The organism is Candidatus Sphingomonas colombiensis (genome assembly GCA_029202845.1).
Classification (GTDB): domain Bacteria; phylum Pseudomonadota; class Alphaproteobacteria; order Sphingomonadales; family Sphingomonadaceae; genus Sphingomonas; species Sphingomonas colombiensis.
The window spans coordinates 3532879-3590097 of sequence record CP119315.1 but is presented as its reverse complement, the minus strand read 5'-3'; the positions used below and the strand labels follow the sequence as shown (position 1 = coordinate 3590097).

Sequence of the window (57219 nt, the reverse complement as noted above, 5' to 3'; positions counted from 1 at the left end):
GCCTACACCGCCACCGCCGGCACGCTGACGATCCGCGATACCGAAGGCAAGCCGACCGGATCGATGTTCTACACGGCCTATACGCTGGACGGCACGAAGCCGGGCACCAAGCGGCCGATCACCTTCTTCTACAACGGCGGCCCCGGCAGCCCGACCTTCTGGCTGCACATGGGATCGTTCGCGCCGGTGCGGCTGCGTACCGGCAACCCCGAGTTCATCCGCCCGGCACCGTTCGATTTCGGCCCGAACCCGGATACTTTGCTCGACAAGACCGACATGGTGTTCCTCGACGCGATGGGCGCCGGCTATTCGCGCGCGCTGGGCGATACCAAGCCGAGCCATTTCTACGGCGTCGATGAGGACGTGGATGCCTTCGCCCGCGCGATCATCCGCTATGTCAGCAAGAACGGGCGCTGGAACAGCCCGAAGTTCATCTTCGGCGAAAGCTATGGCACCACGCGTTCAGGCGCGCTGGCCTATCAGCTCCAGGATCGCGGCATGGCGCTGAACGGCGTGGTGCTGCTCTCCTCGATCATGAATTACGGCTATCGGCAGCCGGGGCTGGATCAGGTCTATCTGAACTATCTGCCCAGCTTCGCCGCGACCGCCTGGTATCACAACCGCATCCAGAATCGCCCGGCGGACGTCGCAACGATCGTCGAGCAGGCGCGTGCCTTCGCGGTTGGGCCCTATGCCTCGGCGCTGGCCAAGGGCCAGTCGATCTCCGATGCGGAGCGGGATCAGGTGGCGAACCAGCTGAGCCAGCTCATCGGGCTGTCCCCGGAATTCATCAAGCGCGCCAATCTGCGCATCGACCTGCCGCGCTTCCAGAAGGAATTGCTGCGTGACAGCCGCAAGCGGATCGGTCGGTTCGATTCCCGCTACCTCGGCGTCGACGCCGATGCCGCGGGCGACCGCCCGGACTCCGATGCGTCCTCCGATGCGATCGCGGGCGCGTTCATCGGGACGTTCCACGACTATCTGAGCAACACGCTCGGTTATAAGACCGACATGCAATATCGCCTGTCGGCGCGCGATGCGGCCGGCTTTGATTGGAACTGGAAGCACAAGGCGCCGGGCGGCGGCTTTGCTGCGCAGCAAAACAACCCGAATACGGCGGTCGATCTCGCTTTCGCGATGCGCGACAATCCGTATCTCAAGGTGCTGTCGATGAACGGCTGGTACGATATGGCGACGCCATTCTTCGGCACCGAATATGACCTTGGGCATATGATGCTGGAGCCGGCGCAGGCGAAGAACCTGTCGTTCACTTACTACCCGGCCGGGCACATGACCTATTTGAACCCGGAAGCGCTGCACGCGATGCGGCGTGATCTGGTCAATTGGTACGACAGCGCGCTTGCCGGTTCGGCCAGCGGCAACTGATCGACTGAAGATGGCGCACGGGTGTATTATGCTATTGCCACACCTGTGCGCCGCGTTACGATGATCCATCTCCCAGAACAAAAAGGGGCAACAGATGGATCGTCGTACATTTCTCACTTCGTCTTCCGCAGCATCCGCGCTCGCGCTGATGCCGGGCGCATTGCGCGCGCAGGTCGCCTCGGGTGACGCGAAGCTTAACGCCACATTCGATCGGATCATGGCGGACACGCTCCGCGAAATGCCGTCGCTCGCCACCGTGCTCGGCATGGACAAGGGCGCGAATGCCGCGCTGAAGCACAAGCTGGAGGACAATTCCGCCGCCGGACGTATCAAGGGGCAACTGACCCTCCATAAGGCGATCCGCGACATTGTCGCCGTGGCGCCCGAAACGCTTTCGCCCGGCTCCCGGCTCGATCGCGAGGTGGTGCTTTATTCGCTCAACGCGCGTGCGATCCCGATGGACAAATTCGGCCTGGATTCGGTGCAGCGCCCGTATCCGATCTTCCAGCAGGGCGGTGTCTATTTCGAGACGCCCGATTTCCTGAACTCCTCCCACACCATCACCAATGCGGAGGATTGCTCGGCCTATCTCGATCGCCTCGCCGCAATGGCGACCGCGCTCGACAACGACACCGCACACCAGAAATCGGAGGCGGCGCGTGGCTATGTCGCGCCGGGCTGGTCGCTCGATCTCACGCTGGGGCAGATGGCCAAGCTGCGTGATCCCGCGCCGGGGAAGAGCGGGCTGACCGAATCGCTCGTCTCGCGTGCGGCCAAAGCGAATATCGCTGGCGACTGGCAGGCGAAGGCCAGCGCGATCGTCGATAAGCAGATCTATCCCGCGCTCGATCGACAGATCACGCTCATCAAGGCGTTGCGCGCCAAGGGGCGGACCGATGACGGGTTGTGGGCAGTGCCGAAGGGCGATGAAATCTACGCCGCGGCGCTGGCCGAATCGACCACCACCAATTTCACCCCCGACGAGGTTCATCGCATGGGGCTGGAGCAGGTCGCGTCGATCACCGCGGAGCTGGAAACGATCCTGAAGGCGAATGGGCTGACGCAGGGCTCGGTCGCGGACCGGCTCAACGCGCTCAACGTCCGCCCCGAGCAGCTTTATCCCGATACCGACGCCGGTCGCGCGCAATTGATCAGCGATTTGAACGCAGGCAACGCCGCGATGACGGCAAAGCTTGGCCGCCTCGTCAACAATCCGCCCAACGCGCCGCTCGAGATTCGCCGTGTACCGGTGGAGATTCAGGATGGCGCGTCGAACGGCTATTATTATCTCGCCGCGCTCGATGGTTCGCGCCCAGCGATTTACTGGATCAACCTCAAGAGCGTCGGCGACTGGCCGAAATATTCGCTGCCGAGCCTGACCTATCACGAAGGCGTGCCGGGGCATCACCTGCAACTCACCGTCGCGCAGCAGGCGAAAACGCCATTGCTGCGCAAGCTCTCCTTCTTCAACGCTTATTCCGAAGGCTGGGCGCTTTATGCCGAAAGTCTGGCGGACGAAGTGGGCGGCTATGTCACGCCGCTGGAGCGCGCGGGCTTCCTGCAAAGCTATCTCTTCCGCGCCGCGCGGCTGGTGATCGACACGGGCATCCACACCAAGCGGTGGAACCGCGAAAAGGCGACCGATTATATGGTGCAGACCGTTGGTTTCGCGCGGCCGCGCTCGCAGCGAGAGATCGAACGTTATTGCACACAGCCGGGGCAGGCTTGCAGCTACAAGGTCGGTCATGCCGCCTGGGTGCGCGCGCGCGAAAAGGCCAAGGCGATTCAGGGCGCGAAATTCAACGAAAAGGATTTCCACGATATCCTGCACGCCGGCGCCATGCCGCTGACCATTTTGGAACGAATGGTGGAAGAACGCGCCCGCGCCGGCGCGTGATGCGGCAAAGCGGGAAGGTGGCTCTGCACTGCGGCGCGCCTTCCCGCGGCTCGCGCGAACAATCTGGTGATTTCCGCCCGGCTAGCCGATAAGGGGCGCCGCCATGCACCGTCCCCAGCTTTCCGTCGTCATTCCCTGTTACAATGAAGCGGCGACATTGCCGCTGCTCCACGAGCGCGTATCCGCCGCCGTGCGATCCGTGGTGGGCGACGATCATGAGATCGTGCTCGTCAACGACGGCTCGCGCGATAATAGCTGGGCGATCATGCAGCAGCTGTCGGCGGCGGACTCGCGCGTCGTGGCGATCAACCTGTCGCGTAACCACGGCCATCAGCTCGCGCTGACGGCTGGGCTGGACCTGTGCGGTGGCGAGCAGATCCTGATCCTCGACGCCGATTTGCAGGATCCGCCCGAATTGCTGGGCGAGATGCGCGAAACGATGGCGCGCGAGGAAGCGGATGTGGTCTATGCCGTTCGCCGCCGTCGCGAGGGAGAAACGCTGTTCAAGAAGGCGACCGCGTCGATCTTCTATCGTGTGCTCGATCGCGTGACGGATACGCCGATCCCGCTCGACACCGGCGATTTCCGGCTGATGACGCGTCGCGCGCTCGATGCGTTCCTGTCGCTGCCGGAGCAGGCGCGGTTCATTCGCGGGATGGTGGCGTGGATCGGGTTCCGGCAGGTGCCATTCCCCTATGATCGCGCAGAGCGCCACGCGGGCGAGACGAACTATCCGCTGTCGAAGATGCTGCGGCTCGCGTTCGACGCGGTGACCGGCTTTTCCACCGCACCGTTGCGTTTCGCCAGCCATGCCTCGGTCGCGCTGGCGGGGGCGTCGCTGCTGCTGCTGGTTTATATCGCCTGGGGTTACTTCGAAGGCAGCCCGGTGCAGGGCTGGACCTCGACCATGCTGGTGGTGACGGTGCTGAGCGCGGTGCAGATGTTCGTGCTGGGCATGATCGGCGAATATCTCGGGCGGCTCTATATCGAATCGAAGCGACGGCCGCTGTATCTGGTGGCGGATATCGCGGGCCCGGTGCGTGCGCGCGCGTCGCTGGGCTACCTCGCCGATCAGCACCGCGAGATCGAGCAGCCAGCCTCCGCTCAAGCCTGATTCTTTCATTAGGCTTACAGACCGGTTCAGCACACATTCGCCACGACTCGGCCAAACCGGCATCATTATCAGGGCCGGCTCGTGCGCCGGCGGTGGAGTGACCGGGAATGAAAAAGTTGATTTCGGTAACGCTGATGGCCGCGGCCTCGCTGCTGCCGCTTTCGGCATCCGCTCAGGATAACGCGCAGCGCGGCGATTATCGCGGCAATGGTGATCGCGGCGAACGCCCGCAGCATCAGGCTCAAGCGCCGCAAGCCCAGCAGCGCCCACAATCGAACGGCGGCGATCGCGGTCAGGCGCAACAGCGCCCGCAATGGAACGGTGGCGATCGCGGTCAGGCGCAAGGGCGTCCGCAATGGAACGGTGGCGATCGCGGTCAGGCGCAACAGCGTCCGCAGTGGAATGGTGGCGATCGCGGTCAGGCGCAGGGGCGTCCGCAATGGAATGGTGGTGATCGCGGTCAGGCGCAGGAGCGTTCGCAATGGAATGGCGGTGATCGCGAGCAGGCCCAGCGGCCGCAACGCCAGCCAGACGGGCAGCCTGGTGGCTGGCAGCGCCCCGATGCGTCGCAGGGCGGCAACTGGGCCGGCCGAGATCAGTCACACGGACAATGGCGTGAGCCGGGGCGTCCTGGCGGTTCGCAGCAGGCGCGGCCGAATGGCGATCGCGGGCCGAACTGGCAGGATCGCGGCCAGTATAACCGCGATCCGCGTCGGGGTTGGAACGATCCGCGCTACAATGGCGGCGATCGCTACGCCCGCGACAATCGCGGCCAGTGGAACCGGGATTGGCGTCGTGACACGCGCTATAACTGGAGCGGCTACCGCTACCAGAACCGTCAGGCCTTCCATCTGCCGCGCTATTACGCGCCCTATGGCTGGAGCTACGGCTATCGCCGCTTTTCGATCGGCATGACCCTGTCGAACATATTGTTCGCGCAGAATTACTGGATCGACGATCCGTGGAGCTATCGCCTGCCGGAAGTGTACGGCCCGTATCGCTGGGTGCGTTATTATAACGATGCCCTGCTGGTCGACATCTATTCCGGCCAGGTGGTCGACGTGATCAACGACATCTTCTGGTAAGACACGTCGGGCGCCGTTTTTGAACGGCGCCCGCTTGTCATTCGAGGCGGGCCGCGCAAAGTGGCCTGAATATGACGAGGAATCCCGGATCTTCCGCGCAGCCTTCCCCGGTGCGCCGCTTCATCGGCGAACAGGTGCAGGCACGGCTCGACGCCAACCCTCGAATAGAGCGATTGCCGAGCGAACTGGCGGTCGCATATCGCTGCCGCAACTATCTCGACGCGAAGCAGTGTGCGCGGTTGATTAAGCTGATCGACGCGAACCGCCGCCCGTCCACCCTGTTATCCAACAGCGGTAATTCGGAATATCGGACCAGCGAAAGCTGCGATCTCGATCGCTGGTCGCCGGAGATACGAGCGATCGACGAGGGGGTGGCGGCGCTATTGGGCATCGCGCCCGAAAATGGGGAAACGCTTCAGGGCCAGCGCTATGCCGTCGGGCAGCATTTTCGCCCGCATCACGATTATTTCAACGAGGGCGAAAGCTATTGGCCGGCGATGCAGGCGACCGGCGGCCATCGCACCTGGACCGCGATGATCTATCTGAACGATGTGGAAGAAGGCGGGGCCACCTGGTTTCCTCAGGCGGGCTTGCGGGTCGCGCCGAAGCGCGGCCTGCTGCTGGCGTGGAACAACCTGAACGCCGATGGCACGCCGAACGACGCCACGTTGCACGAGGGATCGGCGGTGACCGAAGGCGTCAAATATATCGTCACCAAATGGTTTCGCGAAGGCGCGTGGGTGAAGCCCGCCTGATCGCGTTCCCGCGTGTCAGCCGATATATCGCGGGATACGAGCGGCGAGAAAATCCAGCACGGCGCGGATGCGCGGTTCGTGGCGGAAGCGCTCGTGATAGGCGAGCCACAGGCTGAGCGCGACGCCCTCTAGCGGCGGCAGGCAGCGTATCAAATCCGGATCACTATCCGCGGCCAGGCACGGCAGCACCGCGAGCCCCATCCCGGCGCGTACCGCCGCGAGCAGGCCGGTCGACGAATTGTGATGCATCACCACCTGACCTTCCAGCCCGTGTTCGGTCAGCCATTCCAGATATTGCGCCCATACGCCCGGCTCGCCACCGCCGATGAACGGCGAGCGCGCCAGTTCGGGAATGCGACGCGGCACACCATGCTGTTCGGCATAGGATCGGCTGCAATAGACCGTCCACGGATCGTCGGTGAGGCGGCGACAGATCAGGCCGGCACCAGTCGGGCTCTTGCTGACGCGCAACGCGATATCCGCCTCCCCACCGGCGAGATCGCGCACATCCTCGCTCGTATCGATCTCGATGCGGATTTCGGGATGCTCCGTGCGCAGATCGCGGACGATCGGCGCCATGAAGGTGAAGGCGAAGATCGGCGACATGGTGAGTCGAACCACGCCCTCCGCCGTCCGGCGCAATAGCGCCGCCTCGTCCGCAACCCGGCGCATCGTGTCCTCGGCGGCGCGGGCGTGGGTGAGCAATGTTTCGCCGGCGGGGGTGAGCGAATAGCCGCTCTGCCGCCGCTCGAACAGGATCAGGCCCAGCGCCTCCTCAAGTGCTGCGACGCGGCGCGCGGCGGTCGTCTGGCTGACGCGCAGCGCGCGGCCGGCAGCAAGCGTGCTGCCGGTTTCGGCCACCGCCAGAAAATGCCGGATATCGCCCCAGTCGTACATCGCCCCCCTTTCTGCGCTTTTGCAGAATGAGTCGGCAACATCGTTGTTCGTCGTTTGGGGTATAGCGGTACTATATGGGTGTTGCGCCGGCGCCGACGCGAACGACTTCCACCCCGGAGACAGATCATGAAATCCATCCTCACGCTCGCGGCGTTTGCCGCGGCCCTCACTGGCGCGCCGGCTTTTGCCCAGAGCGTCGATCCGGCGCCATCGATCGCGGTGCGTCACGCCGACCTCAATCTCACCAACGCGCAGGATGTGCGGCGGCTCGATCATCGCATCACCCATGCCGTGATCGACGTGTGCGGCACGGCCTCCAGCGCCGATCCCGGTGGCCAGATCAATGTCACCCGCTGCCGCGCCGAGACAATGGCGGTGGCGAGTGCCCAACGCGGCGCGCTGATCGCTGCAAGTCAGCAGACCCAGCTCGCCAGCGCGACCGTGCGTTGATGGCGGTGCAAGACAGCCCGGAGGCGCACGACCGCGCCGCCCGGGCTGTCGCAATGGCGGTGAAACGTGCCAATAGGGAGCGATGACGGCTCCTGTTCTTGGCGTTGAACGCTCGATCCTTGGCCAGCCATGGCGCTGGCGCTCCCTCGCGGCCGATCAGCGCGAGGATTTTGTCCCCGACGATCTTGTCACCCAGCTCCTGCTGGCTCGCGGTTGTCCGCGCGATGCGCTGGAATTGTATCGCAATCCCACGATCCGTGGTTTCATGCCCGACCCGTCGATCTTCCGCGATATGGATCGCGCCGCCGTGCGCCTCGCCGATGCGATCGAGGCGCGCGAACAGGTTGCCATTTTCGGCGATTATGACGTCGATGGCGCCACTTCCGCCGCGTTGATGATCCTGCTGCTGCGCGAGCTTGGGCTCGAAGCGCGGCCCTATATCCCCGATCGCCTCATGGAAGGTTATGGCCCGTCCGGCCCGGCGCTGGTGCGTCTGGCGGGGGAGGGGGCGACGCTGATCGTCACCGTCGATTGCGGCGCGCAGGCGTTTGACGCGCTGGCGGCGGCGCATGCCGTCCCCGTCGACGTGATCGTGGTCGATCACCATCAATGCGCGAGCGCGCTGCCGGTGGCCCTGGCATTGGTCAATCCGAATCGTCTGGATGAAGGGGAAGGGCGCGCGCACGGGCATCTGGCGGCGGTCGGCGTGGCCTTTCTGCTCGGCGCTGCGCTGCTGCGGGAATTGCGCGGGCGTGGCTGGTTCGCGAACCGCGCCGAGCCGCGCCTGATGGACCTGCTCGATATCGTCGCGCTCGGCACCGTGGCCGATGTGGCGCAGCTTCGTGGGCTCAATCGTGCGTTTGTCGCGCAAGGTTTGAAGGTGATGGCCGCGCGGCAGAATATCGGCCTTTCCGCGCTGATGGAGGCTTCGCGCCTCACTCGCGCGCCGACCGCGACCGATCTCGGGTTTGCGCTTGGCCCGCGCATCAACGCGGGTGGCCGGGTTGGTCGCGCTGACCTTGGCGTGCGGCTGCTCACCACGCGCGATCCGATCGAGGCGCGCGAGATCGCGGCCGAACTCGATCGCCTCAACGAGGAACGTCGCGCGATCGAGATGGCGGTGCAGGACGCGGCCGAATCGCTGCTCGCCAGCGATCGCGCGGTGACGGTGGTTTCCGGCGAGGGCTGGCATCCCGGCGTGATCGGCATCGTCGCGGGCCGCCTGAAGGAAAAGCTTGGCCGGCCGGCCATCGTCATCGCGCTCGACGAGGCAGGGGTAGGCAAGGGATCTGGACGCTCGATCACGGGGGTCGATCTTGGGCAGGCGGTGCTGGCGGCGAAGGAAGCCGGGTTGCTCGTCGCGGGCGGCGGCCACGCGATGGCGGCCGGGCTGACGATCGATGCGGCGAAAGTGCCGGCGTTCGCCGAATTCATCGAGGAACGGCTGGCGGAAAAGGTCGCGGTCGCTTCGGCGGATCGCGCGCTGTTGGTCGATTCCGTCCATGCCCCCGGCGGCGTCACACCCGAACTGGTTGCCGCGCTGGAGGCCGGCGGTCCGTATGGCATGGGATGGCCTTCTCCGCGCGTCGCGATCGGGCGGGTGCGCCCGGTACGCGTCGATATCGTCGGCAACGGGCATGTCCGTGCGATCGTTGCGGGAGATGATGGGCGCAGTTTCAAGGCGATGGCGTTCCGCGCAGCCGATACGCCGCTGGGTCAGGCCTTGCTCGGAGCCGATACGCATCGCCGGCTGTGGCTCGCCGGTCGCGCGAAGGTGGATACATGGGGACAACGCCCTGCGGCGGAGCTTCATCTCGACGATGCGGCATGGGCTGGTTGATTTTTGATCGATTGTTGCCTTGACCGCGCGGCTTACCTCGCCTAACCGCCCTCTCGCCCAACGGCCCCTTCGTCTAGCGGTTAGGACGCGGCCCTTTCACGGCTGAAACACGGGTTCGATTCCCGTAGGGGTCACCATCCCCGCCATAGGCGGCGGGGATGTGCTGAAGGCGCATGAAATACGCGCTTCGGTCACTGCCCGGTGGTACGAAATGGGGCCACGCATGACGCATTCGCGTCGCAAGGCGAAGTCAAGATTTGAGTATTTTCGGAGGGACGTGCCTGCACGCCATCGCGGAACGGTTGGCAAGACCTCGTGGCAACATTCGCTTGAAACAACCGACTGCCAAGTGGCCGCTGCCGAATGGACCGCTCTCTATAAGGCGGAGGTCAAACGCCTCGACGATCGACTCGCGTAGCAGGTGGTCGCGGAAGCCGAAGCGATTGTCGATGCAGCCTTGGACACCATGGTGAGCCGTAACGGCGAGCTGGATAATGTCATGGTTGGGCTTCTGATGCTGCTTTCGATAAGCGTCCGCACTTCCTGCGGCCAGGATCATACTATCCGGTTTCGACGAGAATTCGGCCTCGAAGTGGTCTGAACCGCGCCGGGTCTGCCGGAGGCATTGGGTTGTGAGTCACGCTGCCATATCGAAGTTGTCCGCGGCAGCATCATATTGATGTTCGGCTTCGGCAGGCGGGATGTTGCCGATGGGCTCCAGCAGCCGGCGATGGTTGAACCAATCGACCCATTTGAGGGTCGCATATTCCACTGCCTCGAGGGATCGCCACGGTCCCGGCGATGGATCACCTCGGCTTTGTAAAGGCCATTGATCGTCTCGGCCAAAGCATTGTCGTAACTGTCTCCGACGCTGCCGACCGACGGCTCGATCCTGGCTCCGGCGAGACGTTCGGTATACTTGATGGACACATATTGGGATCCGCGGTCGCTATGGTGAACCAGGCCGCCACGATGAACCGGCCGGCGATCGTGAAGCGCCTGTTCTAACGCATCCAGCACGAAGCTGGCATGCGCCGTCTTGCTGACACGCCAGCCGACGATGCGCCTGGCGTAGGTGTCGATGACGAAGGCGACGTAGACGAACCCTGCCCAGGTGGCGACATAGGTGAAATCCGACACCCACAGCATGTTCGGCGCTGGAGCGTAGAACTGGCGGTTGACGTGATCGAGCGGGCATGGTGCCGCCTTGTCGCTGATGGTCGTGCGTACCGGTTTACCCCGGATCACCCCTTGCAGGCCCATGTCTGCGCATCAGCCGGGCGACGGTACAACGGGCAACTGAAAAGCCCTCCCGCATCATTTTCCTCCAAACCTTGCGCACACCGTACACCGCAAAGTTCTCGGCAAACACGCAGCCAATCTTCTCCGCGATCGACACCACCGCCGCCCATCGCGACGGATGATCTCGCTCGTGGTCGAAAACCATCCGTACCGCACGCTCGCGGACTTCCGGCGCAAACTTGTTCGTCGTCTTGCTCATACAGGCTCCTCCTTCTCAGGAGTTGGAGCCTCCGGCAAACCCGGCGCGGTTCAGTTTCCCGATCGCGTGCCGTGGTAAGCGGTTGCCGCTGGACCGCGATCTCTGAGCGGCTAAGATAAACCGCTCTGCGTTGCCGAGGTCCGTCAGGTTGCCGCTGGACCGCGATCTCTGAGCGGCTAAGATGGCGGCGCAGGGCGAGAACGGGTTCGCGATGTTGCCGCTGGACCGCGATCTCTGAGCGGCTAAGATGCTTTTCACGCGTGGCAATCCACGTCGTCTGTTGCCGCTGGACCGCGATCTCTGAGCGGCTAAGATCGGGGCTGGCATTCTGATCGAACGCGCACCGTTGCCGCTGGACCGCGATCTCTGAGCGGCTAAGATGATTTTTCGTTCTTGCCGAACACGGTCAGCGTTGCCGCTGGACCGCGATCTCTGAGCGGCTAAGATAGTTATTTTCGCGGTTGCATGGTGCATAGTGTTGCCGCTGGACCGCGATCTCTGAGCGGCTAAGATCGGTTGCATGGTGCATAGTCGCCTCGCTCGGTTGCCGCTGGACCGCGATCTCTGAGCGGCTAAGATGTCGAGCGGATTATCGCGAAGGTGGCTTGAGTTGCCGCTGGACCGCGATCTCTGAGCGGCTAAGATCAGTGGCGACCTGCCCAGCTTCAAGCTGGGGTTGCCGCTGGACCGCGATCTCTGAGCGGCTAAGATACCATACGCGGCGCGACCGCGACCAACGAGTTGCCGCTGGACCGCGATCTCTGAGCGGCTAAGATAGCCTAGACCGCCGGGCCGCGCCGCCCGGCGTTGCCGCTGGACCGCGATCTCTGAGCGGCTAAGATTAAACTTCAGGGCGCAACGGCGCTTGGCGTGTTGCCGCTGGACCGCGATCTCTGAGCGGCTAAGATTCAGCACGCCGTTCGGCACGTATTTCTCTGAGTTGCCGCTGGACCGCGATCTCTGAGCGGCTAAGATCGCCTGCTCCGCGATCACCAATGCGACGCGGTTGCCGCTGGACCGCGATCTCTGAGCGGCTAAGATGCCTTCCTCGGCCAAGCCCCGACACCCTGAGTTGCCGCTGGACCGCGATCTCTGAGCGGCTAAGATCGATGCGCGACACGATGCCAGTTGCTCGTCGTTGCCGCTGGACCGCGATCTCTGAGCGGCTAAGATGCCGACCAAGCTGCACGAAGAGATCAAGACGTTGCCGCTGGACCGCGATCTCTGAGCGGCTAAGATGTCAATGTGATTGATGGCGGCATAGGCACGGTTGCCGCTGGACCGCGATCTCTGAGCGGCTAAGATAGATTGATCGGTATTTATTTGAGAAAAAGAAAATATTGATTGATCTATCGCGGAAAAAACCACGCGAATCGTTAGAAGAGCGCCAGTTGGTCCGGATTTTTGCGTTTCCGCCCGCGGCGCTGCCCTGAAAATCGTACGATATTCTCATATTGGCGGTCCGTGAAGCTGAGGATGTGAACGTCGCCACGATCCGGCAGGTTCGACTCGACCCGCCGCATATAGGTTTCGAACTGCTCCTTGCCGTTGCAGAAACGAGCATAGACCGAAAATTGGCTCTTCTCAAAACCTTCATCAAGTAGAAAGTTGCGGAATTTAGTGGCCGCACGTGCCTGCTCCCTTGTGGTTACGGGCAGGTCGAACATCACGAAAATCCACATCAGTCGATATCCGCTTAGCTGGCTCGCGCTCATGAGAGCAGCGAATCGAGTCCGGCCAATTCTAGTGCGGACGGGGGTGTGGGAAGAAGGATGTCGGCCGCCTGTCCGCTCTGGAAGGCGCGTGCTAGACTCTGGGCGGCTCGGTTCGCCGCGCCCGCCACGGTGGTCGTGCCGTCCGCGCCGGGCAGATCGAGCGCGATCAGTCCGGCAAAGGCGCGCTTGGCTTCGGGCGTGACGCTCTCGATCCCGCGCGCGACCAGACGCAATGCGAGCGCATCTACCAGCGGCCGAAACGGTTCGATCAGATCGTCGGCTAGGGCAAAGGCATTGGTCCGGTTAGCATGATGCACGCCAATCGACGGGTGCAGGCCGGAGGCGACCACAGCGCGCGCGCACAGCGAGCGTAGCACCGTATAGCCATAGTTGAGCAGGGCATTGGTATCGTCCGCATTGCGATCGCGCCTAAACTTTTCCCCCATCAGCAGCGGCCAGTAACGCCGCGCTGCCTGCGCCTCGACATTGTCCGGGTCGCCAGATCCCACGCGCCGGGCGAGCAGGTCGAAGGCAGAGGCGGAAATGCCGTTGGCGTCTAGCACCGCCGCCTGCCAGCGGATTTTGGCGATGACAATCCGCCGCCATAATTGCTTGGACAGGGGTTTTCCCGCCTCCCACTGCGCGCGCATCCGGCTGTTCTGGGCATGGTGCCCGTCCAGCGGCAGGCACACGGCGACCGGTGCATGGTTGCTGCCGCAAAGCAGCATCACCGCGCCGCGCTGCGCCAGTGCGACGATCAAATTGGTGGACCAGGTGACGCCATGGGCATGGATGATGACGGCTGCGACATCGTCCAACGGCACGCGGCCGACTTCGGCGCTATCCTCCGACACAATGAGGAAGCCGCGATATGCGGACAAATGGCGACCATCGGTAGCGATATCGACGATCCGGTCCATCGGTCTGCCTCCACCTGTGCGTCAGGGTAATTTGCGCGTCTTGCGGCGTGCTGTCCGGGCCGGAAAGCCGGGATCGAGTACACGGCCAATCTCGTCGATGCGGACTTGCCGTGCGCGCCAGGCCTTCAGCGTATTGGGCGACGGGTAGCTATATTTGAACGGATCGCCCTTATCCGCGTCACGCACCTTGAGCGCGCCACCCTCGTGGGGTGGGGCTACCGCAAACTGCTTTTCGGAAAATTTCACGACCCGCACCAGTTCGCGCTCGGCTCCGTCCCGTTCGACCGCGAGCATGTCGTCGCGGTGCAGGCTCAATATCTTGCGCGCGGTCGGATTGGCGATCCGGATGGCGGATTGCCAACCCGGTCGATGAGCCTCGAACATTGAGACGACTTCGTTCACCCATTTGCCGTTCGACAATTCCCACACATCATAGCGATAATTGGAATCGCCCTTATAACCCTTGTATATATGACCATTACGATCCTTTATTGGGATGACACTCAGCGGCTCGATCACCCGCACGCGCCGCACGCCGCGAAAGGGGTGCCATTGCATATTGGGGAAATCCGCAGCCGCCTTCTCGAACGCCTTGCCCTCCAGGCCGTCGAGATGTCGGTGTAGCGCAGCCTTCAGTTCGAGGTCTCGGATGCGCTCCAGATCGGCAAGCTTCTTGAAGCTCGACAATAGCACGCGGCGCACGACGATACTGTTGCCCTTGGTGTCGGTTTCCCCGGTAAAGCCATAGGCCGTATCATTATGCAGGCGACCGGCGGTCGCGTCCCTCCCCTTAGGTAGTCCGGCCTTGGAGGTTGTGCCATGGTCGGCGCGATGGCTGACGGTGATCGCGTTCACAGCCGTGCGTAGGTCATTGCGGAAATTCTCCCAGGGTGGGGGGATTTCGATCCGCTCGCGTCCGTCCATGCCTTCCTGACCGGACGCTCTGGAAATCGAGTTCAACATGGAACGGTCCACGATGGCTACCACCACCGCATCGATCGCATGGTGGCGATGGTCCAGCCGGTTCTTGGCCTGATCCGCGCCGCCGCCGAAATTATGATCGGGCAAAAGGTCGTTAAGGCCCACCTTGCGCCGCACCATCTCGGTCATCCGCCCGGGTGAAACCCAGATTTTTCCGGTGCCTTCACCTTTGTCGGGATAGAGCGCAGCGAGATATTCACGCGACAGCCGGGCGAGATATTGGGTATCGACCAGATGGCGCGCCAGAAAGCCGCTTTCGTCCCTGAACTTGTCCATCGCGTCCGGCTCGAAGCGCCAGCGTTTGTTGCGCGGCAGTTGCGCGGCGCGAGCTGCAATCTCCTCCCAACGGGCACTGTGCCCCCATGCCTCATAAGGGGATTGTTTGCCCTTCTCCCGATTGGCTTCGCGCAGGCAGAGGATCTTGTTGCCGTTGCTGTCGTCAAGCGTCGCGGTGAAGGGCAGGATATGATCAACCTCGACCGCCGCCGAAAACAGCATGTCGATTGAAATCTGCTGGCCCGTATAGATGCAGCGCCGATCCAGCACATTGTCAGGATTAAGCTCTTCCCATAACTTCAGCAGCGCGCGGTTGGCGCCGGTGTCGGGCTTGCCGATCCCCAGCAGCTTCTCCGAGCGTTTCTCGGCTGCCAGCCGGTTTTCATTATTCTCCTTGTTTATCCGCTTCTTGTCTTCGTCGGTCAGCTTGAGTTCCCGCGCCAGTTCGATTGCGATCTCCGCGGGCGGACCATAAGCGCGGATCAGCGTATTGACGATACGGCGCAACTGGTTCAGCCCGATATGGACGGTCGGATTGGTTAGGCGGCCGACCCGCATTTCCTCCGGATGGGATGGATCGCCCGTGCCCGGCATGATGTGCCGCTCCAGCGCCACGCCATAATAGGGAAGCTGCGGGCGCCCTTGCGTGTCCTCGAAAATTTCGCCGGTGCGTAGGTCGCTATGATGGCCAAAACCTGCCGCGATTACCGCCTCGCTATAGACGAGCACGCGCCCGTCCTTTTCGCCGCCGCGCAGCGCCTCGATCAGCCGGCGGGTCGCGCCCTCGCCGAAACGGCCATAGCCCTGCGGTAAGGGCGCATTGGCGACGGCACGCGCCTGCTCCGGCGTCAGATTATGGATGTCGACCAGCCAGGCGCGGAAGGCGGCGTCCTCGGCATCGCTTTCGACCGTTTCCAGCCGCGCGATGACATCCCATTGCTCCTCGATCGCCAGATGGACCCAGCGATTGCCGAAGCGGGTCTTCGCACCCATTACAGCGGCAACTTCATCCCCTTTCAGCTCGGGGCGATTCTCGCTTTCCTTGTTGAATCGGGCGTCGGGATCGAGTTTCAAGGTCTTACGCAGGCTGGCGAAACTTACCTTGCCCTTGTCCTTCAACTTCAGGAGCAGGATATCCCGCTCTTCCCGCGTCAGCCGCTGCGCCATTTCGCCCGACCGCACGATCATGAGTGCATTTAGTTCCTCCAGCAGGCGGCGGCGCTGGAACAGCGGATGCGCCTTGGGCAGGCGCTCGTCATTCGCGATCAGCGTGCACATGCCTATCCGCGGGGCTTTCAACGGTCGCTGGTAGAAGATGATCTCATGCAGCCTGTCGTGGACCGCGTTCGTCAGTACTTCGGGATGATGCGGCGCCTGCGCTTCCCAAATAGCGTCGAATTCTTCCTCCATCAGCGCGCGGCCGGGATAAAAATCATAGCCGTCGCCCTTGGCATTCTCGCCGCTTTCGGGGCGCAGCCGGGTTCGTACGCTAGGGATGGCGTTGGCGTCAGCGGCGCTGGCGCGCCGTACGTACAGCCATTTGCCATAAGTCCAGCTGCCGGGTTCCGCGCCCGCTTCCTCCTCGGCCTGCCGAATGGCGTCGCGTGTCCGGTCGATGCCGACTGCGATCTTGCCAGCGTCATCGTCTGCCTTGCGGTCGGCCTTGCGGTTCGATTTGAAGCCGCGCCGCTGGTTGAGGTGGAACAGCGCACGCCCCAGTTCTGGCAGCGAGAGGGGTTCATCTAGCGCCCGCGCCCGCACGGCATAGGGGTCGATCGCGGCCATGGCTGTTCGCGCCTCCTCGTCGGCGGGGAACAGGTTGTCGGCGATCAGATATTTGATCAGCGCTTTTCGCCGCTGCTGAAACCGGTCCCGCCGTCGCCGCATCGCCCGCGCATCGCGGCGATCCGCTGCGAGCGACGCGCCGGACTTGGGATCGCGGCCATCACTGAAGATGCGGGATCCGGCAGCGAGGATGGAGATGGGTTTGCCGTTGACGGGCGCGCTCAGTTCGATCGCCGCCCAGCCGAGCGAGTTCGCGCCGAGATCGGCACCAAGGCGCCAGGGTCGGTTGCTTTTTTGAACCATTCTTCCCCCATCTTATATGGATCCTCAAGTGATCCAGCATCGCCCGTTTCGGTCAAGTTAAAATCGTCTCCGAAATGAATTCGAACTGAAAAAACAGTGTTGACCAATTCATCTTAGTCGCTCAGTACAACCGCTCAGAGATCGCGGTCTGGCAGTTAACAAGTGTCAGTACGCACCAGATAAGGGCGACGCTTCGGCGTCGCCTTTTTTATAGTTGCTTGGTCGAACCAATTTACCCGGTGGATCGGTCTCTTCGTAAATTCATGGGAGTGTGCCGATAGGGCTGACGGCACCGACGGGCTGTCAAGTTTTTGCGAGGCCAGTCCTCTGTGAATCGGTCTCGGCATTGGGCGCCGATCGGCACGAATAATTCAACGAATGGATACGATGCTACCTCGGTAGAGCCTGATTCCGAGTGGTCCATTTCAATGGTCCATTTGGCGCTTTGACAACGCGCAGGCGCGGCCTATAAAGCATTGTATTAGTGTTGTTTTTATAAATTCCACCCCCTCCCGTAGGGGTCACCATCCCCGCCATAGGCGGCGGGGATGTGCTGAAGGCGCATGAAATTCGCGCTTCGGTCACCAAAAGCAGACGCTGCCGCACGAAGCGGCCATGTTGCGGCGCGAAATTCTGTTGGCTGCCCTCGCTCGACGCGACTGCTGCTTTCGTCACGCGCATCTTGTGATGGCAAGACAGCTTCAGACTAGCCAAGACATCTGCAACCGCGCCGGCGGAATTAAATTTCTGCACCCTCACTAAAGCATATGCTACGGGCACGCCGCCGGGCGAACGCGGGGCGGCAGGGGGACTGGATGCGTAAATACCGAAATCGCCGGCCCGTGATTCTGGCGGTGGCCGGCATTCTGGCGTTTACGAATAGCCCGGCCTTCGCGCAGAATCGTTGTCCCGAAGGCCTTGCGGATGATGTGAATTGTTCGGTCGATCCCGGAAGATCGGGCGATTCGAGACAGATCGCGTCTGTCGATCTCGCTGCTCCCATGGGCGTGCAACCGCTTGCGCTAGCGCCTCCGGCAGCCGCGGAACCAAGCGATGCCGAAACAGTCGCACCGGCCGGCGATCCCGCTGCGGAGCCGTCTCCAGCCGCCGCGCAGGCTGCCGTGCATGGTGGCGAGACCCATCCGCGCGATATCGTCGTCACCGGCCGCGGCGAATGGGAGGCACCCGATCCGCTGCTCGGCGTCAATTTGAAGGCGTTCGAGGCGACGCAGGCGGTCGACAAGGCGCTGATCGGGCCGATTGCGCTGGCCTATAAGGATGCGGTGCCGAAGCCGGTCCGCGATGGCGTGCACAATTTCCTCTACAATCTGCGCGAGCCAGTCGTTTTCCTGAATTTCGTGCTCCAGCTCAAAATCGGGCGCGCGCTTGAGACCGCCGGCCGCTTCGCGGTCAACACCACAGTCGGGGTGGCGGGCGTTTTCGATATGGCGAAGCGCAAGCCTTTCAAATGGCGGCGGCGCAGCAATGGTTTTGCCAATACCTTCGGATTTTATGGCATCAAATCAGGCCCGTTCCTGTTCCTGCCGATCGTTGGCCCGACGACGCCGCGCGACTTGATCGGTGGCGCGCTCGATCGGCTTCTGTTCCCGTTCGTGTATGGCAAGCGGATTACCAAGCCTGAATTCTCGGTGCCGTTCGCCGTATTGGGCACGCTCGATCATCGCGCCGAATTCGATGAGACGCTGCATCAGCTTCACGATGGGCAGGCCGATCCATATGCCCGCTCGCGCGATTTCTATCTGCAGCGGCGCCAGAATGAGATCGACGAGCTGAAGGGGAGGGCGCCGAAGAATTCCAGCCCGATGTCGGAAGCGCCAACCGCTCCGGTGACGGTGAAGGAGCGTGTCATGGAGCCGCCGGCCGAGGAGGAGAAGCCTGCCTCAACCCCGGAGCGGCCAGCCGATACGCCGCGAGACCAACCGAACTGAGGGGGGCGCAAATTCGTGCGGCTGGCCCCGACAATTGCGATCAGCCGGTGATTTGCAATCGGCGCGCCTCACGAAAGGCGCTTGTGAAACGCGATGCGCTCTGCGCGCCGTCGACCAGAAGCGCGCCGATCAGGTAGCCCGGCGTTCCCGACACCCCCAGCAAGAACGCGTCGCGGCGCGTGCGTGCGAGGGCGGCGGTGATTTCGTCCCGGTGCGTAGCGAGATCGCGCTCCAGCCTTGGCACCGAGACACCGGCGCTTGCCGCCACCGTGCGAACCGTCGCATCGTCCAGCACCCACGGTTCCGCCATCAGGGCGCGGTGGAATAGCTCATATTTCCCCTGATAGCTGGCCGCCAGCGCCGCACGAGCGGCAAGCGTCGATCGCGGACCGAATATCGGCCAATCGCGATAGATGATCCGCACCTGCCCGTCCCGCTCCATCGCCTCGCGCAGTGCAGGCTCGGCGCGACGACAGGCCGGGCATTGATAGTCGGTGAAAACCACCACCGTGAGATTGGCGTCGGACGGCCCGCCCTGTGGCCATGCTTCGTCGCGCAGCACGGTTTGCGCGGCATGGTTGCGCGAGACGTCGCGCCCGATCGGCGCGGTCTGCCGCAGCCACAGACTGGCACCGCCGGCGACCCCTACCAGCGCCAAAAGGCTGAACAAATCCCGTCGCTTGATTGCCGGTTTCACGCGCTTTCCCATTGGATGCCAAATCGCCTGTTACCCTATCGCGACAGTGCAGGCTAAGGCCGCCCGGCACCGCAAAGATCGCGAGGAACATGGACGAAACCATTCAACTGGGTTTTCTGGCGCTTTCAGTCGATCGTTTGATCGCGACGATCGCGATCATGGTGTTCGTCACCGTGGCGACGCTGCTCGCGGACGCGTTGCGGCTTCGCCCGGCGCGCATCTCGCGGGCGTTGGTGCTCGGTATTGTGGTGTCTCGGCTGGTCTATGTCCTCATCCATCGCGCCGCTTATGCGGCCGAGCCATGGAGCGCGTTGGCGCTGTGGCAGGGCGGCTTTACGCTTTGGCCCGGCGTGATCGCCGCCGCGCTGGTGCTCGGCTGGCGGGCAGCGCCATGGCGCAAATCCGCCATGCTCGCCGCTGTGCCGGTTGTTGTCGCGCTGGCGTGGCTCGGGGCCCAGTCGTTGCTTGCGACCCCGCCGCGGCCGCTGCCATCCGGTTTGCAGGTGGAGACGATGGACGGAAAGCCGATGCGGCTGGATGAGCTGCGTGGCCGTCCCCTAGTGATCAACCTGTGGGCGAGCTGGTGCCCGCCATGCCGGCGCGAGATGCCGATGGTGATTGATGTCGCGTCGCGCTCGTCGGTCCCCATCCTTCTCGTCAATCAGGGAGAGGATGCGGGCGATATTCGGCGCTTCCTTGCCGACCACCACCTTGCGCATGGCGCCGTATTGCGCGATCCTGCCGCCAGCATCGGAGCCGCCATTCGGTCTCCGGCGTTGCCTGCCACCATCTTCGTCGATGCTCGGGGCAAGGTTCGCGAACGCCATATCGGCGAAATTTCGCGTGCCGCGCTGATGACGGAGATCGCCAAGCTTGAGGGGAAATCATCTTGAGGACAACGCGGCGGTTCGCGTTTCTATTCGGCGTGATCGGACTATCGGTCGGTACGGCCGACGCGATGCAGGCATCGCAGGCAGAGCGCGTGGCTGCGGCGCGCCGGACGATCACCGACGATCCCGCCGTGCCAAGCCTTACCCCGAAAAGTTATGACGTCACGATCGTCGAATATTCCGATTATCAATGCCCATTTTGCCGCCGTTCGCAGTCTGTGCTTGCCGCGCTGCTGGCGAGCGATGGTAAAATCCGGGTGGTCTATCGCGACTGGCCGGTTCTTGGCGAAACCTCGACGCTTGCCGCCCGGCTCGCTACCGCTTCCAAATATCAGGGCAAATACATCGCTTTCCATGACGCGCTGTTGCAGACATCGGGCAAGCTCGACGATCAGACCATTCGCGCGGCGGCCGAAAAGGCGGGCGTGAACTGGGTGCGCTTGCAGCAGGATCTGAAGACCCACGGCGCGGAGATCGACGCATTGCTCGATCGCACGCGGCGGCAGGCGGCGGCGATGAATCTGCGCGGCACGCCGGGCTTTCTGATCGGGCCCTATCTCATTCCCGGCGCGCTCGATCTGGCGACCTTCAAAAAGGTGGTGGCGATGGCGCGTGCGAACCCGACCGGCGATCCGGCGAACGGGATGTAGCGGCCGCCGAGACAAACAGAGCGTCGAGCGCGCGCTATTTGATAATTATCACCATGTTCACAGATGCTTGGCGTAGGTGCGATTGCCTCTGCTATCGTGCCGCAATTGGCGAGGAGCAGAATGCGCGATGGAGCGATCACCAACCTTTTCCAGCCTTGCCGGGCAACGATTGCTGGTAGTTGGGGGCAGCTCGGGGATCGGGCTCGCTGTCGCGCAAGCCGCGGCGTCGCTTGGCGGCCGGGTGACGATCGCCGGGCGCGATGCTGACCGGCTGACCGCTGCCATCGCGCTAATCGGCAATGCGGCGATGGGCACACCATTGGATATGACCGACGCCGATCAGATCGCCGCGTTTTTTGCCGCGAACGAGCCGTTCGATCACGTCATCGTTACCGCAGCCGCGATCAGCGCCGGCCCAGTTCGCGAATTGCCGATTGAAACGGCTTACGCGACCTTCGCCTCCAAATTCTGGGGGCCGTACCTGATCGCGAAATTCGCCCGCATCAGCGAAGAGGGATCATTGACGCTGATCTCCGGTGCCGCCGCTCGCCGGCCGCGCGCCGGCCGGGGACCAGTGGCAGCGGCCAGCGCTGCGATCGAAGCGCTAACCAAGGTGTTGGCTGCCGAATTCGCGCCGATCCGCGTTAATTGCATCTCGCCCGGTCTCGTCGATACCCCGATGCTGCGCGCGGCGCGGCAGAGAAGTGGTCAGCCAGCCAATCCGCCGATGACGCGCGTCGGGCGACCAGAGGAGGTGGCCTTTCAGATATTGGCCTGTGCGGTGAACACATATTTGACCGGGGCCATCATCGATATCGATGGCGGCTTGACGCTGGCTTGAGCTTACCACCTCGCGCTTCCCGATCCACGCGATGGGTGAGGCGCTCTAAAGCGGAAGGGGAGCCTTCTCAGCATCGCCCGTATCCGGCGATCGATGCGCGTCGGCCAACGCAGCGTTGAAACGATCGGTGAAGCGACGCGAGAGCGGGGCCTCCACGCCTCCGGCAAGGAATAAGCGCCGGTCGCCGCTGCCGGCGGGTTCGATCTCTCGGATAAGCCGGCTATTGACCAGCCAGGAACGGTGGACCCGCACGAAACCGGCGGGGAGCAACTCGCGCTCGCACGCGGACAAGGTCGCGCGGATGAGTGGCTTGCGACCATCTATCAGATGATATTCCACGTAATTTCCAGCCGATGATACCGCCGCAATGTCGATCGGACGGACATGGATCACACGGCCGCCCTCGCGCAGGACGACGCGTTGCTCGACGGGAGACGGCGCGCCGCTTGCTGTCGGCCTGCGCGCCAATACGCTCGTCGCGCCGAGCACGGAGACCAATATCGCGTAAACCGCGATCTCCTTCGGAAATTCGAAGGCCCAGCCTTCCAGTCCATCGAAGCTATAGTGCAGGCCGAAGGCGGCGAAGATAACCGTTCGCAGCGCGACGAACCCCCACACATGGGCCAGCGCGAACGGCAATAAGCCCGCTATCAGCAGCCCCGCAGCGATTGTTTTGCGCTCCGGCCAATTCGCCAGCACGCGCCGCAGAAGCCAGCCCAGCGGCCACAGCAGCGCGAAAATGACGACGGTGCTGGTATATTCATAAACCGCGATCCGCCAGTCGTTGCCATGCCGGCCGTCCAGCCCCGACCAGACATTCATGCTGGTGACGAGGAAAGTGCCGACGGCGGCTGCGATATATCCGAACGCGGGCACGCCGTTCGTCACCGCAGAGGCGCCGGGCGTCCCACCCTGACTGCCGTTCATACCATCCGCATCCCCGGCCATCCCGCTTCTATGGCGCGGTCGGCCGGCGACCGAAAGATACCCGGACGCAAATAAGGGATCGACAGATGGACAGGTTTTTCGAGCGCGGGTTGAACAGGCGGACGCTGATCGGAGCCTCGCTCGGCTTGAGCATCGCTGCGGGGGGAGCCGCACGAGCGATTGGCGCGATGCAACCTGTCGCGCCCCGTCCGGGTTCGCCGGCATGGCCCGCGCCCAAGCAATGGGAGGGGCTCGCCAAAAAGGTGCAAGGTCGATTGTCCCTCGTCCGGTCGCCGCTGGTGGAAGCGCGATCGCGGCCGGGCGACCCGGCGACGGCGGAATTGTTCCGCAATCTGCGCAACCCCTATTTCATCGGCGACAACCCGGCGCTGACGCAGACACTGGGCTGGACGGACGGCTGGACCTCGCAGCCGAGCGCATATGCCGTTGCCGCGACATCCGCCGCCGACGTTGCCGCCGCTGTCGATTTTGCGCGGCGCACCGGGGTGCGCCTCGTCGTGAAGGGCGGCGGGCATAGCTATATCGGTGGATCGAACGCGCCGGACTCGTTGCTCGTCTGGACACGCCAGATGGACGCTATCGAGCTTCACGATGCCTTCGTGCCGGTGGGGGCTCCGGCTGGAGCGATACCGCAGGCCGCCGTTTCTGTTGGCGCGGGGGCGATGTGGGGGCGCACCTATGACGCAGTGACGACACGCGGCGGGCGCTATGTTCAGGGCGGCGGCTGCATGACGGTTGGCGTTGCCGGGCTGGTGCAAGGCGGCGGCTTCGGTAGTTTTTCCAAACGCTATGGCACTGGCGCTGCCGGGTTGATCGAGGCGGAGATCGTTACTGCGGACGGGAATATCCGCATCGCCAACGCGCATCGCAACGCCAATCTCTTCTGGGCGCTGAAGGGTGGCGGCGGGGGCACATTCGGGATCGTCACCCGTCTGACGCTGCGTACCCACGAATTGCCGTCGACCTTCGGCGCGGTGATGTTCGATGTGAGCGCGAAATCCGATGTGGCCTGGCGCGAACTGGTGGCGCGCGTGGTGGAATTCTACCGTTCGTCGCTGTTCAATCCTGATTGGGGCGAACAGATCGGTTTTCGGGGGCGGCGGCTTGTGGTGCGCATGCTATTCTCCGGGCTTACCTCGGCACAAGCTGAGGAGGTGTGGCGGCCGTTCCTTTCGGGCTTGCGCGCGCGCTCGTCGGATTATGCGGTGAGCACGCCGATGATCGCCGCCTTCCCGGCGCAGCGGATGTGGGATCCGGATTTCCTCAGAACGTTACCGGACGTGATTCGACACGACGATCGCCCCGGCGCGCGTCCGCGAGACGCTTTTTGGGCGCAGAACGTCGATGAGGCTGGCTGGGTGATTGATGGCTATCATTCGACCTGGCTGCCAACGTCCCTGCTCGGGCCGGGAAACAGCGATCGGCTGGTCGCGGCACTGCTGGAGGCGGCGGCGCGATCGGGCGTCACGCTGCATTTCAACAAGGGGATTGCCGGCGCCACGCCTGAGGTGCGCGCGGCCTGTGCCGACACCGCGACCAATCCGCGCCTGCTGGATGCCTTCGCGCTGGCGATCGTCGCGGACGGGCAGGGGCCGGCCTACCCGGGTATCGCCGGACACGAGCCCGATCTTGCCGGCGGCCGGAAAGCCGCATCGGCGATGAAGGCGGCCTTCGCTCCGCTGGAGGCGATCAGCGGGCCGCCGGCGTCTTATGTATCGGAGACGGATTATTTTCACCCACGCTGGAGCGAGGCGTTCTGGGGGGTGAACTATCCGCGCCTGCTGGCGATCAAGCGGCGCTACGATCCTGGCAACATGTTCCGGGTGCATCATGGCGTCGGTTCTTGAACGGCCACGGTCACGCAGGCGATGAGCGCATCCCGAAAGCATTGGGCCCAGGCGTCTGACCTGCCCCGAAAAAACCTGTGGTGCGTCCTATTGAAAGCGCGCAATCTCTCCTTCCCGGGAGCGACAATGAACTAGGGGAAGGATTTGCCATGCACCTAATCATCGCGTTGATCGTGGGAGGCATCATCGGTTGGGTCGCCGGAATGGTGATGCGCGACCAGGGAGGGATCATCTGGAACGTGCTGATCGGCTGCGTCGGGTCGATCGTCGGGCGGTTCCTGTTCGGGGCCCTTTCACACAACAGCCACCTGACCGCGAATCCGTTCGATCCGATGACGCTGCTCGTCGCCTTTCTCGGCGCGGTGGTGTTGCTGGCGGTATATAATCTGGTGCGACGCGGCGCGGTGCGCTGATCCGTCGATCTTCTCCCCCTGCCGGCGGCGGGGGGAGTTTGGTGGGCCCGGCAGGACTCGAACCCGCAACCTAGCCGTTATGAGCGGCCAGCTCTAACCATTGAGCTACAGGCCCACGTGGCGCTTGTGACTAGCAGCGCGGTTTTCTGACGCAAGACCAAGACGACGTAGGAAAGGCAAAGAAAAAGGGGCGTTCCCGAAGGAGCACCCCTTTTCCATACATCAAGCGCTGTGGACCCGAAGGCCCATCAGGCGATCAATGTGCGTTCGTAGCTGCGTCACGAACGTTGTCGGCAGTCGCGTTCAGGTTGTCCGCGGCGTTCGACAGCGCGTCCGAAGCGACGGCATTCGAGGTGTTGTCCGCAACCGCGTCCAGGTTGTCCGCAGCGCTCTGCAGATTGTCCGCCAGCATGTCGGCGTTGTTCTCAGCAGGCGTTTCCGGCTTCGAGCAGGCCGCAACGGACATCAGGCCGGCGGCAGCAAGAATAAAGGCAAACTTCTTCATTCGGATGCTCCCAAGCATAGCAATCATCGCGGCCGACCCTCGCCGTCGCGAAACACCGAAATACCGAACCGTTTCGGTGGGTCAATGAGGAAATTCACGAAATAGACATGATGCGACGGGTTGAATGGCCATTTTTCACCGAGGTTTGCGCGTCACCGGGCCGATTTCCTCAGGGGCATTGGCGACTATCGCGAGCATCGCAGTCCATGCCGCGACATTCTGTCGAAGTGCTTCCGGATCGACGCGATCGAGCGTGTCGTCGGCGGTATGATGTGTGTCAAAATAGTGCAGGGCGGACTGATTGAAGTCGATTCCCGCCACGCCCTTGGCAATGATCGGGGCGATATCCGCGCCGTCACCGCCTTCGCCGCGGCCATGAACGATGCCCAGCGGGGCCAGCGCACTCGCGAGGCGATCGCCCACCGCTCGCGCGCTATCGGGCAGCGACGCCTCGAAGCGCCAGATGCGATCCGCGCCGAGATCGCTTTCGGCCGCGATTACATGCTGTTCAGTGCCGTGCCGACGCGCATAATCGCGTGCGCCGAAGCCGCCGACCTCTTCCGATCCGAACCAGACGACCCGGATGGTTCGACGAGGCTGACGCCCCGTATCCATGATGCGCTTCGCTGCCGCGGCGGTGATGGCCACTCCCGACGCATCGTCGATCGCCCCGGTCGCGAGATCCCAGCTATCGAGATGGCCGCCGATCAGCACGATGCCCGCGCTAGGATCGCTGCCCGGCACCTCGGCGATGACGTTGCCCGATTCCTGCTCGCCGATCTGGCGCGGCGTGAGCACGAGTTTCATCGTCAGCGGCTTGCCGCGTGCGGCCATCGCCTCGATCAGCTTTGCGTCGGGAACGGAGAGCGCGGCGGCGGGGATCGCCTTAACGCCTTCGGGGAAGTTGGTGACGCCGGTATGCGGTGTGCGATGCGTATCGGTGCCGATCGAGCGAATCACCATCGCCGCAGCGCCCCGGGCCGCCGCGATTCCGGGGCCTGCGAACCGCGCGACGCCGGCCTGGCCGTAGCTCGATCCGTCCTGCGTGGGCGCCATCGCGTTGCCGACGTAAACGATCTTGCCCTTCACGGCGCTGTCCGGCGCGTTCATGAAATCGCCAAAGGTCTTGAATACCGCAACTTCCGCCGTGAGGCCCGCCGCTGGCGTCGCGGCCGAATTGCCAAGCGCGGTCAGCACCAGCTTTTGCGGAAAGGGGGCGGTTATTTCAGCGCGTTCCTCGCCGCGCACCCATACAGGCATGCGATAGGTTTCGATCCGAACATTCTGAAAACCAAGCGATTTCAGTTTGGCGACGGACCAGCTCCGCGCGCGCGCCTCTCCCTCGGTGCCGGCGAGGCGGGCACCGACTTCGGTCGTCAGCCCTTCGACGATATCATAAGCGATATCATCCTTGAGCGCGGCATCCCGCAGGCTCGCGACGGCAGGATCGACCGTCGCCGGGACGGTCGGCACGGCGCGCTGCGCGACGGCGGGGAAGGGAAGGGTGAGCGCCAGCACGGCAGCGAGAAAACGGTTTGTCATCCCACTGGCGTAAGGCGGTAAATAGCCTCCCGCAAGCGGTGACGATTGCAACTATCTCTGCCGTGGGGCTCCCCGCGAGCCGGCCGGCTGGAGGGCCGGCGCGACTAAACGGGGTTTCGCCCGATCGACAACGAAGCCGGGTGTCAGGCCCGATTCGCCGCGCTCAGCACGGCGCGAACGCTGGCGGTGGCGATGTCTGAATCGATGCCGACGCCCCATATAATGCGCCCGTCCGCCGTGCGGCATTCGAGATAGGTTGCCGCCTGCGCATCCGCGCCATGGCCGATGGCGTGCTCGCTGTAATCGACCACCTCGAGATCCGGCCCGGTCGATTCGGCCAGCGCGGCGATCACGCCGGAGATCAGCCCGTTGCCGCGCCCGGAGAGCGAGCGTTCCTCGCCATCGATCGCGACACGCCCCACGAAGCGCCGATCGCCCACTGCGCCGGTTTCCTCGTAATCGCGCAGGACGAAACGGTCCTTCGCTTCCGGCAGATAAGTGCGCTCGAACGCGCCCCAGATATCGGCGGCGTTCAACTCACGGCTCGTCTCGTCCGCCAGCGCCTGCACGACGCGGCTGAAATCGGCCTGCATCCGCTTGGGCAGCTTCAGCCCCTTGTCCTGCTCGATCACCCAGGCAACGCCGCCCTTGCCGGATTGCGAGTTGACGCGGATCACCGCCTCGTAGCTGCGGCCAAGATCGGCCGGATCGATCGGCAGATAGGGGACTTCCCACAGATCGTCGTTGCGCGCGCTCTGTGCCGCGAAGCCCTTCTTGATCGCATCCTGATGGCTGCCGGAAAACGCGGTGAACACCAGATCGCCGGCATAAGGCGTGCGCGGGTGGACCGGAATATTGGTGGCATATTCCACCGTCTTCACGATCGCATCGATATCCGACAGATCGAGCCGGGGATCGACGCCCTGGGTGTACATGTTGAGCGCGACGGTCACGAGATCGCAATTGCCGGTGCGCTCGCCATTGCCCAGCAGGCAGCCCTCGACGCGATCGGCGCCCGCCATCAGCCCCAGTTCCGCCGCCGCAACGCCGGTGCCGCGATCGTTATGCGTGTGGAGCGAAATCACCACGCTGTCGCGGTTCGGGATGTTGCGGCCAAACCATTCGATCTGATCGGCATAGATGTTGGGCGTCGCGCATTCGACCGTCGCGGGCAGATTGAAGATGATCGGATTTTCCGGCGTCGGGCGCAGGATATCCATCACCGCCGCGCATACTTCGACCGAGAAATCCAGCTCCGCGGTGGAGAAGGTTTCCGGGCTATATTCGAATATCCATTTGGTGTCCGGCTGCTTGGCGGCTTCATCCCGCAGCACCTTGGCGCCCTCGATCGCGATCTGGCGCACCTCTTCGCGCGACATGCCGAACACGATCTTGCGCCACGCCGGGGATACGGCGTTGTAGAGGTGGACGATCGCCTGTTTCGCGCCCTTCAGGCTCTGGAAGCTGGTTTCGATCAGGTCGCGGCGCGATTGGGTGAGCACCTGGATCGCCACGTCGTCCGGCACATGGCCGGTGGTGACCAGCCCGGAGATGAAATCGAATTCGGTCGCGCCGGCGCTGGGAAAACCGACCTCGATCTCCTTGATCCCAACCTTCACCAGCAGATCGAAGAAGCGCGTCTTCTTCTCCGCGTCCATCGGGTCGATCAGCGCCTGATTGCCGTCACGCAGATCGGTGGAGAGCCAGCGCGGCGCGCGGGTGATGGTTTTCGACGGCCAGGTTCGATCGGCGATGTCGATGGTCGGGAAGGGGCGGTATTTCGTGGACGGATCGCGCAGCATGACGGCTCTCTTTTGCAGGGAGGCTATTGGGTCGTTCGGCTTGGCCCTTAGGCGCGTCGGCGTGGGAAACCCACGCGGCAAAGTTCGCGCCTAAGGGCGCGTAAGTCGAAGGAGAAGGCCGAACACCTGCGTCATTGCCGTATGCGGTAACCCGTGGGGGGCGGCGCTGTCTAGCCCCGATGCGCGAAAAGCCGGTCGAACGGCGTTTGCGGTACGATCCAGAACAATGCGACCAGCCCCGCGCAGGCGATTCCCAGCCATGGCGAGACGAAGGTAAGCGCGAAGCCCAGCGCATAGACCACCATGGCGAAATAGCCCTTGCGGGTGGTGCGCAGGTGATAATCGCGCGCCGCCTCATGCCGCGCGCCGGTCCGTGCGACCACGCGCTGCAGCCACGCATAGCCGACGGCGGGCAGGATCAGCGTGACGAGATAGACCTGCGTCGCAGTGCGGCTGAACTCATGCTCGCCGAGATAGGCGGTGCCGAACGGCACGAGGCTGAGACCGAACAGCAACGCAAGGTTAGACCAGATCAGTGCGTTGCCGACGGTACGGGCGTGGCCGAGCAGCCGATGATGATTGCCCCAATAGAGGCCGACATAGGCATAGCTAAGCGCATAAGCGAGGAAGAGGTGCCACATCGACAGGATGTGGCCAATCCCCTCCTCTGCCGGCACCTTCAGCTCCAGCACCATGATCGTGATGATGATCGCGATCACGCCGTCGGAGAATGCCTCCACCCGGCCAACGCCCTGACCTTCGCCGGCCTCGCTATCCCCCATGATGCGCTTACTTCGCGAAGGCGGCGCTGATCTTCAGCTTTACTTCGTCGGACACCATCGGAATGCCGTATGCGACGCCGAAATCGCTGCGGCGGATCGTGGTCATTGCGGTGAAGCCGACATTGTCCTTGCCCATCATCTTGCCGGCGCCATGGAATTTGGCGTCGAGCGTGACCGGCTTCGTCACGCCGTTCAGCGTCAGATTACCGTCGATCTTCGCGTTTTCGCCGTTCGCCGTCACCTTGGTGGAGACGAAATGCGCGTCAGCCGGGCTGGGGCCGAAGAAATCGGCCTTCGCGCCTTCCTTCGGCGCGCGGAGCAGATGCGCGGTGAGATCGGCGTTGGCCGTCAGCACCTTGCTGACGGGAATCGTGACCTCGACCTTCGCGGCGTTCGGCTTGGCGGGATCGAGCGTCAGCGTGCCGGTCGTATCGCCGAACAGCCCGAAATAGGGCGTAAAGCCAAGGTGATCGACAGTCCATTCGATCAGCGTGTGACGCGGATCGACCGTATAGGTGCCGGCTACGACTGCGGCGGGATTGTGCGATCCCGGAGGGGCGGTGGGCGTTTGCTGTGCGACGAGTGCGGTGGAGGCGAGGGCAATGACGGCGATGGCGGTGAAACGCATGGCAGGTTCCTTTTCTTTCCACGGAGTGAACCACAAGGGCCGGGCAGGGGGAAGCGCCGAAAATCGAAACGCGGAGTTTCCGCATCTGATGAGGTTATTTAACCGCGCCTTCGATCAGATCGAACTTGATTCTCACCCATGCGCCGATCATCGGCCGGTTGCCGACGCGCGGCGGGCGGACGAGGAACTGCCACGATGCCTGCCGCAGCGCGCGGGATATGCCCGATCCCGGTGTCTCGCCGATCTCGCGGCAATCCTCGACATGGTAGCGTTCCGCGATACGGCAGATCACCATGCCCCAGCCGGCGGCCTGCCGCGCGGGGAGATAGGTCGCCATCTCGGCGTGGGTCGGCTCACGATACCATTCGGCGTAATAGAGATCTTCGCCACCGGGTGCGCCCCCTGCGGCGGCTACCTGTGAGCCGTTGGGCGTGGCGTGATCGCCCGTTTCGCCGTTGGCCGATGCCGTCTGGTCGCGCTGCGACTTGATCCGCCCGATATCGGATGCCGCAAAATCGGCGCGCGATAGCATGATGACGCCGGGCAGTGTGATCGGCGGTGTCGGTGCCGACGTAGCGCGGGGCGGCGGAGCGGCCTGATGCTTTTCCTGTTTCTCGGCCTTCGGGCGCTCGACCACGGTTTTGGTCTTGTTGCGCTGTTCGCCCTTCGCCTCTGACACGTTGAAGGTGGAGAGCGGGCGCATGTCGACGATCAGCGGCGTTCCGGTGATCGCGCCGACCGTGATGAGCGCGAGAACGACAAGAACGCCAACGGCGAGCGAGAGCAGCAGCGAGCCGACGCGACCGCGCACGCCGACTTGCGACTGATACGACGAGGAACGGTAGGACGCCGTACGAATCACGCCCCCGCCTCTAGAGAGGCGAGGGCGAGAATGCACCAGCGATCAAACACGGTTCGTCGCGGTTTTCGGATTACAAGCCGATTACAGGCCGGATCAGTTACGTTCCTTGTCCACCAGCTTGTTCGCGCCGATCCACGGCATCATCGCGCGCAGCTTGCTGCCGACCTGCTCGATCTGATGCGTCGCGGCGGCCTTGCGCGCGGCCTTCAATTCCGGCTGGCCGGCACGGTTGTCGAGCACGAAGTTCTTGACGAAGCGACCGGACTGGATGTCCGCCAGAACGCGCTTCATTTCCTTCTTCGTCTCATCGGTGATGATGCGCGGGCCGGTGGTGATGTCGCCATATTCGGCGGTGTTGCTGATCGAATAGCGCATGTTGGCGATGCCGCCTTCATACATCAGGTCGACGATCAGCTTCAGTTCGTGAAGGCACTCGAAATAGGCCATTTCAGGCGCGTAACCCGCCTCGACCAGCGTTTCGAAACCGGCCTGGACGAGCGCGGTGGCGCCGCCGCAGAGCACGGCCTGCTCGCCGAATAGATCGGTTTCGCATTCCTCGCGGAAATTCGTCTCGATGATGCCCGAGCGGCCGCCGCCGACGCCGGAGGCATAAGCCAGCGCGACGTCGTGCGCGTTGCCGCTCGCATCCTGATGAACCGCGATCAGGCAGGGGACGCCTCCGCCGCGGGCATATTCGGAACGGACGGTGTGGCCCGGGCCCTTCGGCGCGATCATGATCACGTCGATATCCGCGGGCGGCTCGATCAGCCCGAAATGGACGTTGAGGCCGTGCGCGAAGGCGAGCGCGCTGCCGGGGCGCAGATTGCCCTTCAGGTCGTTCTCCCAGATCGCCGCCTGATGCTCATCGGGCGCGAGGATCATCAGGACATCGGCCCACTTCGCCGCTTCCTTGTTCGACATGACCTTGAAGCCGGCGGCTTCGGCCTTCTTCGCGGTGGCAGAGCCCTCACGCAGCGCGATCGCGACTTCCTTGACGCCGGAATCGCGGAGGTTCTGCGCATGGGCGTGACCTTGCGAGCCATAGCCGATGATGGCGATCTTCTTGCCCGTGATCAGGTTCAGATCGGCGTCGCGATCGTAATAGACGCGCATGTCATAATCCTTTCGTGAATATCATTGGGGTGCGGCCCGCAGCGACGGGCGATGAAAGTGAATGCTCAGGCGGGATCCTTGCCCCGCGAGATGGCGACGATGCCGGTGCGGGCGACCTCGATCAGGCCGACTTCGCCCATCAGTTCGACGAATTTGTTGATCTTCTCGATGCTGCCGGTCACTTCGAACACGAAGCTGGAGGTCGTCGCATCGACCACGCGGGCGCGATAGACATCGGCCAGCCGCAGCGCCTCGATCCGGTGATCGCCGGTGCCGCGCACCTTCACCAGCGCCAGCTCGCGCTCGACGTGATCGCCCTCCGCGGTAAGATCGTGGACGCGGTGCACCGGCACGAGCCGATCGAGCTGCGCCACGATCTGCTCCAGCGTCGCGGGGCCGGCCGAGGTAACGATCGTGATCCGGCTGACCTGTTTGTCCGCCGTGATCTCGCTCACCGTCAGGCTTTCGATATTATAGCCGCGCGCGGTGAACAGCCCCGCGATCCGGGCGAGGATGCCCGGTTCGTTATCGACGATCACCGCCAGCGTGTGGCGTTCGGCTTTTTCTTCCCTGATGTGCATGTCATCATCCCGGCCAGCGCCGGAATCTCCCTGAAATTGGATAGGTTTCATTGTCGCAGGATGGATCAGACGAGCGCCTTGGCCTCGTCGTTCATCGTGCCCGAAACCTCGTTCGCCTGCAGGATCATGTCGGTATGCGCCGCGCCGCTGGGGATCATCGGGAAGCAGTTGGCGAGCTTCGCCACCCGGCAATCGACCATCACCGGCCCATCATGGGCCAGCATGTCGGCGATGCCGCTTTCAAGCTGATCGGGCCGTTCGATGAGGATACCCTTCCAGCCATAAGCCTCGGCCAGCTTCACGAAATCGGGCAGCGCATCCGAATAGCTTTCGGCATAGCGGCTTTCATAGGTCAGCTCCTGCCACTGGCGGACCATGCCCATATATTCGTTGTTGAGGATGAAGATCTTCACCGGCAGGCGATATTGCGTCGCGGTCGCCAGTTCCTGAATGTTCATCTGGATCGAGGCTTCGCCGGCGATATCGATCACCAGTGCATTGGGGTTGCCGAGTTGCGCGCCGATCGCGGCGGGCAAGCCATAGCCCATCGTTCCCAGGCCGCCCGAGGTGAGCCACTTGTTCGGGCTTTCGAAGCCGAAATGCTGCGCCGCCCACATCTGGTGCTGACCCACCTCGGTGGTGATGATCGGCGCCTTGGCGTGCGTAGCCTCCCACAAGGCCTTGATCGCGCGCTGCGGCATGATCGCGCCCTGAAAGCTGTTTGGCCCGTCTTCCGGGAAGTCGAGGCTGTTCACCGCGCGCCAGCCATCGATCCGCCGCCACCATTCGGAAACGTCGGGCTTGGGATGCTGGCGCGACTTCCAGATATGGATCATGTCCTCCATCGCGTGGCCGGCATCGGCCAGCACGGGAAGGTCGATCCGCACCGTCTTGTTCATCGACGAACGATCGACGTCGATATGCACCTTGCGGCTGTTCGGGCTGAACGCGTCTAGCCGGCCCGTCACGCGATCGTCGAAGCGCGCGCCGATCGCGACGATCAGGTCGGCCTGATTCATCGCCATATTGGCTTCATAGGTGCCGTGCATCCCCAGCATTCCGAGCCATTGCGGGCTGGATGCCGGATAGGCGCCGAGGCCCATTAGCGTCGAGGTTACCGGCGCACCGGTGATCTTGGCGAGTTCACGCAGCAACTGGCTCGCGCCGGGGCCGGAGTTGATCACGCCGCCGCCGGTATAAAGGATCGGCCGTTCCGCCGCCGCCAGCATGTCGACGACCTGCTCGATGTCGCTTCGATCGGCCTTCACCGGCGGGCGATACGTCTTGTGCTGGATCGGGCCGGGCCGGGTGTAGTTCGCGGTGGCGACCTGCACGTCCTTGGGAATGTCGATCACCACCGGGCCGGGGCGGCCGGAGGTGGCGATATGAAATGCCTCATGCACCACGGGCCCCAACCGCGCGGGGTCTTTCACCAGATAATTGTGTTTGGTGCAGTGCCGCGTAATGCCGACCGTATCGGCTTCCTGAAACGCGTCGGAGCCGATCAGATGCGTCGCCACCTGCCCGGTGATCACCACCATGGGGATCGAATCCAGCAGCGCATCGGTGATGCCGGTAACCGCATTGGTCGCGCCGGGGCCGGAAGTGACGAGCACCACGCCCGGCTTGCCGGTGGAACGCGCATAGCCCTCCGCCGCATGCGTCGCGGCCTGTTCATGGCGAACGAGAATGTGGCGAATGCGCTGCGAGCGGAAGATCGCGTCGTAAATCGGAAGGACCGCGCCCCCCGGATAGCCGAAGATGACGTCCACGCCGAGATCGCACAGCGCCTCGACCAGGATGTCTGCTCCGCTCTTCTCGGTCACGTCGATCACTCCTTATTTCATGCTGCACAAGCGAATAGCTCGCGTGGTCGAAGCGCGCTAGTGCATCAAATATTACGCGTCAAGGTAAAATATTGAAATATTCTTTCAAATCGCCCTTTGGCGGCTGAGAGAGGCGCTCCCATTCCGCAGGCGGCTGATTGCGAAACCAGGTATATTGACGCTTGGAATAACGCCGCGTCGCGAACTGCGCGTCGCGGAGCGCCGTTTCCCGCGTGATCTTCCCTGACAGCATCGCCGCGATTTCCGGTACGCCGATCGCGCGGCGCACCGGGGCGTCGGCGGGCACGTCCGTGCGAGCCATCAGCTGTGCGACTTCCTCCACGGCACCACCATCGAACATCTCGATGAGGCGAGCGTCGCAGCGGGTCACCAGTTCCTCCCGATCGGGCAGCAGGATCACTGGCCGCAGGTCGATCGACGCGCCGATCCCACCGTTGAGCTGTGCCTGCCACTCGCCAAGCGCCTGTCCGGTCGAACGCACCACCTCCAGCGCGCGTGCCACCCGCGCAGTGTCCGCCGGGGCGAGGCGTGCGGCGGCGGCGGGGTCTTCGTGCGACAACGCCGCATGAGCTTCCGCGACCGGCATGGCGCGTACGGCAGCACGGATCGCGGGGTCGATTTCCGGCACGGGCGCGATCCCGTCGATCAGCGTACGCAGATAAAGCCCGGTGCCGCCAACGAGGATCGGCAGGCGCGCTTCTTTATGCGCGGCCTCGATCGCCGTTCGCGCGTCCGCCGCCCATTGCGCAGCCGAGCAGGATAATGCGCCATCGATATAGCCGAACAGCCGATGCGGCACGCGTGCCTCGTCCGCTGCATCCGGCCGCGCGCTCAGGATACGCAGATCGCGATAGACCTGGCTCGCATCGGCGTTGATCACCACGCCGTTGGCGCTTTCCGCCAGTGCGATCGCCAGCGCGGACTTGCCGCTCGCCGTCGGCCCTGCAATGAGCGCCACCACAGGACGGGTCACGGGGCGATCTTTCGATCCGTACGCGTCAGGTTTTTCGCGAGGCGTCCGTCATATTCAACCGTCTTACGGCCCGATCGGGCGGCGGCGAGGGCGGGGTGGGAGTGAGGAAGTTCGATGTTCACGGCGACGTTGATAGCAACGGGACGGCTCTCCGCCCACATCCTCTCTGATGCGCGCGCGCGGCTCGCGGCGGCCGATTGCGCGCCGGGAGATGCCGTGTGGCTCGATGAGGGCGATGCGGCGGATATTCGGTTCGAACAGGCGCCCGAGGCGGCGCGCTCCGCCTTGGAGGGCGCGTTCGATCGCGTCGATATCGTCGTGCAGCTCAGTGCGGGGCGCGAGAAGAAGCTGCTCGTGGCTGACATGGATTCGACCATGATCACGATCGAGTGCATCGACGAACTGGCCGATTATGCCGGGATCAAGCCGCAGATCGCAGAGATAACCGAGGCGGCGATGCGCGGCGAACTAGATTTTGCCGCTGCGCTGGATGCGCGCGTTGCGTTGCTCAAGGATCTCGGCGCGGATGCGATCGATCGTTGTCGTGCGGAGCGGTTGCGGATCATGCCCGGTGCGGAGGCGCTTGTGCAGACGATGGGTGCGCGTGGCGCGACCGCCGTGCTGGTTTCTGGCGGCTTCACCGCCTTCGCCGAGCCGGTGGGAGAAACGATCGGCTTCCACCGCGTGATCGCCAACCGGCTGGAGGTAAGCAATGCGCGGCTGACGGGAACGGTGGGCAAGCCGATCGTCGATTCCGCGACCAAGGAACGCACGCTGCGTGAAGTACGTGCGGAACTCGCGCTCTCCGACGCGGAAACCCTGGCGGTGGGTGATGGCGCAAACGATCTTGCGATGATCGGGATTGCCGGGCTGGGGGTGGCTTATCACGCCAAGCCGATCGTGGCCGCTGCTGCGGCGGCACGGATCGATCACGGCGATCTTACCGCGTTGCTATGGGCGCAGGGGATCGCGCGGAAGGATTGGGTAGTGAGGTAAAGCGCACGACGCGCGATATTCCGGTTATATTTTACCTATATCGCGACGGGGTGTCCGTTGGTCATCAAGTGCGATGCTGTCCTCGACGGATCGATCCTGTCTCCGATGCCAGTTGAATGGCGCTCGGAGACGGATCGACGGTCATGATCCCAAATCGCGGTTACGGCGCCACCACCACACACGTCACGCCCGCTTTGTCGCATGCCGCCTGTGCCGCCCCGCGAGAGGGGAAGCCCGTCGCCCGTACCTTGGTGATGTCCCCAGTCTTGACGTAGCTAACCCGGCCGCCGGTTTTGCTGCCAACCTTGCCCCACAGGGCGTGGGCGTTGTTCTCATCGCGGAACGCGCCGAGCTGGATGCGCCAGTTTCCATTTGCGGACATTGGAGCAGGGGTGGCTTTCGGCTCTTTCGGTTTGGCCGGCGTGGGGTGTGCGGGTTCCGCTTTGGCGAGCTTTTCGGGTTTGGGAGCCGGCGTGGTCGAATGAGTCGGCGCCTTGCCGGGGACGGAGTAATTCGCGCCCGGCGCTTTGCTGATCGTGGCCGCGGGCTGATTTAGCGCCGCCGTGTGTTGCGGCGCGGATGAGGGCGCGGTCGCGGCGGCGAGGCGTGCGGAGCGGCCCTCGACCTCGATCCGCTTCGCCATGGCGAGCCCCTGCTGGCGCTGCTCCGGAGTGACATATTGATCCATCTGCGCCAGCGTTTGCGACGCTTGTGCCAGGCCTTGCTGCGACGAGCGCGAGACAAGCGCGAAGGCGCGGGCCCAATCCTTCGTAACTGCATCGCCGTTGAACAGCATCGTGCCGAGCACCAGTTCGGTGCGCTTTTCATCGCGCGCTACCGATTTTTCCAGCCAGGGCAGGGCGTCTGCCTTGCGGCCTTCCTGAAACAGGCTGAGCGCGTAATTGTCCTGCGCCTGTGCATGGCCTTGCAGCGCCGCCTTGCGGAACCAGTCGATCGCCTGGGTCTGATCGACCGACACGCCGCGCCCGAGCTTATAGGCTTGGCCCATGTTGAACTGCGCGTCCGCGTCTCCCGCGATCGCCGGCTTGCGCCATTCGGCTACAGCTTTGTCGTAATCCCCCCGGCTCCACGCATCGACTCCGGCCTTCACGTCGGCGATCGCCGGCCCGGCCATCGCCATCAGCGCCAGCGCGCCAAGATACGCCATCCTCATCGCCCAGCCCCCATCCCGTTGATGCTCCAGAAACATGCCCCAAGCCATATCACCGGGCAATTAACCATTCGTTCCTGTAAAGTCCGCGATGGAGCGATCGTCTGGCGCAGCATTCGGGTTCAAACGATAACGCGACGCCCTTCCACGCCATTTACCTTTCCTTATCTTCCCTCATGGCATTTCAGCCCTCTGAACAGGTGGATTTGAGGGACTCATGCGCGTTCTCGCAATGGCATCGCAAAAGGGAGGGTCTGGCAAGACCACCTTGTCCGGCCACCTCGCCGTGCAAGCGCAACTTGCCGGCGCCGGCCCGGTCGTGCTGATCGACATCGATCCACAAGGCTCGCTGGCGGATTGGTGGAACGAACGGACGGCGGAATATCCGGCGTTCGCGCAGACCACCGTGGCACGGCTGGCCGCCGATCTGGAGGTGCTGCGCCAGCAGGGCTTCAAGCTCGCAGTGATCGATACGCCACCCGCGATCACCATGGCGATCCAGAGCGTGATCCAGGTCGCTGAACTGATCGTCATCCCCACGCGCCCCAGCCCGCATGATCTGCGCGCCGTGGGCGCCACGGTCGATCTGTGCGAGCGCGCGAGCAAGCCGCTGATCTTCGTCGTCAATGGCGCCACGCCCAAGGCTCGGATCACCAGCGAGGCGGCGGTCGCACTGTCGCAGCATGGCACGGTCGCGCCGGTCACCGTTCACCAGCGCACCGATTTCGCCGCGTCGATGATCGACGGCCGCACCGTGATGGAGACCGATCCGAAGGGCCGGTCCGCGAACGAGGTTGTCGCGTTGTGGAGCTATATTTCCGATCGGCTGGAAAAGAACTTCCGCCGCACCGTATTCACCACGCCGACGGCCGTTAACGGCTTCGTCGCCTCGCGCACCGCAGCAGCCGGCTTCGGCCGGCGGGTGGTCGGCTGATGTTCGGCGCACCCAAGCCGCTGGCCTCGCTCTCGTCGGGGCTGCTCGCGCGTAAGGGGCAGGCCCGCCCCGCGATGCGTCCACAGGGGTTCGCCAGTCTCGCCGGTCTCTCGACCGCGGGCGATGCGCTTGGCTGGAACGACATGGGCGAGCCTCCCGTCGTGCCGCCGGTATTGGCGGAGCGTGAGGCGCTGCACGAGGGGTTTGCAGCCCGTCCGACCGAACCGGCAGCGCAATACGAGCCGGAAGAGGAAAGCGTCGAAGAGGCGCCCGCACCGAAGTCGCCTGTAGCCCTTACGCCGCTTCCACCGGCAGCGAACGTATCGGTCGCCACGGCCGCGCGTATCCGGCGCGAGACCGCGCATCGTCGCAAATCCGCCTTTACGCTGCGCCTGGATGAGGAGCGCCATCTGCGGCTGCGTCTCGCCTCTGCGACGCGCAATCGCTCAGCGCAGCAACTCGTTACCGAGGCGCTGGACGTTTTCATCGCCACTCTGCCGGAGGTGGAGACGCTCGTCGCGCAACTACCGCCGCGCAAGAAGCGCTGATCGGGATACGGGAAAATGGTCATGAGGATTCGCGCGATCGCCAGCCTAAGCCTTTCGGCGCTGGTATTCGGTGGCACCATGGTTGGATGCACGCAGGGTGGGGCAGGAGTCGCTTCCGCCAGCAGTCGCAGCGACGCCGCCGTTACCAAGCAGGCCGCCGCCAATGCGGAAAAGGCGCGCAAGGCACTGGCCAAGGGGCAGGTGGCGCAGGCCACCTCCTTTGCCGAGGCGGCGGTGGCGATGCAGCCTCGCGAAGTCGGCTATCGCGTGCTTCTCGGACAAAGCTATCTCAAGGCCGGCCGCTTTGCTTCCGCCGAGGCGGCTTATAATGATGTCCTGACCCTGCAACCGACGGACGGGCGCGCCGCGCTCAATCTTGCGCTTGCGCAAATCGCCGGCGGCCATTGGGAGAGTGCACGCAAGACGCTGGACGCTCATGCCGCACAGCTCGATCCGACAGATTTCGGCCTCGCGCTTGCGCTTGCGGGTAGCCCGGCCTCGGGCGTTGACGTGTTGATCGCAGCGACGCGCAGCCCGGCGGCGACAGCCAAGACACGCCAGAATCTTGCACTTGCCATGGCATTGGCCGGGCGCTGGCAAGAGGCGCGCAACATAGTCGGCGTCGATCTGTCGCCGATCGAAGCGGATCAGCGGATCATGCAATGGGCCGCCTTCGCCAAGCCGAATAACGCGGCGGATCAGGTCGCCACACTGCTCGGCGTGACCCCGGCGCAGGATCCCGGCCAGCCGGTCGCGCTGGCGCTCAACGCATCCGTGCCGGTCGCGGTAGCCAAGGCGGATAGCGACGCGGCAACCGCCGTCATGTCCGCGCCCGAGCCGAAGCCGGTGGAGGTAGCCGCTGTTCCGCCTTCGCAGGTCGCCTACGCGCCTCAAATCGCGTCGGTCACACAGCCTGCTCCGGCGCCGCAGATTGCAGACACGCCGCAGATTGCCCCCGTGGCGCACGTCCTGCCAGCGGTCGAAGCTGCACCGTCACCCGCCTTCGCCCGAGTAGTTTTTGCGCAACATAAAGAATTCGTTCAGGCGATCCCGGCGAGCGATTTCGCTGCCGCAAAGGTGATCGTGGCGCGGAATGAGGCTTCGCTTCGCCGCCAGACATCGCTCCGTGCGGCGCGCGTGCAGGAAAAGGGCGATTGGTACGTCCAGATTGGCGCCTTCTCCTCCTCCGGGGTTGCCAAGGATGCCTGGTCGCGGGCGCAGCGTCGTTTCGCCGGCTTCTCCGGCAAGGCGCCGGCGGGGATGATCTTTAAAGCTTCCGATCGCGAATATTACCGCCTTTCCATCGGCGGCTTCACCCGTGCGGACGCGGACGCCACCTGTCGCGCCTATCGCGCGGAGGGGGGGGTATGCTTCGTCCGTGCCGGTGCCGGCGATCAGGTCGCGCAGTGGGCGAAGGGCGGCGTGCAGGTCGCATCGCGCTGAGCGACTGCCCGGCTCGCGGGCCGGGCGGATAATCAGCCGATCTCGTTGCCGCCCTTGAATACGCGGCGGACGCGGCCCTGTACGGGCAGCCCGTCGAATGGCGTGTTGCCTGCTTTGCCGACCATGTGCTCCGCATCGATCAGCCACGGCGCCTGATCGTCGATCAGTACGACATCGCCCGGTGCCCCTGGATTGAGCGTGCCGGCCTCGGTGCCGAGCACGCGCGCGGGATTGCGTGCGAGCAGCGCGAATAGGCGATCGAGCGCGATTTCCTCATCCCGTGCTATGCCGAGCGCGAGCGCGAGCAAGGTCTCCGCGCCGGAAGCGCCGGGGCTGGCGTCCGCGTAAGGCAGGCGTTTTTCCTCGGGTCCGCGTGGATCGTGACCTGAACACAGCACGTCGATCGTCCCGTCCGCCAGCGCGATCAGCGCCGCGCGGCGATCATCCTCCGCGCGCAACGGCGGGGAGAGGTGGGCGAAGGTTCGGAAATCGCTCATCGCATTATCGGACAGCATCAGGTGCGTCGGCGTGATGCCGCACGTTACCTTCACCCCACGACGCTTTGCTGCCCGCACCAGATCGAAGCCGGCCGCTGTCGTTACCTGACGGATATGGATCGCGGCGTCGGCATCCTCGGCGAGCATCAGGTCGCGCGTGATCGCAAGTGCCTCTGCCACAGCCGGCGCGGCGGGCAGGCCGAGCCGTGTCGCGGTTTCGCCAGTTGTCGCCACGGCTTCGCCGGTCAGCCCGGCATCTTCGGCGTGAGTGATGAGCGTGAGCCCGAGATCGCGGGCATAATCCAGCACACGCCGCATCACGCCCGAATCCGCGATCCAGCGCCGTCCGGTGCCGATCGCGCACGCACCGGCGGATTGGCAGATTGCCATTTCCGCCAATTCGGTGCCCGCGAGCCCGCGTGTCGCCGCAGCGATCGGATGGATCCATAGATCCGGTTTGCCGATCAACGCAGAGCGTTGGATAATCCCGGGCTCGTCCAGCACCGGCGACTGATCGGGCATCAGCCCGACGCGGGTGATCCCGCCAGCGCGGAAGGCGGCGCGGTCGATCGTCGCGACGCCCAGGTCGACGATACCGGGGGCGAGGATCAGGCCGCCGCAATCGATCACCGTCGCGCCGTCGGCAGGCGCATCAGCAATCACGCCGTCTGTGATGGACAAATCGCCGGTGCGTTCGCCGCCGTCGGGGCAGACGATGCGGGCGTTGCGGAAATGGAGCGCGGGGGTCATGCCCAGCCCTCCACACCGCGCGCGCGTCGGGTGAGCACATCCAGACATGCCATGCGGACAGCCACGCCCATCGCCACCTGTTCGGTGATCGCCGATCGCTCGACATGGTCGGCCACGTTCGAGTCGATCTCGACACCGCGGTTCATCGGGCCCGGGTGCATCACCAGCGCATCGGATTTCGCACGCGCGAGCCGCTCCAGCGTCAGGCCGTATCGCATATGATATTCGCGCGGGGAGGGGACATAGCCGCCCGACATCCGCTCGGTCTGAAGGCGGAGCATCATCACCACGTCCGCTCCTTCCAGCGCCGCATCGAAATCGGTAAATGCCGTAACGCCCATCCGCTCGATCGCGGGCGGCATCAGCGTCGTTGGGGCGCAAACCCGCACCTCGGCGGCGAGCGCAGTCAGCGCCAGAATGTTCGAGCGCGCGACCCGGCTGTGCAACAGATCGCCGCAGATTACGACGCGCTGGTGCGCGATGCTCCCGCGCCGCCGCCGGATCGTCAGCGCGTCGAGCAGCGCCTGCGTCGGATGCTCGTGCCGTCCGTCGCCGGCATTGAGCACCGGGCAATCCACCTTGTCCGCGATCAGCCGCACCGCGCCGGAAGACATGTGACGAATGACGATCACATCGGCGCGCATCGCATTGAGCGTCATCGCCGTGTCGATGAGCGTTTCGCCCTTCTTCACGCTGGATTGCGCGGCGTGCATGTTGACGACATCGGCGCCAAGCCGCTTTCCCGCGATCTCGAACGACAGCAATGTCCGCGTCGAATTTTCGAAAAAGGCGTTGATCTGCGTCAGCCCCGCCAGTCGTCGATCGGGCGACGCATGTTCCGCGTTCGGGGCAATCCAGCGTTCCGCTTCGTCGAGCAGAAACATGATCTCATGCGGCTGGAGGCCCTCAATCCCGGTCAGGTGGCGATGAGGGAAAACAGCGCCGCCCGGGATCAGGGTGGCGGGGCGGTGGTCCGACAGTTCAGGCATCGAAGTTGAGCGGATAGTGACGGCTGCATCCCGGCGCAACGGTGTTTATCGTCAGGTCGCGGGCACCATCGGCTTCGCGCCCTTCACCTCAGGCGGAACGGGCACCATTTCATACACATCAAGCGATGCGCCACCGCCGGCCGCACGATCGAGGATCACCCGCCAGCGGAAGGCCGAGACGCGCTCGACCAGCCCGACCAGATCGCGCGAGCTATCCTGACCATAGCGATACCGCGCTTTCTCCCCCACGCGACGATATGTGCCGAGCAGCACCATGCGCTTGTCGCCATCGAGATAGAGATATCCTTCCGGTCGGTTTTCGCCGGTGGATTTGGAAAAGGCCACGCCGTCCTTATCCGCAAGAATATAGCAGACGTCGGGCGCGAAGGATTGCACGCCACGTGCGCCGCCAAGTCGGATCAATCGGCAATGATAGGGACCGGGGGACAGTTGCGGCGCCAGTTGCGCTGCTTGCGGATCGAGCAACGCGCCCTCTGCGACTGCCTTGGCCGTGCTGGCGCGGGAAAGTGAATTGATCGCGCGGGCAAAGCGGGCGTCGAGCGTATCGAGTGAACGAAGCCCGGCCGGGGTGGCGATCTGCATCCATTCTGGCTGCGGCGTGGCCGTCTCCACCGTTGCATGGGGCCGTGTCGCGGCATGCTGCATACTGCAGCCGACGAGCGCGACGCCTGCCAATCCGGTCGCCAGCCATCGGCGAACCATTTGAATCTCTGACTGAAAAAGCATGTACTTGGATTGCATAACTGAGCCCGGACAACGCTCAATCAGGCAATTTGGTTCATTTCGGCACAATCGGCTTCCCGCGAACGCAGATCGTGACGAACAGGTCAGACGCGGACAAGCGCGTCGATCGCTCCTTGCAGGATATAGGCGGCGGCCATCTTGTCGACCAGTTCGGCGCGCTTGGCGCGGCTTGCGTCCTGCTCGATCAGCGTGCGCGTCACCGCCTGTGTCGACCAGCGTTCATCCCACAGCAGCACTGGCCCGAGATCGGCGATGTTGCGCGCAAAAGCGCGGGTGGACTGGCTGCGCGGGCTCTCGCTTCCGTCAAGATTGAGCGGCAGGCCGACGACGATGCCGGTCACCGACTGTTCGGCGATCAGCGCGCGCAACGCTTCCTTATCCTTGGTGAATTTGGCGCGGCGGATCAGGAGGGCCGGGCTGGCGAAAGTCCATTGCGCGTCGCACAGCGCGGTGCCGATCGTCTTCGTGCCCACATCCAGACCGATCAGGCGTCCGGCGAGCGGCAGCGCCTCGCGGAATTCTGTGGCGACGGTGGTGATCATCGCGCAGCCAGCCGCCGCTCGACGTCCGCACGGACGTTCGCCCAGAATAACGTATAGTCGTAGACGTGGTAATTGTTGCCCGGCAGCACATAGGGCCCAAGCTGCGGAGCCTCGCCGATCAGCAGGAAGCCGCGCCCTGCGCAGCGCGCGCCGATCTGGCCGCGCTCGAGCGTCGCGCCGGACATGTCGGCGGCCGGGAGCAGGGTGCCGCGGTTGGCGCTCGCCGGTGCGGCGGCGTCGGCGGTTCCGGTCAGCGGATTGGTGCAGACGATCCGCGTGCCGCGACGCGGTTGCCCGGTCAGCCCGGTGGTGCCGTCGAACGTGCCGAGGATCAGTGTCGGGTCGGCCGGTTCGGCGAAGCTTTCCCATGAAAGGATGCAACCGCTCTGATCGGGGGTGGTGCATTCCGGCAACCCGAGCGCCGGCAAGTCCGCGGTGCGGCTGATCGGCCAGCCGACGATATAGGCGGCGGCGATGCGCTTCGCGAGCGGCTTGCCCGCGACGCGATCCTTGAGCAGCCGCATCAGATGCAGCGCGCCTTGACTGTGCCCGGCGAGGACGATCGGGCGATCGGGACCGATCCCGCGCAGGAATACGTCGAATGCCTGCGTCACGTCACGATAGGCGACGTCGAGCGCATGGCCGGCATCGGGCGCGGTGGTCAGGAACGAGCCAAACGTCGCCTGCCGATAACGCGGCGCCCAGATATCCCCCGCACCGTTGAACGCGCTGGCCTGCCCCCGCAGGAACAATCCGGTGCGATCGTTGGCCTCCTTGTCGTCGAGCGACGCGTTCCAATGATCCCGCTCAAGATAAGAGGTCGGGTGGATGAAGAAGATCGCCGCACCGCCCGGCTTTGGGTGATAGCCGGCCGGCACCCATGAGGCGGCGCTTTTCTCCACGCCGGGCCGCGCGAACCACATCTGCGGGATATCGTAAGCGTTGACCGGCAGCGATGCGCGCGCCTCGAATGCTGTGCCGGGGACGAAGCGCCAGCGGATCAGCTCATTGCCCCAGATGCGAAACACGATCGCGGCGACGATCACCAGCGCGGTCAGGAAGGCGACGATGTAGAGAAATTTGCGAGCCATTGCGCGTGTGACTGCCTCAGCGAGCCGGTGTGTGCAATGCCGGGCATTGCTTTCCCGCGACCCACAATGGTAGCGGCGCGGTCATGTCAATCGACACTGCCACAGTAAAGAAGGTCGCGAGCCTTGCGCGCATCGCGATCGACGATGCCGCCGCCGAGCGGCTCGTGCCCGAACTCAACAATATCCTCGGCTGGATCGAACAGCTCGGGGAGGTTGATACGCAAGGGATCGAGCCGATGACGGCGGTGATCCCCAACCATCTGCGCCTGCGCGACGATGTCGTCACCGACGGCGGCATCCGCGATGCGGTGCTGGCCAACGCGCCAGCGGCCGAACACGGCTTTTTCACGGTTCCGAAGGTGATCGAATAGTGTCCGACCTTACCGACCTCGGCATCCGCGAGATTCGCGACGGCGTGCGCGCGGGCACTTTCTCCGCGCGCGAAGTGGCGGAAGCCTTCAACGCGGCCGTCAGCAACGCGAAAGCGCTCAACGCCTTCCTCGTCGAGACCCCCGATCACGCGCTCGCCGCCGCCGATGCCGCCGATGCCGCGCGCGCCGCCGGTGAGACGCTGAAGCCCCTTGCCGGCGTGCCGATCGGCATGAAGGATCTGTTCTGCACCAAGGGTGTGACGAGCACGGCCGCGAGCCACATCCTCGAAGGTTTCACGCCTCAATATGAATCCACCGTCTCGCAGAACCTGTGGGATGCGGGCGCCGGGATGCTCGGCAAGCTCAACATGGATCAGTTCGCGATGGGCTCGTCCAATGAGACGAGCGCGTTCGGCAATGTGATATCGCCGTGGCGGCGCAACGACGGCGGCAACGCCGCGCTTGCGCCGGGCGGTTCGTCGGGCGGCTCCTCCGCTGCCGTTGCCGCGCGGATCGCGCCGGGCGCGACGGGCACGGATACCGGCGGCTCGATCCGCCAGCCGGCTGCTTTCACCGGCATTTCGGGCATCAAGCCGACCTATGGCCGTTGCTCGCGCTGGGGGACGATCGCTTTCGCTTCCTCGCTGGATCAGGCGGGGCCGATGGCGCGCGACGTTCGCGATTGTGCGATCATGCTGGAGGCGATGGCGGGCTTCGATGCGAAGGACGCAACTTCGTTGGATCTGGCTGTGCCGAATTGGGAAGCGATGCTCGACGCCAGTCTCGCCGGCAAACGCGTCGGCGTGCCGAAGGAATATCGCGTCGACGGCATGCCCGCCGAGATCGAAACCCTGTGGCAGCAGGGCATCCAGTGGCTGAAGGACGCGGGTGCCGAGGTGGTCGAGGTGTCGCTGCCTCACACCAAATATGCGCTGCCGGCCTATTACATCATCGCCCCGGCGGAGGCTTCGTCAAACCTCGCGCGCTATGACGGCGTGCGTTACGGCGAGCGTGATCTGCCCGATGGCGCCAACCTCCAGCAAATGTATGCCGCCACCCGCGCCGCCGGTTTCGGCGACGAGGTGAAGCGCCGCATCCTGATCGGCACCTATGTGCTCTCGGCCGGCTTCTATGACGCTTATTACACGCAGGCGCAGAAGGTTCGCGCGTTGATCGCGCGCGATTTCGAGGCGGCGTGGGAAAAGTGCGATGTGCTGCTGACGCCGACCGCGCCGTCCGCCGCCTTCGCGCTGGGCGAGAAGCAGGCCGATCCGCTGGCGATGTATCTCAACGACGTATTCACCGTGCCCGCGAGCCTCGCTGGCCTGCCCGCGATGAGCGTGCCCGGTGGGCTTGACGCAGCCGGTCTGCCGCTAGGCCTGCAGATCATCGGCAAGCCGCTGGACGAGCAGGGCGTGCTCAATGCCGCGCTGGCGATCGAAGAACGCGCGGGCTTCGCGGTCCGGCCGCAGGCGTGGTGGTAAGGAACGAAAGCGATGACTGAATCCACCTATCGCATCAAGGGCGCCACCGGCGACTGGGAGGTCGTGATCGGCCTCGAAGTCCACGCGCAGGTCGCCACCAAGGCCAAGCTCTTTTCCGGCGCCGCCACCGCGTTCGGCGCGGAGCCGAATACGCAGGTCAGCCTCGTCGATGCAGCAATGCCGGGCATGCTCCCGGTGCCGAACCGCGAGTGCATCCGTCAGGCGGTGCGCACCGGAATGGCGATCGACGCGCAGATCAACAAATGGTCGCGGTTCGATCGCAAGAATTATTTCTACGCCGATCTGCCGCAGGGTTATCAGATTTCGCAGCTATATCATCCGCTTGTCGGCGAAGGCTCAATCGAGATCGAGGATGGTGAGATCACCAAGGCGATCGGCGTGGAGCGCATCCACGTCGAGCAGGACGCGGGCAAGCTGATGCACGATCAGCATCCGACGCGCTCCTATGTCGATCTCAACCGTTCCGGCGTCGCGCTGATGGAGATCGTCAGCCGCCCGGACATGGCCTCGCCCTCCGAAGCCGGGGCGTATCTCCGCAAGCTGCGCGCGATCCTGCGTTATGTCGGGTCGTGCGACGGCAATATGGAAGAAGGCTCGATGCGCGCCGACGTCAACGTCAGCGTGCGGCGGCCCGGCGAGGAACTGGGCACGCGGACCGAGACGAAGAACGTCAATTCCGTGCGTTTCGTGATGGCCGCGATCGAGCATGAGGCGAACCGGCAGGTCGACGTGCTCGAATCGGGCGGCAAGATCGTGCAGGAAACGCGCCTGTTCAATCCCGATACGGGCACCACACGGTCGATGCGTTCCAAGGAGGATGCGCACGATTACCGTTACTTCCCCGATCCTGATTTGTTGCCGCTCGAACTGGACGACGCATTCCTCGATGAATGTCGCGCCTCGCTGCCCGAACTGCCGGACGCGAAGCGCAAACGTTACGAAGGGCTGGGGATCACCGCTTACAACGCCGATGTGCTCACCGCTGAGGTGGAGACGGCACGCTGGTTCGATGCGCTGTTGGAGGCTGGCGCCGCGCCGGTCGCTGCGTCCAACTGGGTCACCGGGGAATTGTTTGGCGCCTTGAACCGGATCGGCAAGGGTATCGAGGAATCGCCCGTCACCCCGGGGCAGGCGGCGGAGTTGCTGGCGCTGGTCGCGGACGGCACGCTTTCGGGCAGCCTTGCCAAGCAGGTGTTCGAGGTGATGCTCGAAACCGGCGACGCGCCGGGCAAGATCGTCGAGGAACGCGGGCTGAAGCAGACGTCGGATACCGGCGCGATCGAGGCGATCATCGCGGAAGTTCTGGCGAAGAACCCCAATCAGCTCGAGCAATATCGCGGCGGCAAAGAGGCGTTGTTCGGCTTCTTCGTCGGCCAGACCATGAAGGCGATGGCGGGCAAGGCCAATCCGCAAGTGGTCAATGAACTGCTCAAGAAGGCGCTCGCTGCCTGACACGAAATCAGGCCGCGCGCGGCATAGTGAGCGATAAAATCAGGCGAGCGCGTCAGGCTGACTGTCGCGCTCGTTGCTTTTGCGGCCCGGTTATCGCTCGTTGAGGCGCGGCATCAATTCGACGAAGTTGCAAGGGCGGTGGCGGCTGTCGAGCTGCTCCCGGAGGATGCCATCCCACCCATCCTTCACCGCCCCGGTCGAACCGGGCAGCGCGAAGACATAGGTGCCGCGCGCAACGCAGGCGCAGGCGCGCGATTGCACGGTGGACGTGCCGATCGTCCGATAGCTCAGCCAGCGGAACAATTCGCCGAAACCGGGGATCATCTTGTCCGCGACGCGCTCGATCGCTTCGGGCGTCACGTCACGGCCTGTCACCCCAGTGCCGCCGGTGGTGATTACGCAATCGACCCGCTCGTCGTCGATCCAGCGGTGAAGCTGTGCGACCAGATCGTCGGCATCATCGCGCAGGATGGCGCGGTCCGCCAGCACATGCCCGGCGGTTGTCAGCCGTTCGACCAGCGTATCGCCGGAGCGATCCTCGGCCAGCGTGCGGGTATCGGAAACGGTGAGTACGGCGATGCGTACCGGGATGAACGGGCGGCTTTCGTCGATCGGCATGGCGCCGATGCTAGGCGGGGAGCGGGTGTTTGGCGATCCCCAATGGGGCGCTCAGCGCTTCACGTTCGCTGCCGCAGCCGCGCGGATGAGCGCCCTCAGCGCCTCGCCATCGATCACATCGCCCTGGTGAAAATCGATCGCGCGTCGCACGTTGCCGTCCAGGCTGGCATTGAACAGGCCCGCGGGATCGGGGAGCGCCGCGCCCTTGGCGAAGGTCATCTTGACGGCGCTCTTGTAGCTCTCGCCGGTGCAGATCATCCCGTCGCGATACCAGACAGGGACACCGCGCCATTTCCATTCCTCGATCACATCGGGAAGGGCTTGCCGGATCAGCGCGCGTATCCGGCCAAGCGTTTCGCCGCGCCAGTCGTCGAGGCTGCGAATGCGCTCGTCGATCAGATCGGACGGCGATTTGGCGTCGTCGCCCACGTTCAGTGGCCGCCGCTGATCGTGGTCGAGGCGGCGCCGACGCGACCATCAACGGCGATCGCGGTCTGCTGCGGGCGCAGCTTGACGCGCACTGCGCTCGGGCCCGGAAGGCCGGGAAAGCGCGGCCACATGCCCTGCGCCAATGCGGAGCGGCTGCTCGAGGTCGCGCGGCCGGCCTGTGCCTCATACATCCAGTAATTGCGTAGCACGGTCGTCACGTAACCGCGCGTTTCCCAATAAGGGATGCTTTCGATGTAGAGCAGCGGATCGCCGCCGTCCTGAACGATCGCATTCCAGTCCTGCACCGGCTTGGGCCCGGCGTTGTAGGCGGCAATCACCTTGGGCAGCAGGCCTTGCGTCACCCCCATGTCGCGTAGCTTTTCGAGATGGCGCTGGCCGATATCCATGTTGGTGGATGGCCGGGTCAGCGCGGCGCGGTCCACTGTCATCCCGCGTTCGCGCATGTAATCGGTGGCGGCCGCCGGCATGATCTGCATCAGACCGTAAGCGCCCGCCGGGCTGACCACCTTGTTGCGGAAGCCCGATTCCTGCAGCGTGTGCGCCCACACCAGCGCCTTGTCGACGCGCCAGCCGGTATCCGGCGTCCAGTTCGGCGTGGGGTATCGCGCTTCGGCGGTGGTGACGACGCCCGGCGGGCAATTGTGCGCCAGCCACACCACGCTCGCGGGCAGATCCATCTGCTCGGTCAGCCGGATCAGGGCGGCGAACTCATTCGGAGCACCTATCCGCGCCTGCTGGCGGATCACCTGATCGGCGGCGTCATTTTCGCCGATTTCGACCAAGGCGGCCGCGACGCGCACATTGGGGCGCCGCTCGAGCATCGCCCAGTCGGCGGTGACGCGCTGCGGCTGGATCGCCTTCGTTGAGATGTTCAGCGCCTGTCGCGCGAGCTGACCGTAAAAGGCTTCGCCATATTGCGCCGCATTCTTGAGCCGACCCTCAACCCGATCCGGGCGACCGCAGCGCATATCCGCGCGCGCGGCCCAGTAAAGCCCGGCGGCGCGCAGATCGGTATCGCTCGCGCGGGTCGAAACACCCTCGAAACCGCGGGTCGCCGCAGCGCAATCGTCGGCACGCCAGGCCGAGAGCGCGGAGGTCCAGCGCGCCTGTATTGCCCAGTCGCCGATGCCGTTCGCGCCGATGTCGCCCAGCCGGCGGGCATCGCTATCGAGCCCCTGAAGGAAATAGATCCATGCGACGCGCGCGGTCCATTCGGTCTGCGCTTCGGGAGAGAGACCGCTGGTGGAATTGAGCAACGTCTCCGCGTCGCGCCCCATGTCGCCCTTGATATAGGGCTGCATCTTCTGTGCGAGATCGGCCGCGACCTGATCGCTCCGGGTGGCCTTGACGCGTATGCGGTTGGGCGCGCCATCCTGCCAGATAAGCCGCTGTGCCTCAGGCAATGGCGGCAGATCATTCGCGCCGCGTGCGCGCGCCAGCCGTGCCACTGCTTCGGCTTGCGGCAGTTCGGGCGCGTCGGTCACCAGCTTCACGAGCGGATCGAGTTCGACGCGTGGCGAACCCTTGGCGGTATAAAGCTCGGCGAGCGCGTAGGAATGGAGCGGGCCGGGCGCCATCGCGGTGAGGCCGATCTGCGCATCCTGCCAGCGCTGCTCGCGGATCGCGGTGAATACCGCGCGATAGGCGGTGCGCTGCTCGGGGGAGAGTTGCGTCGGCACGCCGGGCTTGGCGCTGAGCGCGGTAGTCGCGGTTGCGCCAGTGGTGGCGATGGTCGTCCCAGCCGGTAGCGGATCGGCATAAGCAATCCCCGCAGACAGTGCGGTAAGACCCGCCGCCGCTACGAATTTCGCAATCACGCCTGCATTCCCCCAATCAGCAATTGTAAATCCCTCCAGGCCTCGGCCTTGGCGGCAGGACGCTCGCGCAACAGACGCGGGTGATAGCTCGCCACAACCTCGGTCTTCCTGCCACCCTTATGATCAACAGGGTGCAAACGCCCACGGGCTTCGGCGACGTCCACCGAAAGCAACGCACGACTCGCCGCATTTCCTAGAGTTAGGAGCCGTTTCGGGGCGACCAGCGCAACATGATGGCGGGCAATTTCGAACAATGTGTCCTGTTGTTCGCGGGGCAAACGGCCGGCGATCGGACGCGCGGCGGCGACGGCGGCGAGATGCACGTCCGCGCGGCTGCGCCCGATCGCGGCGAGCATCCGATCGAATAGTCGCGCCGTCTCGCCGGACAGCAGCCCCTCCCGGTCGTCGCGATCGGGGCAGTCGATCAGGATCATCAGATCCGCGGTCATGGCGCCTGAGGCGGGGATGAGCGTGCCGCCCCACTCGGCTTCCGGCGCATCGGCGCCCGCGCGCCAGGCGAGAAATCCTTCCAGCGTCGGCGGTAGCACGAGGGCCCGTGGCGGCGCGGCGGCCGGGGTCGCCGACTGCCCGCGGCGCTCTGGCACGCGCGCGTCGGCCGGGCGCGCGGACGCTTCCGGTTCCGGCGCGGCGAGCCAGTCGAACGCTTCATCGCTGACAAGCACGTCCGCACCCGCGGTTTCCCACCATTCGAGCGTGCTCGCGGTAGCCTTTGCCCAATCGAAAATCTGATCTGCCCCCATCGCGCGTATAAGGATTGGCGTTGACGCGCGGGTCAATTCCCTTGAGAGCCGGTGACGGACAGGACGTTGCCGGATCGCGCCCGAATGCGAATGGCACGGGAGAGAAGAATGAGCGAACGCGAATCGATGCCCTATGACGTGGTGATTGTCGGCGCGGGGCCTGCTGGCCTCAGCGCGGCGATACGCCTCAAACAGCTTGCCGCCGAGAAGGAAGCCGACATCTCGGTGTGCGTGCTTGAAAAGGGCTCAGAGGTCGGTGCGCATATTCTTTCGGGCGCGGTGATCGATCCGCGCAGCCTCGATGAATTGCTGCCGAACTGGCGCGACGATGGTTGCCCGCTGGCCGAAGTGCCGGTGACGGAAAACCTGCACTGGGTGCTGACGCGTGGCGGCAAGATGAACATGCCGCATTTCGTCACGCCGTCGTTCATGCACAATGAGGGCACCTATACCGGCTCGCTCGGCAATCTGTGCCGCTGGCTGGGCGAGAAGGCCGGCGAGCTTGGCGTGGAGATTTTTCCAGGCTTCGCGGCGGCCGAGATCCTTTACGACGATCAGGGGCGCGTGAAGGGTGTCGCGACTGGCGACATGGGTGTCGCGCGCGACGGGACGCATAAAGCCGACTATCAGCCGGGGCTTGAGCTGCACGCGAAATACACCTTCTTCTCAGAAGGTTGTCGTGGACATCTGACGAAGCAACTCATCCGCCAGTTCGCGCTGGATGCGGACAGCGATCCGCAAGTCTATGGCATCGGCGTCAAGGAATTGTGGGATATCGATCCCGAATTGCACGAGCCGGGCCGGGTGATCCACACGCAGGGCTGGCCGCTCAGCGAGACCGACGGATCGAACGGCGGCGGCTGGATTTATCATCAGGCGAGCGGTCAGGTCAGCATCGGCTTCGTCACCTGGCTCAATTACACCAATCCGCATCTCTCGCCGTTCCAGGAGATGCAGCGGTGGAAAACCCACCCGGAAATCGCGAAGCTGCTCAAGGGCGCCAAGCGCGTCAGCTACGGCGCGCGTGCGATCAGCGATGGCGGGTTGCAGTCGATCCCCAAGCTGGTGTTCCCCGGCGGTGCGCTGATCGGCGACAGCGCGGGCTTCCTCAACGTGCCGCGCATCAAGGGCACGCATACCGCGATGAAATCCGGAATGATGGCAGCTGAAGCCGCCGTCGAGGCGATCCTCTCGCAGCGCGAGGGCGACGAGCTGGTCGCCTATCCGGCGGCGTTCGACGAAAGCTGGGTGAAGAAAGAGCTGTCGGTCGTCCGCAACGTCGTGCCGCTGGTGAAGAAGTTCGGCGATTTCATGGGGTCGGGTCTGGCCGGCATCACGATGTGGCTGGAGCATCTGGGCATCAAGGTGCCCTTCACGCTGCATCACCACCCGGACAATGAGACGCTGTGGCGTAAGGACCTTGTCAGAAAGATCGACTATCCCAAGCCCGATGGCGTGCTGACCTTCGATCGGCTTTCCTCAGTGTTCCTGTCGAACACCAACCATGAGGAGGATCAGCCCGTTCATCTGACGCTGAAAGACCCGTCGATCCCGGTCGATTACGATCTGCCGATGTTCGATGAGCCGGCGCAGCGTTATTGCCCGGCGGGCGTGTATGAAATCGTCGGTGAGGAGGAAGGCAATCCGCGCTTCGTCATCAACGCGCAGAATTGCGTCCATTGCAAAACCTGTGACATCAAGGATCCAACCCAGAATATCACCTGGGTGGTGCCGGAAGGTGGCGGTGGCCCGAATTATCCCAATATGTAAGGCGGCATTGCTCGCATGCTGTGCGAGCTTTGTCGCGGTCGCGCCGGCGATTGCGGCGAACCAGCCGGCTAACACCGGGCTGCTCGCCTATCTCGCCGCGCGCGCCGATGACGGCAATGGCGATGGCGCGGAGGCGGTGCGTCGCTATGCAGCCGCACTTGCCGATACGCCGGGCAATGCCGATGTCGCGCTTCGAGCTTATCGTGAGGCGCTGGCGGTTGGCGACGATGCGCTTACCGATCGCGCCATCGCGACGCTTTTGGCCGCTGACCAGGCGCCCCCCGACGCGGCGCTGATCTCGCTGGCGAGTGCGGCGCATGCGCGTGATTTCAAGGCGGCGGACGCGGCGATCGCACGGTTGTCGAGCGGCCAGCTTGCCGTACTCGTCACGCCGCTGCGCGCCTGGGCTGCGCAAGAGCGCGGCGGTGATCCGCTGGCGATACTGGCACAGCGGCCACGGGATTCCGTCTCACGCCGACTGAACGACGAGACGCGCGCGCTGATCCTGATCGCGCGCGGGCAGTATGATGAGGGGTCTGACCAGCCTTCGCGCGATATTGGGCAATGATCAGGCCGCCGTGGACCTGCGCATCGCCGCCGCGCAGTTGCTGATCGCCAAGGGGCAGGGGGGGAGCGCGCCAACACTCTGCTTTCGGGCGATATTGCGCCGGTTACGGCGCTGCGCGATCGGCCGCTGGGGGCGAAGCCGACCTTAGCGTTCGGCGCGGCGCGGTTGTTCGTGCGATTGGCGGACGATCTTGCGGCGGGCGATGCGGGGCTGCTGTCGATCACGCTCACCCGCGCCGCGCTGCGGGCGGAGCCCAACAATGATCGCGCCCGGCTGCTGCTCGCGGGCACGCTGGGGCGGCTAAACCGTACAGATCGCGCGTTAAACGTGTTGAGCGGCCTCGACAAAGCCGGGCCCTATGGCTCGACCGTCGACGTAGCACGGATCGCTATTCTCGCCGGTGCCGAGCGATATGAGGATGCGATCAAGATCGCCGCGCCGCTCGCCGAGCCACAGGATGCGTCCGATCTCGCGCTGGCGACGCTGGCGGATCTGTTGCTCACCGCGAGCCATCCGAAGGACGCGGTGCCGGTTTATCGCCGGCTGATCGAGCGGCCATCCGCGGCGGCGAAATGGGAGCCGTGGCTGCATTATGCCGCCGCGCTCGATCAGGCTGGGGACTGGCCCGCAGCGCGCGAGGCGCTGTTGCGCGCGCAGGCAATCGCACCGGATGAGCCATCGGTGCTCAACTATCTCGGCTATGGCGATATCACCCATAATGGCGACGTGCCCAAGGCGCTGGCGATGTTGCAGCGCGCGGTGGCGCTGCGCCCGGATGATTCCGCGATCGTGGATTCGCTTGGCTGGGCCTATTTCCGCAATGGCGATTTGAAGCGCGCGTTGCCGCTGCTGGAGCAAGCCGCGCAGGCCTCCCCCGATAATGCGGAAATCGGCGAGCATCTCGGCGACGCTTATTGGCGCGCCGGCCGGCGCTATGAGGCGCGCTACGCCTGGCGCGCGGCGCAGGTGGTCGCCGAAGTAGGGGAGCGCGATCGGCTTGCGACGAAGATCGCCGACGGCTTGTGATGATCGAAGAGGGCGGCGCGACGATCGTCGAACGCGCACCGGCAAAGCTCAATCTGGCGCTACACGTCCGTCGGCGTCGGCCGGACGGTTATCACGATATCGAGACCCTGTTCGCCTTTTGCCGCGATGGCGACGTGATCTCATTCACCCCGGCGCAGTCGGATAGTTTCGCGATCTTCGGCCCGTTCGGGGTAGCCCTGGCGGGGGAAGGGGATAATCTCGTTACCCGCGCGCGCGATTTGTTTCGCGCGACGTTCGCGGTTTCGGAGCGTTGCGCGATCGTGCTGGAGAAAAACCTGCCGGTCGCCTCCGGCATCGGCGGTGGCTCGGCAGATGCGGCGGCCACTCTGCGTGCGCTCGCGCGGCGGCATGACGTCGCGGGGGATGATCCGCGTTTGTTCGAACTCGCGGGCCGTTTGGGTGCTGACGTTCCGGCCTGCCTCATGGGGCGTAGCGCGATCGGATATGCCCGGGGCGATGATCTGCGCCCGGTTGCCGATATGGCCGGCAAGCCCGTTGTGCTGATCAATCCGGGGGCCGCCGTTTCGACCGCGCAGGTTTTCGCGGGCTGGGACGGAGAGGATCGCGGCGCGATCGGCGGTGGGGATCCGTCGCGCGATCGCAACGATCTGACGGCCGCGGCGATGGCGGTCGCTCCGGTGATCGCAACCGTCCTCGACGTGCTGGAGCGTCAGCCGGGCGCAGGACTGGTGCGTATGTCGGGCTCAGGCGCGACATGCTTCGCGTTGTTCGACACCGCCAACGCAGCGCGCATCGCCGCCGAAGCGATCGCTTCCCAGCACCCGGATTGGTGGCTTTTGGAAACGTCGCTGGTCTGATCGCGCTCGATGTAGGAAATTATGTTCCCCTCTTGTTCGATGAGAACAAATAGAATACTAACGTCGCAACGCGTTGAATGGTTCACGCGCTTGGTCTAGCGACGAGGGTTCACAATGGCCGCCAACCTCAAGGTGATCGATAACGGCATGGCAATCGCGAACGCAGACCGTCAGAAGGCGCTGGACGCCGCATTGGCGCAGATCGACCGGGCCTTTGGTAAAGGCTCGGCGATGAAGCTTGGGCAGCGTGAGACGATGAAGGTGGAAACCGTTTCCACCGGCAGTCTTGGGCTGGATATTGCACTCGGCGTCGGCGGTTTGCCGCGTGGACGCGTCGTGGAGATTTTCGGGCCGGAAAGCTCGGGCAAGACGACGCTTGCGCTCCACGCCATCGCGGAGGCGCAGAAGACCGGCGGCACGGCGGCGTTCGTCGACGCGGAACACGCGCTGGATCCGGTTTATGCCAGGAAGCTGGGCGTCAACATCGATGAGTTGATCGTTTCGCAGCCCGATACGGGCGAGCAGGCACTGGAGATCGTCG

General features: G+C 64.2%; 52 protein-coding genes, 2 tRNA genes, 1 pseudogene and 1 CRISPR repeat array (2 of these 56 cut by a window edge). Of the genes and pseudogenes, 27 read left to right on the top strand and 28 right to left on the bottom strand.

Features of this window, described 5'->3' with window-relative positions; all coding sequences use genetic code 11:
• The 5 genes from P0Y64_17535 to P0Y64_17515 form a co-directional block, all read left to right on the top strand.
• Positions 1-1386, top strand: the 3' portion of a protein-coding gene (locus tag P0Y64_17535; GenBank protein ID WEK45106.1) for a peptidase S10. The gene continues 210 nt to the left of window position 1, outside the view; the window shows 1386 of its 1596 coding nt (coding positions 211-1596); its start codon lies beyond the left edge, outside the window; it ends in the stop codon at positions 1384-1386.
• 94 nt (positions 1387-1480) lie between these two features.
• On the top strand, positions 1481-3283 hold the full coding sequence (locus tag P0Y64_17530) for a DUF885 family protein (protein ID WEK43110.1): 1803 nt from the start codon (positions 1481-1483) through the stop codon (positions 3281-3283).
• 103 nt (positions 3284-3386) lie between these two features.
• Positions 3387-4397, top strand: a complete 1011-nt coding sequence (locus P0Y64_17525) for a glycosyltransferase family 2 protein (GenBank protein WEK43109.1) — start codon at positions 3387-3389, stop codon at positions 4395-4397.
• Positions 4398-4504: 107 nt separating this feature from the next.
• Positions 4505-5482: an RcnB family protein gene (locus tag P0Y64_17520; GenBank protein WEK43108.1), complete on the top strand. Its 978-nt coding sequence runs from the start codon at positions 4505-4507 to the stop codon at positions 5480-5482.
• Between the two features lie 71 nt (positions 5483-5553).
• On the top strand, positions 5554-6237 hold the full coding sequence (locus P0Y64_17515) for a 2OG-Fe(II) oxygenase (protein ID WEK43107.1): 684 nt from the start codon (positions 5554-5556) through the stop codon (positions 6235-6237).
• A 15-nt stretch (positions 6238-6252) separates the two neighbouring features.
• Here the strand turns inward: P0Y64_17515 and P0Y64_17510 are convergent, their stop codons facing one another.
• Complete coding sequence (locus P0Y64_17510) at positions 6253-7134, bottom strand: LysR family transcriptional regulator (protein ID WEK43106.1); 882 nt, start codon at positions 7132-7134, stop codon at positions 6253-6255.
• 126 nt (positions 7135-7260) lie between these two features.
• Between P0Y64_17510 and P0Y64_17505 the strand changes: the two genes are divergently transcribed.
• The 4 genes from P0Y64_17505 (at position 7261) to P0Y64_17490 (ending at position 10025) form a co-directional block, all read left to right on the top strand.
• Positions 7261-7584, top strand: coding sequence for a UrcA family protein (locus P0Y64_17505; protein ID WEK43105.1), 324 nt, complete (start codon positions 7261-7263; stop codon positions 7582-7584).
• 82 nt (positions 7585-7666) lie between these two features.
• Positions 7667-9424 (top strand): single-stranded-DNA-specific exonuclease RecJ, encoded by a 1758-nt coding sequence (gene recJ / locus P0Y64_17500; protein ID WEK43104.1) that lies wholly within the window; start codon positions 7667-7669, stop codon positions 9422-9424.
• Between the two features lie 62 nt (positions 9425-9486).
• Positions 9487-9561 (top strand) — tRNA-Glu (locus tag P0Y64_17495).
• Between the two features lie 284 nt (positions 9562-9845).
• A complete protein-coding gene (locus P0Y64_17490; GenBank protein ID WEK43103.1) occupies positions 9846-10025 on the top strand; it encodes a hypothetical protein in 180 nt (59 codons plus the stop codon).
• 36 nt (positions 10026-10061) lie between these two features.
• Here the strand turns inward: P0Y64_17490 and P0Y64_17485 are convergent.
• From P0Y64_17485 to cas9, 4 genes and pseudogenes are all read right to left on the bottom strand, one after another.
• A pseudogene (locus P0Y64_17485) lies at positions 10062-10925 on the bottom strand (IS3 family transposase).
• An 81-nt stretch (positions 10926-11006) separates the two neighbouring features.
• A CRISPR array of direct repeats spans positions 11007-12230; the repeat unit is 36 nt; unit sequence GTTGCCGCTGGACCGCGATCTCTGAGCGGCTAAGAT.
• 71 nt (positions 12231-12301) lie between these two features.
• Complete coding sequence (gene cas2 / locus P0Y64_17480; protein ID WEK43102.1) at positions 12302-12592, bottom strand: CRISPR-associated endonuclease Cas2; 291 nt, start codon at positions 12590-12592, stop codon at positions 12302-12304.
• A gap of 44 nt (positions 12593-12636) precedes the next feature.
• On the bottom strand, positions 12637-13560 hold the full coding sequence (gene cas1 / locus P0Y64_17475) for a type II CRISPR-associated endonuclease Cas1 (protein ID WEK43101.1): 924 nt from the start codon (positions 13558-13560) through the stop codon (positions 12637-12639).
• A gap of 21 nt (positions 13561-13581) precedes the next feature.
• On the bottom strand, positions 13582-16905 hold the full coding sequence (cas9, locus tag P0Y64_17470) for a type II CRISPR RNA-guided endonuclease Cas9 (protein ID WEK43100.1): 3324 nt from the start codon (positions 16903-16905) through the stop codon (positions 13582-13584).
• A gap of 815 nt (positions 16906-17720) precedes the next feature.
• On the opposite strand from cas9, the gene P0Y64_17465 reads away from it, so the two are divergent.
• Positions 17721-18854: a VacJ family lipoprotein gene (locus tag P0Y64_17465; protein WEK43099.1), complete on the top strand. Its 1134-nt coding sequence runs from the start codon at positions 17721-17723 to the stop codon at positions 18852-18854.
• 40 nt (positions 18855-18894) lie between these two features.
• Here P0Y64_17465 and P0Y64_17460 read toward each other — a convergent pair whose 3' ends face one another.
• On the bottom strand, positions 18895-19551 hold the full coding sequence (locus P0Y64_17460) for a DsbA family protein (protein WEK43098.1): 657 nt from the start codon (positions 19549-19551) through the stop codon (positions 18895-18897).
• 89 nt (positions 19552-19640) lie between these two features.
• On the opposite strand from P0Y64_17460, the gene P0Y64_17455 reads away from it, so the two are divergent.
• The 3 genes from P0Y64_17455 to P0Y64_17445 all read left to right on the top strand — a co-directional run bounded on the left by P0Y64_17455 (position 19641) and on the right by P0Y64_17445 (position 21932).
• Positions 19641-20444, top strand: coding sequence for a TlpA disulfide reductase family protein (locus tag P0Y64_17455; GenBank protein ID WEK43097.1), 804 nt, complete (start codon positions 19641-19643; stop codon positions 20442-20444).
• Positions 20441-21091 (top strand): DsbA family protein, encoded by a 651-nt coding sequence (locus tag P0Y64_17450; GenBank protein ID WEK43096.1) that lies wholly within the window; start codon positions 20441-20443, stop codon positions 21089-21091. Before P0Y64_17455 ends, P0Y64_17450 begins: the two co-directional genes overlap by 4 nt.
• Positions 21092-21218: 127 nt before the next feature.
• Positions 21219-21932, top strand: a complete 714-nt coding sequence (locus P0Y64_17445) for an SDR family oxidoreductase (protein ID WEK43095.1) — start codon at positions 21219-21221, stop codon at positions 21930-21932.
• 45 nt (positions 21933-21977) lie between these two features.
• Here the strand turns inward: P0Y64_17445 and P0Y64_17440 are convergent, their stop codons facing one another.
• Positions 21978-22880, bottom strand: coding sequence for a LytTR family DNA-binding domain-containing protein (locus tag P0Y64_17440; GenBank protein WEK43094.1), 903 nt, complete (start codon positions 22878-22880; stop codon positions 21978-21980).
• Between the two features lie 65 nt (positions 22881-22945).
• Between P0Y64_17440 and P0Y64_17435 the strand changes: the two genes are divergently transcribed.
• Positions 22946-24727 (top strand): FAD-binding protein, encoded by a 1782-nt coding sequence (locus tag P0Y64_17435; protein WEK43093.1) that lies wholly within the window; start codon positions 22946-22948, stop codon positions 24725-24727.
• 149 nt (positions 24728-24876) lie between these two features.
• Positions 24877-25140 (top strand): GlsB/YeaQ/YmgE family stress response membrane protein, encoded by a 264-nt coding sequence (locus P0Y64_17430; protein WEK43092.1) that lies wholly within the window; start codon positions 24877-24879, stop codon positions 25138-25140.
• A 39-nt stretch (positions 25141-25179) separates the two neighbouring features.
• On the opposite strand, the gene P0Y64_17425 is transcribed toward P0Y64_17430, so the two are convergent.
• The 11 genes from P0Y64_17425 to miaA all read right to left on the bottom strand — a co-directional run bounded on the left by P0Y64_17425 (position 25180) and on the right by miaA (position 35775).
• Positions 25180-25255: transfer RNA gene (locus tag P0Y64_17425), tRNA-Ile, on the bottom strand.
• Between the two features lie 141 nt (positions 25256-25396).
• On the bottom strand, positions 25397-25645 hold the full coding sequence (locus P0Y64_17420; GenBank protein ID WEK43091.1) for a hypothetical protein: 249 nt from the start codon (positions 25643-25645) through the stop codon (positions 25397-25399).
• A gap of 135 nt (positions 25646-25780) precedes the next feature.
• Positions 25781-27187 carry a M20/M25/M40 family metallo-hydrolase gene (locus P0Y64_17415; GenBank protein ID WEK43090.1) on the bottom strand — a complete coding sequence of 469 codons (1407 nt, stop codon included), beginning with the start codon at positions 27185-27187 and terminating at the stop codon, positions 25781-25783.
• A 143-nt stretch (positions 27188-27330) separates the two neighbouring features.
• Positions 27331-28989, bottom strand: a complete 1659-nt coding sequence (gene leuA, locus P0Y64_17410; GenBank protein ID WEK43089.1) for a 2-isopropylmalate synthase — start codon at positions 28987-28989, stop codon at positions 27331-27333.
• 170 nt (positions 28990-29159) lie between these two features.
• Positions 29160-29771, bottom strand: a complete 612-nt coding sequence (locus P0Y64_17405; protein WEK43088.1) for a TMEM175 family protein — start codon at positions 29769-29771, stop codon at positions 29160-29162.
• 7 nt (positions 29772-29778) lie between these two features.
• Complete coding sequence (locus P0Y64_17400) at positions 29779-30399, bottom strand: YceI family protein (protein WEK43087.1); 621 nt, start codon at positions 30397-30399, stop codon at positions 29779-29781.
• Positions 30400-30493: 94 nt separating this feature from the next.
• Positions 30494-31261, bottom strand: a complete 768-nt coding sequence (locus P0Y64_17395) for a hypothetical protein (GenBank protein ID WEK43086.1) — start codon at positions 31259-31261, stop codon at positions 30494-30496.
• A 93-nt stretch (positions 31262-31354) separates the two neighbouring features.
• Positions 31355-32374: a ketol-acid reductoisomerase gene (gene ilvC / locus P0Y64_17390; protein WEK43085.1), complete on the bottom strand. Its 1020-nt coding sequence runs from the start codon at positions 32372-32374 to the stop codon at positions 31355-31357.
• Between the two features lie 65 nt (positions 32375-32439).
• Positions 32440-32955, bottom strand: a complete 516-nt coding sequence (gene ilvN, locus P0Y64_17385) for an acetolactate synthase small subunit (protein WEK43084.1) — start codon at positions 32953-32955, stop codon at positions 32440-32442.
• 65 nt (positions 32956-33020) lie between these two features.
• Positions 33021-34781 carry an acetolactate synthase 3 large subunit gene (locus P0Y64_17380; protein ID WEK43083.1) on the bottom strand — a complete coding sequence of 587 codons (1761 nt, stop codon included), beginning with the start codon at positions 34779-34781 and terminating at the stop codon, positions 33021-33023.
• 79 nt (positions 34782-34860) lie between these two features.
• Positions 34861-35775, bottom strand: a complete 915-nt coding sequence (gene miaA / locus P0Y64_17375; GenBank protein ID WEK43082.1) for a tRNA (adenosine(37)-N6)-dimethylallyltransferase MiaA — start codon at positions 35773-35775, stop codon at positions 34861-34863.
• 114 nt (positions 35776-35889) lie between these two features.
• Here miaA and serB point away from each other — a divergent pair, with 114 nt between their 5' ends.
• A complete protein-coding gene (serB, locus tag P0Y64_17370; GenBank protein WEK43081.1) occupies positions 35890-36771 on the top strand; it encodes a phosphoserine phosphatase SerB in 882 nt (293 codons plus the stop codon).
• A gap of 160 nt (positions 36772-36931) precedes the next feature.
• Here serB and P0Y64_17365 read toward each other — a convergent pair whose 3' ends face one another.
• Positions 36932-37945 (bottom strand): SPOR domain-containing protein, encoded by a 1014-nt coding sequence (locus tag P0Y64_17365; protein ID WEK43080.1) that lies wholly within the window; start codon positions 37943-37945, stop codon positions 36932-36934.
• Positions 37946-38159: 214 nt separating this feature from the next.
• Between P0Y64_17365 and P0Y64_17360 the strand changes: the two genes are divergently transcribed.
• The 3 genes from P0Y64_17360 to P0Y64_17350 are packed head-to-tail and all read left to right on the top strand — an operon-like array spanning position 38160 to position 40867.
• The gene (locus tag P0Y64_17360) at positions 38160-38876 is read left to right on the top strand and encodes a ParA family protein (protein WEK43079.1); all 717 of its coding nucleotides are present in this window, start codon (positions 38160-38162) and stop codon (positions 38874-38876) included.
• On the top strand, positions 38876-39424 hold the full coding sequence (locus P0Y64_17355) for a hypothetical protein (GenBank protein ID WEK43078.1): 549 nt from the start codon (positions 38876-38878) through the stop codon (positions 39422-39424). The genes P0Y64_17360 and P0Y64_17355 overlap by 1 nt, the downstream gene beginning before the upstream one ends.
• Positions 39425-39445: 21 nt before the next feature.
• Positions 39446-40867 carry a tetratricopeptide repeat protein gene (locus P0Y64_17350; protein WEK43077.1) on the top strand — a complete coding sequence of 474 codons (1422 nt, stop codon included), beginning with the start codon at positions 39446-39448 and terminating at the stop codon, positions 40865-40867.
• A gap of 32 nt (positions 40868-40899) precedes the next feature.
• Here the strand turns inward: P0Y64_17350 and P0Y64_17345 are convergent, their stop codons facing one another.
• The 5 genes from P0Y64_17345 to P0Y64_17325 form a co-directional block, all read right to left on the bottom strand.
• Positions 40900-42114 (bottom strand): amidohydrolase family protein, encoded by a 1215-nt coding sequence (locus P0Y64_17345; protein ID WEK43076.1) that lies wholly within the window; start codon positions 42112-42114, stop codon positions 40900-40902.
• Positions 42111-43103, bottom strand: a complete 993-nt coding sequence (locus tag P0Y64_17340; protein WEK43075.1) for an aspartate carbamoyltransferase catalytic subunit — start codon at positions 43101-43103, stop codon at positions 42111-42113. Before P0Y64_17340 ends, P0Y64_17345 begins: the two co-directional genes overlap by 4 nt.
• A gap of 51 nt (positions 43104-43154) precedes the next feature.
• Positions 43155-43826 (bottom strand): DUF4893 domain-containing protein, encoded by a 672-nt coding sequence (locus P0Y64_17335; protein WEK43074.1) that lies wholly within the window; start codon positions 43824-43826, stop codon positions 43155-43157.
• Positions 43827-43951: 125 nt separating this feature from the next.
• On the bottom strand, positions 43952-44410 hold the full coding sequence (ruvX, locus tag P0Y64_17330) for a Holliday junction resolvase RuvX (GenBank protein ID WEK43073.1): 459 nt from the start codon (positions 44408-44410) through the stop codon (positions 43952-43954).
• On the bottom strand, positions 44407-45501 hold the full coding sequence (locus P0Y64_17325) for a DUF3089 domain-containing protein (GenBank protein ID WEK43072.1): 1095 nt from the start codon (positions 45499-45501) through the stop codon (positions 44407-44409). Before P0Y64_17325 ends, ruvX begins: the two co-directional genes overlap by 4 nt.
• A gap of 83 nt (positions 45502-45584) precedes the next feature.
• Here P0Y64_17325 and gatC point away from each other — a divergent pair, with 83 nt between their 5' ends.
• The 3 genes from gatC to gatB are packed head-to-tail and all read left to right on the top strand — an operon-like array spanning position 45585 to position 48829.
• The gene (gatC, locus tag P0Y64_17320; GenBank protein WEK43071.1) at positions 45585-45872 is read left to right on the top strand and encodes an Asp-tRNA(Asn)/Glu-tRNA(Gln) amidotransferase subunit GatC; all 288 of its coding nucleotides are present in this window, start codon (positions 45585-45587) and stop codon (positions 45870-45872) included.
• Positions 45872-47356, top strand: a complete 1485-nt coding sequence (gene gatA, locus P0Y64_17315; protein ID WEK43070.1) for an Asp-tRNA(Asn)/Glu-tRNA(Gln) amidotransferase subunit GatA — start codon at positions 45872-45874, stop codon at positions 47354-47356. The genes gatC and gatA overlap by 1 nt, the downstream gene beginning before the upstream one ends.
• 12 nt (positions 47357-47368) lie before the next feature.
• A complete protein-coding gene (gene gatB / locus P0Y64_17310; GenBank protein WEK43069.1) occupies positions 47369-48829 on the top strand; it encodes an Asp-tRNA(Asn)/Glu-tRNA(Gln) amidotransferase subunit GatB in 1461 nt (486 codons plus the stop codon).
• Positions 48830-48919: 90 nt separating this feature from the next.
• On the opposite strand, the gene moaB is transcribed toward gatB, so the two are convergent.
• The 4 genes from moaB to P0Y64_17290 all read right to left on the bottom strand — a co-directional run bounded on the left by moaB (position 48920) and on the right by P0Y64_17290 (position 52475).
• The gene (gene moaB / locus P0Y64_17305; GenBank protein WEK43068.1) at positions 48920-49447 is read right to left on the bottom strand and encodes a molybdenum cofactor biosynthesis protein B; all 528 of its coding nucleotides are present in this window, start codon (positions 49445-49447) and stop codon (positions 48920-48922) included.
• A gap of 51 nt (positions 49448-49498) precedes the next feature.
• Positions 49499-49882, bottom strand: coding sequence for a DUF1801 domain-containing protein (locus tag P0Y64_17300; GenBank protein WEK45105.1), 384 nt, complete (start codon positions 49880-49882; stop codon positions 49499-49501).
• Positions 49879-51627 carry a lytic transglycosylase domain-containing protein gene (locus P0Y64_17295; GenBank protein WEK45104.1) on the bottom strand — a complete coding sequence of 583 codons (1749 nt, stop codon included), beginning with the start codon at positions 51625-51627 and terminating at the stop codon, positions 49879-49881. Before P0Y64_17295 ends, P0Y64_17300 begins: the two co-directional genes overlap by 4 nt.
• Before the next feature lie 83 nt (positions 51628-51710).
• Complete coding sequence (locus P0Y64_17290; GenBank protein ID WEK43067.1) at positions 51711-52475, bottom strand: uracil-DNA glycosylase family protein; 765 nt, start codon at positions 52473-52475, stop codon at positions 51711-51713.
• Between the two features lie 108 nt (positions 52476-52583).
• Between P0Y64_17290 and P0Y64_17285 the strand changes: the two genes are divergently transcribed.
• The 5 genes from P0Y64_17285 to recA all read left to right on the top strand — a co-directional run.
• Positions 52584-54245, top strand: coding sequence for an electron transfer flavoprotein-ubiquinone oxidoreductase (locus tag P0Y64_17285; protein ID WEK43066.1), 1662 nt, complete (start codon positions 52584-52586; stop codon positions 54243-54245).
• 7 nt (positions 54246-54252) lie between these two features.
• Positions 54253-54813 carry a hypothetical protein gene (locus P0Y64_17280; GenBank protein ID WEK43065.1) on the top strand — a complete coding sequence of 187 codons (561 nt, stop codon included), beginning with the start codon at positions 54253-54255 and terminating at the stop codon, positions 54811-54813.
• 171 nt (positions 54814-54984) lie between these two features.
• Positions 54985-55839 carry a tetratricopeptide repeat protein gene (locus P0Y64_17275; protein WEK45103.1) on the top strand — a complete coding sequence of 285 codons (855 nt, stop codon included), beginning with the start codon at positions 54985-54987 and terminating at the stop codon, positions 55837-55839.
• A complete protein-coding gene (locus tag P0Y64_17270) occupies positions 55839-56678 on the top strand; it encodes a 4-(cytidine 5'-diphospho)-2-C-methyl-D-erythritol kinase (protein WEK43064.1) in 840 nt (279 codons plus the stop codon). Before P0Y64_17275 ends, P0Y64_17270 begins: the two co-directional genes overlap by 1 nt.
• 114 nt (positions 56679-56792) lie before the next feature.
• Positions 56793-57219, top strand: partial view of a recombinase RecA gene (gene recA / locus P0Y64_17265; GenBank protein ID WEK43063.1) — the 5' end (the start) only. Its footprint extends 647 nt past the window's final position; 427 of the gene's 1074 nt are visible here — the first part of the coding sequence; its start codon is at positions 56793-56795; the stop codon falls past the right edge of the window.

Bases quoted from the DNA above. Each gene is read 5' to 3' on its own strand.
- P0Y64_17530 (WEK43110.1), top strand. From the start codon at position 1,481: ATGGATCGTCGTACATTTCTCACTTCGTCTTCCGCAGCATCCGCGCTC.
- P0Y64_17525 (WEK43109.1), top strand. From the start codon at position 3,387: ATGCACCGTCCCCAGCTTTCCGTCGTCATTCCCTGTTACAATGAAGCG.
- P0Y64_17520 (WEK43108.1), top strand. From the start codon at position 4,505: ATGAAAAAGTTGATTTCGGTAACGCTGATGGCCGCGGCCTCGCTGCTG.
- P0Y64_17515 (WEK43107.1), top strand. From the start codon at position 5,554: ATGACGAGGAATCCCGGATCTTCCGCGCAGCCTTCCCCGGTGCGCCGC.
- P0Y64_17510 (WEK43106.1), bottom strand. From the start codon at position 7,134: ATGTACGACTGGGGCGATATCCGGCATTTTCTGGCGGTGGCCGAAACC.
- P0Y64_17505 (WEK43105.1), top strand. From the start codon at position 7,261: ATGAAATCCATCCTCACGCTCGCGGCGTTTGCCGCGGCCCTCACTGGC.
- recJ (WEK43104.1), top strand. From the start codon at position 7,667: ATGACGGCTCCTGTTCTTGGCGTTGAACGCTCGATCCTTGGCCAGCCA.
- cas2 (WEK43102.1), bottom strand. From the start codon at position 12,592: ATGTTCGACCTGCCCGTAACCACAAGGGAGCAGGCACGTGCGGCCACT.
- cas1 (WEK43101.1), bottom strand. From the start codon at position 13,560: ATGGACCGGATCGTCGATATCGCTACCGATGGTCGCCATTTGTCCGCA.
- cas9 (WEK43100.1), bottom strand. From the start codon at position 16,905: ATGGTTCAAAAAAGCAACCGACCCTGGCGCCTTGGTGCCGATCTCGGC.
- P0Y64_17465 (WEK43099.1), top strand. From the start codon at position 17,721: ATGCGTAAATACCGAAATCGCCGGCCCGTGATTCTGGCGGTGGCCGGC.
- P0Y64_17455 (WEK43097.1), top strand. From the start codon at position 19,641: ATGGACGAAACCATTCAACTGGGTTTTCTGGCGCTTTCAGTCGATCGT.
- P0Y64_17445 (WEK43095.1), top strand. From the start codon at position 21,219: ATGGAGCGATCACCAACCTTTTCCAGCCTTGCCGGGCAACGATTGCTG.
- P0Y64_17440 (WEK43094.1), bottom strand. From the start codon at position 22,880: ATGGCCGGGGATGCGGATGGTATGAACGGCAGTCAGGGTGGGACGCCC.
- P0Y64_17435 (WEK43093.1), top strand. From the start codon at position 22,946: ATGGACAGGTTTTTCGAGCGCGGGTTGAACAGGCGGACGCTGATCGGA.
- P0Y64_17430 (WEK43092.1), top strand. From the start codon at position 24,877: ATGCACCTAATCATCGCGTTGATCGTGGGAGGCATCATCGGTTGGGTC.
- P0Y64_17420 (WEK43091.1), bottom strand. From the start codon at position 25,645: ATGAAGAAGTTTGCCTTTATTCTTGCTGCCGCCGGCCTGATGTCCGTT.
- P0Y64_17415 (WEK43090.1), bottom strand. From the start codon at position 27,187: ATGACAAACCGTTTTCTCGCTGCCGTGCTGGCGCTCACCCTTCCCTTC.
- leuA (WEK43089.1), bottom strand. From the start codon at position 28,989: ATGCTGCGCGATCCGTCCACGAAATACCGCCCCTTCCCGACCATCGAC.
- P0Y64_17405 (WEK43088.1), bottom strand. From the start codon at position 29,771: ATGGGGGATAGCGAGGCCGGCGAAGGTCAGGGCGTTGGCCGGGTGGAG.
- P0Y64_17400 (WEK43087.1), bottom strand. From the start codon at position 30,399: ATGCGTTTCACCGCCATCGCCGTCATTGCCCTCGCCTCCACCGCACTC.
- ilvC (WEK43085.1), bottom strand. From the start codon at position 32,374: ATGCGCGTCTATTACGATCGCGACGCCGATCTGAACCTGATCACGGGC.
- ilvN (WEK43084.1), bottom strand. From the start codon at position 32,955: ATGCACATCAGGGAAGAAAAAGCCGAACGCCACACGCTGGCGGTGATC.
- serB (WEK43081.1), top strand. From the start codon at position 35,890: ATGTTCACGGCGACGTTGATAGCAACGGGACGGCTCTCCGCCCACATC.
- P0Y64_17365 (WEK43080.1), bottom strand. From the start codon at position 37,945: ATGAGGATGGCGTATCTTGGCGCGCTGGCGCTGATGGCGATGGCCGGG.
- P0Y64_17360 (WEK43079.1), top strand. From the start codon at position 38,160: ATGCGCGTTCTCGCAATGGCATCGCAAAAGGGAGGGTCTGGCAAGACC.
- P0Y64_17355 (WEK43078.1), top strand. From the start codon at position 38,876: ATGTTCGGCGCACCCAAGCCGCTGGCCTCGCTCTCGTCGGGGCTGCTC.
- P0Y64_17350 (WEK43077.1), top strand. From the start codon at position 39,446: ATGAGGATTCGCGCGATCGCCAGCCTAAGCCTTTCGGCGCTGGTATTC.
- P0Y64_17345 (WEK43076.1), bottom strand. From the start codon at position 42,114: ATGACCCCCGCGCTCCATTTCCGCAACGCCCGCATCGTCTGCCCCGAC.
- P0Y64_17340 (WEK43075.1), bottom strand. From the start codon at position 43,103: ATGCCTGAACTGTCGGACCACCGCCCCGCCACCCTGATCCCGGGCGGC.
- P0Y64_17335 (WEK43074.1), bottom strand. From the start codon at position 43,826: ATGGTTCGCCGATGGCTGGCGACCGGATTGGCAGGCGTCGCGCTCGTC.
- ruvX (WEK43073.1), bottom strand. From the start codon at position 44,410: ATGATCACCACCGTCGCCACAGAATTCCGCGAGGCGCTGCCGCTCGCC.
- P0Y64_17325 (WEK43072.1), bottom strand. From the start codon at position 45,501: ATGGCTCGCAAATTTCTCTACATCGTCGCCTTCCTGACCGCGCTGGTG.
- gatC (WEK43071.1), top strand. From the start codon at position 45,585: ATGTCAATCGACACTGCCACAGTAAAGAAGGTCGCGAGCCTTGCGCGC.
- gatB (WEK43069.1), top strand. From the start codon at position 47,369: ATGACTGAATCCACCTATCGCATCAAGGGCGCCACCGGCGACTGGGAG.
- moaB (WEK43068.1), bottom strand. From the start codon at position 49,447: ATGCCGATCGACGAAAGCCGCCCGTTCATCCCGGTACGCATCGCCGTA.
- P0Y64_17290 (WEK43067.1), bottom strand. From the start codon at position 52,475: ATGGGGGCAGATCAGATTTTCGATTGGGCAAAGGCTACCGCGAGCACG.
- P0Y64_17285 (WEK43066.1), top strand. From the start codon at position 52,584: ATGAGCGAACGCGAATCGATGCCCTATGACGTGGTGATTGTCGGCGCG.
- P0Y64_17270 (WEK43064.1), top strand. From the start codon at position 55,839: ATGATCGAAGAGGGCGGCGCGACGATCGTCGAACGCGCACCGGCAAAG.